The following is a 57,671-nucleotide window of genomic DNA, read 5'->3' on the forward strand; positions in this document are numbered from 1 at the left end:
ATGGATATATATCTTGATACTTCCCATTTGCAAAAATGGCAGCAAGGGACTTTATCAAATGATGATTTAAATACATTAAACAAATTAAAAAGCTCAGGTAAGCATTCCTTTGTTATATCCCCCGTGCATATTTTTGATATTACTGAGAGAACAGATACTAACAAAGCAATTGAAATAGGACAGTTTATAGATCATCTGCCTAAAAAATGGCTTAGAAATTCTGTCGATTTAAAGCGTGTAGAAATCAAAGATGCATTAAAGAATTTTAAAAAAGAGGAAAAATCTCAAGTTAATCCTTTTGTGGATAAATTTATAAATACTTTTGAACCAAATGAATCTACTCTCAAATTGCGGCTTGACTATAGTAATGCTTCTATGGAGATCATAATATCACATTTATTAATTAATGGACCTCAACAGCCACCATTATCCTGCCAAAAACAAAACTTAGAGACCTGGGCCTCAACCAATTACGATTTAGTTACAGCATTGTCTAGCCCTCAAAATAGAGACAAAGAAATGCAAAGAACTTTTAGAAGAAGTCTTAAAAAAATGATTTCCGATAGAGAGCTTTTGGACTCAGTGATTGAAGCAGTAACATTTAAAAGCTCAAATATGCCCGAAGAGCCTCTTGAAAGTTCAACCGTTTTCTTAAATCCTCTTGATATTTTTATTGAGTGGTTAATAAAAAAACCGTCCCTCATACCTAGTATCTGGTGTCCTTATTATACACAGCATTATATGCATAGAACTGATCTGACCTGGAAAATAAGTCATATTTATGATTTAGCCCATTTAGCAGCTTTACCTTATGTTAACTATCTAAGTATAGATAGACAAATGCTTGGTTTTACTAAACAAGCATTAACATTTGCAAGAAAGCATTTTCCAGTAGATTGGGAGAAGAAACTTATAACTTCTATTGATCAGATAAAACCATAAAATGATTGTGATAGTTTATAAAATTAGAAATCTTAAATTATATTTAAAGTATCTGTGTTTAAGATAATTGATAAATTATTACATATTCACTCATCACCGATGTAAGAAATAAATAGATCTCCCAAAGGTGTAGTTCTTTTATCTAAACGACCACTTCCAGTCATTGTAGTGGGCAATATGGTTTTATCAACATCTATAAAACCTTTAATATATAAATCTGTCCAAATATTTCCTACTAAATCTCTTGCATCTTTTAATTCAGGATAAGCAGCTTCTAAAGTGCGTCGAACACTTCCCACTCCTCCAACTATAGGAATTGCATTTTCATCAAACCACTTTTCTGGATTATTGAATAATATTAATATTTTTATATGCCAAATAGTAAACGTATCTATACAATTGAGAAAAACTTGTTGTATTGAGAAATCCGGAGCTTCACCAAGGGCAGAATGAATAATTGCATTTTTAAGTGCTTGTTTCTTTTCTTTTTGATGATGTTTAAGTCCTAGAGGTATAGATTGAAATAAAATATCTATAAATTCTTCATTTTTTTGCAACTGTTCGATATCAATTCCACTTTCTTGAATTTTATTAATAGCATCCGTTAATTCCTTTTGCCATTCTTCGGATCGTGTTTGATATGGCATTTTAAATAAAGACAAAAGAAATTCTGTAGCTATAGCACCGCCTGGTACTACAGAGTCAATTCCCGCTTTAATTAATTTCGCGGCTTTATCTATCAATTGTTCCTGTGGTGGTTTTTTAACCATATAGGGCTCCAAAAATCGTAACCTACAAGAATAATAGAATTTATATTCTGAAAAATAAATAACATGCATATCTGGGGTCAGTTCTTCCTTTCTTGCCAATTTCTAGGCACTAGGTAAAAAGCAAGATCTAACCCCAAGCACGATTAGTTTTAAGATACTTTCACTTTGATAAAACTAGGGTCCAATGATTGAGTAGATGTTGTTGGGCTGCACTTCGTTTAGCCAACCTACACACGCTTTCAGTTCCAAATTAAATCGATTTTTCAGCTGCCTGCGTAACTAATTCTTTCTCAGAAGTCATTTTACTATGCAATTTTACGTAGTTTGATTATGTCTTAGGCGATAATTATTTATTAATTCTGACCGATAAAAAGAAATACAATCAATGATGTAAGGGAATATTATTGATTATGAAAACAATGAACATACTAATTAGCAATAAAGTTGAAACACATAAAAAAACTAACTTCAGGATATAGTAATTTCTTATATGCTTTCCTACTTGGTCACCAATTTCATATTTTGGTGCTCTCTTATTATACTTTATAAGTTTTTTCAATACATTTGCTTCATAGTTAAAAAGAAAAGCCCCAGCTACATATTGAATAAGATCAAAGATAAAAAAGAGTAAAAGCATAAAGTAAAAAGTAATTAGCAATGTCTTTGGACCATTTTGCATCAAAACATACAATGCCCAAAAAATTGCTCCTTCGGCAAATGCTATTTGTCTTGCAATTTTAGAAGCTTCAGAGCTATAAAATTTATATCGCTCTTGAGCAAAATCTACTTTTTTATGCAACGGATTATCGTTTTTTTCTTTCATTGTTTATCCCTGGTCCAGGATCAGGACGCTCTTCCATCTCATCTATCAATCCCTCTACTAGCTTTTTAAGAGCATGATCATTTATGTTTTTTAACTCATCTTTTGATAAATATTTCTGAGCGGAATTAACACTATCACTGAAGAAATGATGTTTGCGCTTTTGTTTATGCACGAATAACAGATAGCCATCTTTATAAGTCTTAATTGAGGTTGAAAAAATGACATCATCATTTGAGAGAGAAGATTTTACAAAGTATTTTCTTAATTTGCCTTTAAGTTCCTTCAAATCCATTTAAGTTACCTAAAGTAGTCGCCTAGTATGATAAATATTATTATAGACTATTAGTGTCAATAGTTATTTCAGAAGGAGAAGAGTTTGCAAAGGCTCGATATTCTTATTTAGTTTCATTACTTGTTATTATAAATTGTCCCTTGAGTGCCCCATTAAAATCATTTTCAATCACAAACCTACTGCCGCTGAGAAGAATCGAACTCCCGACCTTTTGATTACGAAACTTTATTATACCGATATCAAACAATATCATTTAATTTCAAAAATAGCAAAAAACCCTTTATTTATAAGAAATAATTGAGTTTTAGCAATTCAATTAGTATCATTTGATAATATACCTATACATAAATTTTGGTACCAAAAATGGTACCAAAATAAAAAGGACTGTGTAGATGAAATTTATCGATAGCTATATTAAAAATCTCGCGCCAGAGACCACCTGGTTTGAAAAAATAGAATCTTCTGGATTAGGTATTAGAGTAATGCCAAGTGGTAATAAATCTTGGTTTTACCGTTTTAGTATGAATGGTAAACGTCAAAAAATGACCTTAGGAAAATATCCAGCTATTAGTCTAAAACAGGCTCGTGAATATCTTGCTAAAGCGCAAAGTTTAAAAGAGCAAGGTATAAATCCTATAGAAAATACCAAGCTAGAAAAATTAAAAGAAGACAATACCTTTTCAAAATTAATACAGTCTTGGTACGAAAATTATGCCGTTAAAAATAGAAAGCAACCACGCCCTATCAAATATCAGATTGACTCAGAAATAATTCCTCTACTAGGCGATACTGTACTTGATAAGTTACAAACCAAAGATATTACAATCGCCCTTGACAAAATAGTACAACGAGGAGCGCCAATTCATGCGAATCGCATTCTCAGCACTATTAAACAAGTTCTAAACTATGCAGTGAGTCGTGGTTATATTCAATATAATCCAGCTACCAATATACGATCACGTGATATCGGTGGTATTGAAAAGCCCAGGGAGCGGGTACTATCGCCCGAAGAAATAAGAATAATATGGAAATTCCTTGAAAGCGATAAAAGCCAAATGTCTGAATCAGCCAGGTTAGCAATTAAAGTTATTATACTTACTGGTGTTAGAACAGGTGAAATCCGACTGGCACAATGGCATCAATTTGATTTTGAGCAATCTTTATGGACTATTCCTCCCGAGCATTCAAAAGGAGGAATAACTGTAAAAATACACTTGAGTGAACTTACAAAAAAATTACTACTTCAGTTTAAAGAACAATCTGTCTCCCCTTTTGTAATTCCAGGCATAACAATCGATGTTCCTATGTCCAAAGATGCCCTACCACGTGCAATTAAAAGAATCCAGACTCGGGTAGGAGTTCCTGAATGGACTGCTCATGATTTGAGGAGAACCTTTGCCACACAATTGGGTGAGTCACTTAATATTGATCCCGTGGTGATAGAAAAATGTCTTGGCCACAAAATGCCCCGTATTATGGCTACTTATAATAAAAATGAGATGCTACCCCAACGCAAAGAAGCATTGGACGCCTGGGCAAGCCATATTGCAAAATTAATCTCATCAAAGGATTGAAAAAGTCATATGAACTGCTCTATAATTAACTTAACACAACCGCCACGCCTAGAGGACATTAGTCCTTGCGTAACCTTGGCGGTTTTTTTATGCGTATTGCTATGAATAGTCCTCTCATTAAATATCTAAAGCCAGCCCTAAGTTTTCAAGCTCAACTTGAAAAACTTCAAGCAAAAGGTCTTATTATAAATAATTGGTCTTCAGCACTGCAAAGTCTTTCAAATACCAACTATTATCGGCTTAGTGCCTACTGCTTGCCTTTTAAACGTTCCGACACATCATCAGGAAATATCACCGAACAATTTCAAGATAATGTTACATTTGAAAATGTCATAGATCTCTATGAATTTGATCGTAAACTAAGATTGTTAGTAATGGATGGATTAGAGCGAATTGAAATTTCAGTAAGAACCAGTATTGCTTATCACCTTGCTCATAGTTATGGACCATTTGCTTTGTCGAATCCTCAAAATTTCCATCAGCAATTTGAACATAATACCTGGTTAGCACAAATTAATAACGAGATAGAGCGTTCCAGAGAGTACTTTATTGAGCATTATAAAAATAAATATCTGGGCTATCCTAACTTACCAATATGGATGGCAATAGAGGTTTTATCCTTTGGTGCATTGTCGGTCTTATTTAAAGGGCTTAAAAATGAAGACAAAAGGATAATTGCTGAAGGTTATAAGTTACATCCAAAAACTTTAGCCAATTGGCTATACTTTCTAACTTATGTAAGAAATATATGTGCTCATCATAGCCGCCTTTGGAATAAAGATTTAGCCATTAAACCCAAAATTGATGCGATTAATGAACTTTGGCTACCTCCCATTACACCAAGAAATGATCGCTCATATATTATCTTGTTGATCATCAGAAAATTACTAACCACTGCGGGTAATGGCATAGATTGGGCAATATCATCCGAGAAACTTATTCAGCCTATTATTGAAAAATATGATTGGGCGCATGAAAGCATGGGAATTCCAAGGAGCTGGTTAGATCATCCATTGTGGAAAGAAGTTCAATAGCCCACATAATATGGGCTATTATGCTAAGATAATCGCATGTTTTGTTGAATCCAATGATTAACTGTCTCAGAGTGCCATGCCAGTGTTGTGCCATTTAGTTTAACTGGTTGTGGAAATTTTCCGCTAGTCCACCAACGCCTTAATGTCAAACGGTTACGACCAAGAAGCTCCTCTAAATCAGTAATAAACAAAATCTGTTTTGGCATTTTATTATCAGAAAACTGCATCTTAAAGCCTCCTAATGCATGTCAGCTGGAAAAAACTTCTCAGCTTTCTGCTCTCGTTTAATTTCCATATCGATAAATACAATGAATAATTTCAGCAAATTTAGCTCTACACTTCTATTTTGAGGCAATCGGTTATGGTGAAAAATCAATTGCAAATATGCAATTGGTGAGTTAGATAAGTTAGCAATTCGCTGCAACGGATAGTTAGTTGCATCTAGCAAATACTGGATAATCCCCTTGTAAATACCTACTTTATTATTATGGGACATGAAAAATACTCCTGTAAATCATGTGTACTAAAGTCCAATTCACGTCAAATTAACATTTAGCATCATTTGACGAAACTTATATTAAAACAATATTAATTTTATTATCAATATGTGTTTTAAAGAAATTTATATTAAGATACGATATGATATTGAATGATATCGTTTTATATGATAATTTTTTTATGACGTTCGATTACAAGGATAATTTTATGAGTAAGGGACCCTATCAATCGTTTGCTAACCGCTTGATTAACGCCCTCAAAGATAGAGGATATACGGCCTCTCGCTCGCCAAATGGGATCTGTATTAAAACCCTGGCTGAGTTTACTGGTGCCTCTGAACAAATCTGCCGCCGTTATATACGAGGAGATGCTTTACCAGACTATGAAAAAGTCAAACAACTGGCTTTCCATCTTCAAGTAAACCCAGGCTGGTTACTATTTGGGGAAGACGAAAATGCAACAACTAAGAAGAATGAAGTCGATGAAAAATTGCTTCATTACATCTTGAAACAAAGCCATCATTTATACCCTATCTCTCAGGGAAGTAATGACGATTACGCCGATTTTGTGTTAGGATTGATCAAAGAAGTCAAAGCAATTGACACTTCGGAAAATAATTTACTAAAAATCATTGACTTGGCCATTGGTTCAATTTCTTCTTATGAAGAAAAGAGAAAAAAGCACAGTCATGCAGTTTAAAAAACTTGTAGATATGGATGTAACAGCTGTGGAAGTAAAGCTTCACCCCAAAGCCAAGGAATTTCTGTTTGAACACTTTGTCACAATACGCAGGGTGTTTTCAGATGTACTAGGGCAAGTAGAAACTGACTATGCTTCTATTGCCCTTATTAACCAGGCAGGACAGATCTTTTTCATATCCTCGAACCCAGCCATAGAGCAAAATTTAATTGAGCAAAGTCTCTGGCTATTTGACGGTTGCTATCAACCAGAATTCCTCAGCCAGGATCAACCGAAATTATGGAGCGAACTACCACATATAGGCTGCACAGAATCAATTGTAAAATACAAACAAATAAAACCTAGACTTATAACAGGTATCTCCATCCCCACTGAATATGATTCTTATAAAGCTATCTTTTCATTTGGATTAAAACGGATAAATCCATATATCCAGAACAAAAGCTCGATTCATTGCGAAAAACTGTTAGCCATGGGCAAATTTGCGTTAAGGCGAATTCAAGAGTATTTAATTTTCCCTGACAAACAGCCCTGCATGACGACAAAACCCAAACTGACATTAATCATCAACAATCAGGTGCCCCATGAACACACTCCTTGATAAAAACAACCCTATTTTAAGACAAACCGCTGATCCAATTTCTGAATCAGAATTTGGTAGCAGTTGGTTAAAAGAGCTTATTAAGACTATGTTTGGCATAATGGCTGACAAGGGGGCTGTAGGCGTAGCTGCCCCCCAAATTGGCATCAGCAAACGAGTTATTGTATTTGGTACTGATTACACCAAAAGGAGAAAACCAGAATACCCAATTCCTGATACAGCCTTAATTAATCCTTCATTAAAAATCCTATCTCAAGAAATTCAAACTGGCTACGAGGGTTGCCTTAATTGTGGTGAATTAATGGGTGAAGTTCCAAGAGCCATGGAAATTGAATATTCAGGGTTTGACATAGATGGAAATAGAATTACCAAAAAAGCTTCCGGTTTAGAAGCCCGCATTCTTCAACATGAAATTGATCACCTGGATGGATTTTTATTTTTAGACCGAGTGGAAGATCAAGATTCACTAACCACTCTATCGGCAATGCAAAGTAAAGGATAATCGCATGAAGCACCAAACCCGAATCATTCTGGCAGGTACACTGGGTAATTTAATTGAATCCTTTGACATGGCTATTTGTGGCCTACTCTCAGTTTACATTGCCAAATACCTGATTGGTGATGTCTCCAAGGGTTTGTTTCTCGTCTTTCTTACTTTCTTTGCTGGATACCTAGCCAGACCTATTGGGGCTATGATAATGGGCTTACTATCCGATATCTATGGCAGAAAAATTATCCTTGCAGGTTCTATCCTAACAATGGGCATATCAACAACCCTTATCGGGTTTATCCCCCCTCACAGTACTATAGGTACATTTTCTGCTATTACCTTATTAGTGTTAAGAATTATTCAGAGCTTCTCCTGCGGTGCAGAATATTTAAACTCCTCTGCTTACCTAGTTGAGAATGCCGAAGCCTCAAAAAAGGGCTACTCAGGAAGCTGGGCATCCTTTGGCGCTATGTCAGGGATGCTGATAGCGTCTTTAGTTGTATTGATTGTTACTTATTTTACCAGTCACTATCCTGAACAGGACTGGATGATCTGGCGTGTTCCTTTTGTGCTTGCGCTTTTAGGATCTTCGATTGGTTTATACATCCGTTTATGTATCCCCGAGAGTATGGAATACATCGTATACTATGCAGACAGACCAAAGCCTAAATTTAAGAGTTTACTTTCTGAATCGGTAACCTATATCAAAAACAATAAAATACAATCCCTTTATGTGTTTATTTTGAGTTGTTTGGGTGTAACAACTACATTTCAAATTTACATTTATGGTCCTATGCAAGCTCGTTTATATGGTAATTTTCAAAACCATGAAATTATCATTTCCAACATCATTTCTTTAATGGTACTTCTAGGAGTATTTCCTCTGATTGGGAATCTATCTGATAAAATTAGTAGAGAAAAAATCGTAGTTGCAGCAAGTATAGGATTTCTAGTTCTATCTCAACCTTTTTTCAACTTCTTATCGCACAAAATATTTTATCAGTTAATTTTGAGTCAAGCTTTAATTGCTATTCCAGCAGGAGCATATTATGCAACAGTACCAGTAATGTTAGCTGAAATGTTCCCGATTAAATTACGTTGTAGTGTTTTATCAATACTATATTCCATTGCAGCAAGTTTATCCGCTGGCCTCGCTCCATTACTTTCTATGATACTTGTAAAAAAAACCGGCGTTGCATCGTCACCATCAATTTTAGTTTTTACGCTAATAGCAACAATGTTTATAATAATAATTTACAGAACCATAAAACCTGAAAAGAGATGCTCTTTAACGACACTTAAAGGCTAAAATAATAACATCGCATGGCAATGTGCTTCGGATAAAAGTACCGCTCAGATTACTTAATGATAGTGTTGCAAAAATATTCCCAATAAATGAGGCAGATTCTAACTTTTAGGTGTATCAATTTTAACCTAAATGAATTTTCAGAAATTTAAACGGCTTATATCTAGAACCTAGATAGAAAATAACAACTCAGACTGTAAAGGTGTTAATCTCTGAAATGACGAGCTGTGCTTATCCCATTACAATTAAATAAGCATTACAAAATCGTGAACGAAAATATTATTATGTTTAAATAATTTCTCATTGAAATAATCAAATCGTTATTTTCAGCATAGGGGGATAAATACTAACTCGTATGATAATGAAAGAGGAACCGCCTCACAGCTAATCCTGTCTAACCAGAGCCTGCAGGCGCTCTTGAGCTTGCAAGTGACCTTGCGCAGCAGCCTTTCGGAGCCACTTTATTGCTTCCATACTATTTTGAGGAAGACTCACTCCATCATGATAAAGTGCAGCAAGCACATATTGAGCTTGGGGCAATCCTTGACTAGCAGCTAAATGAAACCATTTCAGAGCTTTTGTGTGATTTCGAATCACCCCTTTGCCGTTAAGAAAGCCCATACCTATATTATATTGAGCCACAGCATCTCCTTGTTTCGCGGCCAGACGAAACCATTTCATCGCTTGAAAATCATCCTGTTGAACATTGCTCCCCGTTGCGTACATTAATCCAAGTGTTCGTTGAGCCATGAGATCGCCATGTTTGCCTGCTTTACGAAACCACTTAACTGCTTCCGTATCATTTTGCCGAACCCCCTTGCCTGTGACATACATAACTGCAAGATTATATTGGGCTATGGCATCTTCTTTCTCAGCTGCCTTGTGAAGCCATTTAAAAGCTTCGACATAATTTTGTTGCCCATTTTCAGCAGTGGAATATAGGATGCCAAGACTACGTTCAGCCTCTGGAAATCCTTGTGCGGCTGCTTTATGAATCCACTTGATTGCTTCCCTATCGTTTTGCTGAGTACCCATACCTTTTTGATACATGACACCAAGATTTAATTGTGACACGGCATCATTTTGAAGAGCGGCTTTACGAAACCATTGCATAGCCTTGCCATTATCCTGAGGGACCCCTTTGCCTGCAGCATACATCAAGCCAAGGTTGCGCTGGGCCATGGCTTCGCCTTGTTTCGCTGCCTTGCAAAACCATTTTACAGCTTCAGAGTCATTTTGTGCTACTCTTTTGCCAATCACATAATCTACACCACGATTATTCCAGGCTGATGGGCTTTTATACCCTATTATCACATTTTCTATGGGCTCTTTAATGACATTCACTATCCCAGAATAACTTCCCACACCAATAATAATTGCGGCTAAAACTAAGATGACAAGACGTAAACGCATACTAAACTAATCCTTGTTAGAGTCGTTAATAAAAACTAAAATGAGTCTCCAACCTCATAATAAGTTATTCTGTTGACTGAGCTCTATTATGACAAAAAGGAATTATGCTATTAAAGATTGGGCATGTAAAAATTTTATGACAAAATAGTAAAAATAGATGAGCAAGAATAAGAATAGGAATCCCATGAACGATATCACGTCATTTAAAATAAAAAAAATAGTCCTTCTTAAAATTATTTTTGCGGTAATTTTTTCGTGCACGACACTTAATGCCTGCGCCGGCACGCAATCCTATCACATCAAATACCACAAGGACTCCAAAATAAACAATGTGCCCTTATCCAATACTGAAGTATTAATAGAGTTCCACCGTGCTGGCAATTCCCTGGGAAGACTCCTGACAAAAACGAATGAGACTCAAGACATCACCATCGACAACACTTATGGGAGCAATTTGGTTATTCATGTGCTATTCATCGAGAAAGAGGGAAAAAGAATACGATGTTGGGGGGTATCTGCTGCTAAAACAAATACCATTGAGATTCAATGTGATAAAGTGGTTTCATTGAAAAAAACAAAGGGAAACACTGGAGAGTCCACTGATTCAATCCATTAAATCACTAAGAGCTCTCTGGTTAACAAGTATTGACAAAAAGAACAACGTGGCATGACACTATGTAACCTGCTTGATTATAAGGAAATAAACAAAATGACTAATAAAATTCGTGGTAAAGTCAAATGGTTTAATAAAGACAAGGGATTTGGTTTTATTGAAAGCAGTGGCAAGGATTACTTTGTCCACTTTAGCTCGATTCAAAGTAACGGCTTTAAAACGCTTCCCGATGGGGCAACCGTTCTTTTTAAAATGGGAAAAGGACAGAAAGGACCTCAGGCCGAGGAAGTAGAGGTTATCAAAAATGACCACCATTAGGTCTAGGCAAGACCGTTCTGATGAACAATAACACTTATTTTTACTGCATGAAACCATCAAGGAGGAAAGAAGTGGACCAACGAGTTGCTTTAGTCACAGGGGGCACTGGTGGTATTGGTACCGCCATATGCCAGGCAATGCAAAAGTTAGATTATCAAGTCATTGCCTGCTATTTTAAACAGGGCAATCATGATTTGGCGAAAGAATGGCAGAAAAAACAAGCCATGCAAGGCTTTGATATCGACATTGTCTACGCTGATATTTCTTCCTTCAATGATTGTGAGAAAGTGACCGAATTGGTCATCGAAAAATACGGCAAAATCGATATTCTAGTGAATAATGCCGGCATGACGAACGATGCCACTTTGAAAAAAATGACTCAAGAACAATGGCAGGATGTCATCAATGCCAATTTGAATAGTGTCTTTAATATGACGAAAACCGTGTTATCCAATATGTTGGATAATAGTTATGGACGTATTATCACCATTTCTTCTGTGAATGGACGCAAAGGTCAATTTGGCCAGTGTAATTACGCGGCCACTAAATCTGCATTATACGGTTTTACCAAAAGTCTGGCGCAAGAAGTGGCAAAGAAAGGCATTACAGTGAATACCGTCTCTCCTGGCTATATTAATACTGAAATGCTCGCTTCTCTAAGGGACGATATTTTAGAAGCGATTGTGGCCCAAATTCCTGTGGGACGATTAGGAAAACCCCAAGAAATTGCTCGTGTTGTTGCCTTCCTTGCAGAGGAGCAAAGCGGTTTTATTACCGGTGCCAATTTTGATATTAATGGTGGGCAATACATGTAACTCACGCAAAGGCGTTCTATTTCTGAAGCACATAAGTTCCTGGTGCCGCTTGCAGTGAGGGATTCATGACCGGTGGCGCAATGCGTTTTTTAGTGTTTTGCTGAACTAACCACGCATGCCATGCTTGCCACCAGGAGCCCTCTCGCTTCTCTGCCATCGTAAGCCAGCTTTCAGGATTTAAGTAAGCCTCGCCTTGTTTATGCTCATGGACACGATAAGAACGTCCTGGGTGACCCGGCTCACTGATGATGCCTGCATTATGCCCACCACCAGTGAGAACAAAGGTCACATCTCCTTCGGTCATAAGATGGATTTTATAGACCGATTGCCAGGGCGCTACATGGTCTTTTTCAGTGCTCACAGCAAAAACAGGCAATTCGATGTTCTCAGCGGCCACCGGCTTTCCTTCCACGGTATAACGCCCTTCGGAAAAATCATTCCTTAAGAAGAGTTTTTCAAGGTATTCACTGTGCATTTTGTAAGGCATCCGTGTGGCATCCGCATTCCAAGCGGTTAAATCAATCATCCCTCGCCGCATTCCATGCATGTAATCTTGGACCATTTTGGACCAAATTAAGTCATAAGCACGCAACATCTGAAAAGAACCCGCCATTTGCTTGGTATCCAGATACCCTTGTTCCTTCATCATACTTTTAAGAAAATCCACTTGACTTTCAGTCACAAAAAGCATTAATTCCCCAGCCTCAGTAAAATCCCCTTGGGCTGCCAAGAGCGTCAAGCTGTTTAAACGTTCGTCCTTGTCTCTTACCATCGCAGCTGCGGTAATCATGGCCAAGGTGCCCCCTAAACAATACCCCATCAGATTGATTTTAGTTTCTGGCAAAAGGGTCGACACCGCATCAAATGCAGCCATAGCTCCTTGCCGATAATAATCATCCATCCCCAAATCCTGGTCCTCTTTGTCAGGATTGCGCCAAGAAATGATAAATACGGTGTGCCCCTGACTTACGAGCCACTTCACTAAGGAGTTGTCTGGTGATAAATCGAGAATATAATATTTCATAATCCAGGCTGGTAAGATAAGTATCGGCTCTTTATAGACTGTTTTCGTTTGGGCCTCATATTGAATGAGCTCAATTAAATGATTTTGAAAGACCACCCGCCCTGGAGTAATAGCCACTTGTTTCCCGGGGATAAAATGTTCAGAACCTGTAGGTGGTGCACCGGTTAGCTTTTCTAACCAGTCTTCAAATGCGATTTGGCTGCCTTGGATGAGATTAAGTCCCCCAGTATGCATGGCTTCATGGAATAAATCAGGATTAGACCAAACAAAATTGGAGGGGGATAGGGCATCAAGGGATTGACGTGCCCAGAACGAAACGGTACGCTCCACCTGGTTGGGCAATCCTGGTACGTCCGTTGTGGCACGTCGCCACCAATCCTCCATCTGCAAAAATCCTTCAGCGAATAAACGCCAAGGCATGGGCTGCCAACTGTCTTTTTTAAAACGCACGTCTTTACCATCCGCAGCACGTTCAACACAAACGATATTATTAATGCAATCCTTGGCATGAAAAACCGGATAAAAAGCAAGTTCCCACAAAACCCCAGGGGATTGGGACAATTGCCAAAGCCAGGTGGAATAAGAAGATCCGATGGCAGCAGGACTTATTCCTGCCGTCCATTTAGCCAGGTTGGCTTGCGCTAATCGAGTAAAAAACGGAAAGAAGCTTTCGGAAATACTCATATCAGCAGGTGCACAACAAGAGAAATCTACCCCTTCTTGCAATTCTTGGTCCTGAGTGAGTATCCTTTCCTTAGGACAACATTGTTTTTCTAATCTCTTCATGGCCACGACATCCCTGGCATTAAGCCCTATAATCAACAAGATATAATACAGCATAGCACAAGAATGAACCCATCAGTTCCGTTTAAAGAGTCACCGGTTAAAGAGTCTCTCTTCAGAAATAGACAGGCTAAATAGTCACCCCTTACTATCTCTTTAGCCAAACAGCACTTCTGTTTTTTTCAAGAAATCTTATCTCATCGATTTTGGCCAATAAGGTGTGGGCTTGTTAACTTACTTTATCCATTTTGGCTAAATTGCTTTTTTGTAGCTCAATTGGATTATTTCTTGAAAGTAATGAAACAACGCAAAACTACAGTGTGGTAATGGTTAACACTCAATATTTCTAAACGATGCTATATTATATAAATGATTTATAAAATGAGGTGGGTTGTTTTTATCTTGATTCAGCTATCATTTTATTTCATTGCAAGAAGCATGGATATGCCAAAGCAGAGACTTATTAAAGCAGTTATTGGGATAATGAGCGCGATACTTTTGTTGACCTCTTGCACCCCAACAACAGCGACCAATAATTCACACAGTGTTTCTCATACTTATGAAGGACACAACACGGGAGGAATAGGTTGGCATTAACCTGCACAGGTATGTTTTTTGCTTTTCATACCCTATTCATGAAGTGCTATGATAGGATGTTCAGTCCAAACAATTTATTGAAAAAATAATAAGGAGATTCATTATGTTAAAACGGAATGTATTGATTTTATTGGCCGCCTGCAGTTTGGTTGCTACACCACTCTTTGCAGAAGACATGTCTTCTGGTTCTCAAATGAATAATACGAATAGCATGGGAATGCAAAGCTCTAATCAGCAGTCAACCCAACTGCAAGACGAAATGAAACAAATGCAAGAAGCACTAAAACAAATGCAGGAGATGCATGATAAGCTTATGAATGCAAAAACAACGGAAGAAAAGAAATCGTTGATGCAAACACAAATGCCCATGATGGAAGAAGGCATGCATGCGATGCAAAAAGGCATGAAGATGATGAAAAGTATGCAGGATGATGCAGCTAAACAACCCGAAACGATGGAGCAGCGTACGAAAATGATGCAAATGATGATGCAAATGATGCAGATGATGATGGATAGACAAATGATGGGATGCCCCATGATGAAAAACCAATAAATGTTCTATAAGAGGCCTATGCTAGGGCACTTAAACCAATCACCAGGGCTCTATGAGATTTCTATGAGCCCTATTATAGGTCAGTAGCTCATTAAGATTGTCCCCATTCAGGACCTACCTATTTCGTCGAACTCTATTTAAAGGCGTGGCTTGATGTATCATGTGGCAAAGTGACCTATGTAGAAGCTGATTAATGAGATCTCACACAGTGTTTGTTTTTTAGATACTTTCAGGCGAGCTGTTATTAATTAGCATTTTGCTATCTGTTTTCAAACTCTGTTATATTAAAATTCCATAAAGTGATGTAAAAATAGAGAGAATAGGACGACACCTAATTCATGGGTCATGAATTCAATTGGAAAATGATGGATAAAAACACGGCTGTTGCTCAAACTCATGGAACTCCCATCGGCAGGATAATCGAAATCAATGGCCCTGTTGTCCGGATACATTGTAATGTACTACCTCCTTTGCATCAATCTCTTAAAACTTACACGGACAGTGATGAATACATTTTGGAAGTGTGTCAGCACCTTGATGAGCATCATGTGAGAGCCATCACGCTCCACCGTGCCTCAGGATTGCAAAGAGGTTTAATAGTTTATGACCAAGGCACTTCGTTACGAATTCCCGTTTCAAAAGAATGCTTGGGCCGCCTTTTAAATATTTTTGGTGAGCCATTAGACGGAGCCCCGCCATTAGAAACCCATGAATATCGTGATGTTCTGGCCAACTTCGCGCCACTTGAAATGACGAGCACTCAAGAAACCATTCTTGAGACTGGAATTAAAGTCATTGATTTACTTTGCCCTTTCGTCAGAGGATGTAAAACAGGATTGTTTGGTGGTGCAGGAGTTGGAAAAACCGTACTCCTGATGGAATTGATGCATGCCATTATTCAATTGCATCAAGGAACCTCCGTCTTTGCTGGTGTTGGTGAGCGTATTCGGGAGGGACATGAATTGTGGCATGAGATGAAATCCGCAGGCGTAATGGATAAAACCCTCATGGTGTTTGGTCAAATGGACGAATCACCGGGAGTGCGTTTTCGCACAGGGTTATCGGCATTAACTTATGCGGAATATTTGCGTGATACGTTGGGCCATGAGGTTCTTTTTCTTGTGGATAATATTTATCGTTTTGTGCAAGCCGGCAGTGAAATTTCGGGGTTACTTGGCCGAATGCCGGCTAGTGTCGGTTATCAACCCACCTTAATGACTGAGATAGCGGAACTTGAAGAGCGCATGACATCGACTGCAAAAGGAGCAGTGACCTCGGTACAAGCGGTTTATGTTCCGGCTGATGATATGAGCGATCCGGCGGTGACCGGGATTATTACTCATTTGGATTCCATCATAGTACTCTCTCGCGCACAAGCAGGCAAAGGCATTTATCCCGCCGTGGATCCCTTAGCTTCCAAGAGTCAATTTATGGATAAAATCCTATTGGGCGAGCGACATTATTCCATTGCACAAGCCGTACGAGAACACCTGGAACGTTATCAAGAATTAGAAGACATGATTTCTATGATGGGGATTGAAGAGCTTTCTCCTAAAGACCGTGCTATTGTGTTAAGAGCACGTAAACTGCAGCGCTATCTTAGCCAACCCTTCCATGTCACCAAACTTCAAACAGGAATGGAAGGGAAATCGGTTTCATTAGAACACACATTAACTGATTGCGAATCCTTTCTAAGAGGCGATTACGATGAATTTTCAGAAGAAGCGTGTTACATGAGGGGTGCCATGGATAAAGGGAGATAACGACGGACATGGAGCTTTTTACTATCCATCTTAAGAGTGCCACACAATATGAAAAAATCGATAAGGTCATCAGTTTTGTGGGTGAGGATGCTTCTGGGCAATTTGGGATTTTAGCTCATCATAGCCGCATGATGACGTGCTTAAAATTCGGCTTGGCCTGGTTTCGTGATGAAAATCAAGAGACGGAGTACTTAGCCTTACCAGGTGCCGTGGTTTATTTCATTGACAATCAATTGCATATTGCGACAAGACATTATGTGCGACATCAAGAATACCAAGCCATACAAAGGGTCCTGGAGGAAGAATTACATTGGGAAGAAAACAACCTATTGCGCACTAAAGAAAGCGTGCATCGTTTGGATGAAGAAATGTTAAAGCGTTTATGGGAATTAAACCGGCAGAACAGCTATGGAATTTAAAAATTCAAACAAGGAACTGGAACAACAAGTGAAACGAAACGTCCGAAAAATCAATAAAGCTAAAAAAGGAAAATCAACGTTATTAGCCCAAACAGTTTACCTGGGTACTTTAGGCTTTGTTTTTGTGTTACCCATCATTGCAGGAGCCTATCTCGGGGTTTGGCTCGATGAGAAAATAAAAGGGTATTCCATGAGTTGGACCATCAATTTAATCCTCCTTGGGGTGATTATTGGCGCCATTAACGTGTATCTTTTAATTAAGGACTAACCGTGGGAGAAGAAGGATTCTTAGCGCATTTTGCCTTTTCAATCGGTGGATTACCCATCACACAAAGTGTCTTAACCACGTGGTTCATTATGATCTCCTTATTCATCATGGCATGGAGTACCACTTACAAATGCTCTCTCCTACAGCCAAGCACGTACCAACTCCTTTGGGAGGGTGTTTTGAGCACCATGTACGATGCGATAAAAGAAGTATTGCCTGACCACGTTGAGCTGATATTTCCTTTTGTAGCCACCTTGTGGATTTTTATCCTTGTTTCCAATTTAATTGGTGTTATTCCGGGATTTTATTCACCAACGGCGGATTTATCGGTGACGGCATCCCTTGCGATGATGACTTTTTTATCGGTACACTGGTTTGGAATTCGTGCCGAGGGGTGGCGAGAGTATTTGAAACATTATATTAAGCCAACTCCTTTTTTATTGCCTTTTCATTTAATCAGCGAAATCTCTCGAACCTTAGCATTGGCCGTCCGCTTGTTTGGTAATATCATGAGCTTACAATTAACCGCCCTGATTGTCCTCATGATTGCCGGATTTTTAGTTCCTATTCCAATACTCATTTTACATATTATTGAAGCCATCATCCAAGCTTATATTTTTGGCATGCTGGCCTTAATTTACATTGCTGGGGGCATTCAAGCCCATGAGCTTAAAAGCCAAGGAGAATCGTTATGAATGACATAAGTTGGTTTAGTTTAGCGTCAACCGTTATTGCAGCAATAGCCATTGCCATAGGAACTATAGGGCCGGCTCTAGCCATGGGGCGCGCGATTAGTCACGCCTTAGATGCTTTGGCAAGGCAACCTGAAGCCGAAAAATCCATCACCAGAACCTTATTTATTGGTTTGGCCATGATCGAATCGTTAGCCATTTATTGTTTGGTGATTGTTTTGATTATCCTCTTTAGAAATCCATTATTGTCTTATTTTGTAACGCAACAGGGATAAAACCAATGGAACTCTCTTGGACCACTTTTTCATTAGAACTCATTAATTTTCTTATTCTCATTTGGATTTTGAAACGCTTTCTTTATGCGCCTATACAAAAAACCATATTGGAACGAAAAAAAAGAGTGCAAGAACAATTAGAGACTGCACAAACACTGCACAGGCAAGCAACGCAATTGCAAACAACCTATCAAAATCGTCTTGCCGATTGGCAACAAGAGAAAGCGACCCTACAAAACGAGTGGCATGAGGCGATGGAACGATGGAAATCAGAAGAAAGACTCCGGTTTGAAAAACAATTGCGTCAAGAAAAAGAGCAGATTTTTTCCCATGAAATGCAAAAAGCCGCCGCCGTCATTGAAAACAATGCCAAGGAAGCGTTTTTATTGGCTGGGAAATTTGCTGAACAATTGTTAATGCCTTTTGCGGATGCCCATCTTGAAGAGAAAATCATTAAAAAAACCATTGAGGATCTGAATCATTTTCCGGTAGAGCAATGGCAATGGCTCAATACTGTGCCCGAAGAAGAAACCATTTCGATACAAACGGCCTACCCCATCCAAGAACATCAGAAACAGGATCTCTTGCACGTCATTGAACAATTGTCACCTAAAAAACTTACAGTCTCTTTTACGGAAAATCCAAAGCTTCTCGCGGGATTAACCCTTCAAATGGGCCCCATGTGCTTGCAAGCCAATCTTCGTGATGAATTAAAATTCTTTACAGAGACAAAAAATGAATTGGTCTAACACCCCTTCTTTTCTTGAGAAGCAACGACAGCGCCTTAAGCGCTATCAATTTCAAATCAAGGTATCCGAACAAGGACGGGTGGTTTCTGTTGGAGATGGTATCATCTGGATTAAGGGCTTACCAGGGGCTGCCATCGATGAAATTCTTATTTCAGAGGATGAGTGCTGTATCGCGATGGTGTTCCACCTCACCGAAGAGCTGGTTGGCGCTGTGATGCTGGTACAAACCAAAAAATTAAAAGCAGGCACCCCTATTTTCCCTCTGAAACGCGTATTGAGTATTCCTGTAGGCGATAAACTGCTTGGGCGAGTGATTGATCCTCTAGGCCATCCATTAGACGGCGGTGAGATTCCGCCCCATGAAGAACAAGGATTACTGGATAGGCTGTCCCCCCCTATTCTTCACCGTGACTTTGTGAATCGACCATTGTACACAGGAAATAAGATGCTTGATAATCTAATTCCCATTGGAAAAGGACAAAGGGAGTTACTGATTGGGGATAATGGGCTTGGTAAAAGTGCTTTGGCCCTTGACATTGTGATGAATCAAAAAGATAAAAAAGTGTATTGTGTCTATGTGTTGATTGGCCAAAAACGTTCCACGGTAAGCTCTACCATTCAATTATTAAAAAAAGCCAACGCCTTGGACTATACAACTGTTGTGGTGGCCCAAGCGACGGCCTTACCAGGATTACTTTATCTAGCACCTTTTGCAGGGTGCGCCATTGCCGAACACTGGATGAAAAAGGGCTTAGATACCCTGGTGGTCTATGATGATTTGAGTGCTCATGCCAATAGTTATCGTGAACTGTCCCTTTTACTGCGTAGACCTCCTGGACGTGAAGCATTTCCTGCAGACATTTTTTATCTGCATTCCCGTTTATTAGAACGCTCCACCTGTCTTTCCCCTGCTATGGGCGGCGGCAGTATGACGGCGTTGCCTATTATTGAAACCAAAGAAGGTGAAATGGCCACTTATATTCCAACGAATCTCATCTCCATCACCGATGGGCAAATATTTTTTGATGAATCGTTATTCTCTTCTGGATTTCTTCCCGCCATTGATATCACCAAATCGGTCTCACGAGTCGGTGCTAAAGCGCAGCATCCGCAAATTAAAAAAGAATCCGGTCGAATGAAACTTGATTACCTGCAATTTCTTGATTTGGAACTGTTCACCCGCTTTGGAGCAAAACTGGATGCCAAAATGCAAAAACAGATTCAAAAAGGGCGAGTTTTAAGAGAAATTCTAAAACAAGAACGATTTTCACCACTACCCATTGAATTTCAACTCGCATGGCTTATTGCTTACAATGAGGGTTTCTTTGACGAATCGAATTTAGAAGACATCCCTCAAATTCTCAAAAAAATAGAGAAAGAAATAAAACAGAGCAATTTATCCTTGGGAAGTCCACGAGAACAATGGAAAAAAGCGATAAAAGAATGGCTAATGGCATAGAACGGACTTCTTATCCATTCCAAAATAATGGGTCTCATTGACCGCAGGGATGTATTATGACAAAGCGAACGAAATTAAAAGAACATCTTCATACTTTAGAAGAAATTGGCCACATTATGACGGCCATGAGAAATCTTTCTTTAATTGAAACAGGCAAAATCACTCAATGTCTTGCTCTGCAAGACCAAGTCATTAAAACCATTCATGAGGTGAGCCATGATTTTTTAAGTTTCTATTCCATGCCCCCCATGAATCAGCAAGAAAATCCCCTCTTAGTTTCTATTCTTATTGGCTCAGAGCGAGGATTTTGTGGCTCTTTTAATGATAATGTGTTTCATCAGTTAGACGCGCACAAAGAGCACCATTCTGAATTGGAACCAGCACTTATTCTTGTAGGGCATAAACTGGCATTAAAAATGCCTAATGACTCTCGTGTCATGGCAACAATCGATGGACCCAATGCCATTGAAGAAATCCCAGCCGTGATTTCAAACGTGTTACACACGTTAGAAAAGGCCTTATTGCAAAAAAATAAAACATGGCATTCTTGGCAATGGACTGTTCTCTTCAATGAGGAAGAGCACAATCAAATTCAAGCAAAAACCTGGCAGCCCTTTAGAGAGTTGGATACAAATCCTGCGCTTCATTTTTCTGTGCCACCTGTTTTGAATGGTTCCAAAGACCAGTTTTTCGCTGACTTGGTGGAGCATTATTTACTGGCCATGTGTTATTCGATTTTTTATCAATCGTTTTTTGCGGAGAATCATCAAAGACTGTTTCATTTAAACCAGGCATTAGATCGCTTAGAAAATAAAAAAAATGCATTAAACCATCGCCTCAATTTACTGCGCCAAGAAGAAATTACTGAAGAAATTCAGAATATTTTACAAAGCGCCGAAGCGATTATTGGTCATGAGCTCACATAGAAAGACAAGGTAAACTATAATATACTGATTGGACTGGGTTTCTAATCCATGAAATGAATTATTCTATGAATTCGTAGTCATCCCTTTTGAGTGATTGGAAATCGGTTACAGAATAGTGAATAAACTCATATGAGGCGGGAAAACACTCGTGCAGACTGCTCCACTTTAACCATTTTTTGAATCGTCATGTTAAGTGGGCTTTGGAGGGAAAGGATGCTGTTTCAATACATTAAAAAGTTTTTCCTATTTCTATGGGTTCAAGCAGTCTCCATTTCTTTCCTGTTGGCGATGGCTTCTGTTTCCTTTGCTCAACTCACAGCACAAGACCATGCTGCCCATCATCAAGGAGAAAAAGAAGGCGAGGGAATGAGTGGTATGATGAAAAATATAGGGACTCCCTCTAAGGAACTTTACCCCTCTTTAATGAGTTTACCCACATTATCCCCCGAAAAACGCCTGGAAATTCAACAAAGGGCACATCAACGCATCACATCCGGCATGGCGCTCATGAAAGGTGGACTTAACGAGCTTTTGTTGGCATCCAGCAATAACAATTACGCTAAAATGCAGGAAGCTTTAGAGAAATTACGGGAAGGGATTACGCAATATGAGAGCGCACTGGCCGCACTTCGCGCACTGTCTGAAGGAAAAAATCCAAGCGACATCGCCTTGCAGTGGTTTAAACGAGAAATGAATCTTCTTCCAAGTAGTCCGCAAGCCGAGAGTGTCTTAGGTGGGCCTTTTTTTCATTTAACGATTATCGCTCTATTTGGTCTGTTTTTTTTGGTCATGATTTGGATGTATTTTTTCAAAATGAGAAGAGCTGCTGCTCTGCTCGATCGCTTAACCAAACAAAATGCGGCTGTATCTTCGCAGACACCACCCCAATTCTCAAAAGCACCTGAACCAACCCCTTCCTTAACATCAGCAGAGCCCATTAAATCCTCTCAAGTTTCTAAAGTGCCATCAGAAACTGCCCCAACTATGCCTCCTACCTGCCCCGCTCATAAATGTCCAGTCCCGCAATTTCCGGTCATGAGATCACTCACCGAACCGGAAGAGAAATGGGAAGGACAACTTCGTGTTTGCCGTATCTTTCAAGAAGCACCAGGAATCAAAACATATCATTTGGCATCAACCCATGAGGTGGCTCTGCCATTTACCTATTATCCTGGCCAGTTCATAACGCTTACCGCCTTAATTAATGGTAAAACGGTCAGGCGCAGTTACACCATGGCCTCTACCCCAACCCAATTGCATTATTGTGCCATTACCGTCAAGCGAGAAGAGCAAGGCGTGTTTTCTCGTTATTTGCATGACGAAATTAAGGAAGGGGATTTACTGGAGGTGATGGGGCCTAATGGTAAATTTACTTTTACTGGCGAAGAGGCAAAGAGCATTGTACTGATTTGTGGAGGGGTAGGTATTACCCCGATGATGAGTATCATCCGCTACCTCACCGATATTGGATGGCACAATGACATTTATTTGCTGTACTGTTGCCGCACGACCAGTGAGTTTCTCTTTCGCGAAGAATTAGAGCAACTTCAAGAAAGATACCTCAATCTCCATGTGTACGCATCGATGCTGCGTTCAGAAGGAACCATTTGGATGGGGTTACAAGGCCTATTTACCAAGAACATCATCAGCCATCTTGTCCCTGATATTGCCTCTCATCGTATCCACGTTTGCGGTCCTCCTGCGATGATGGAAGCAATCCTTGGTATCTTAAAAGAGCTTAAGGTGCCCGCTGATTTGATTCTAACGGAAGCGTTTGGACCGGAAAAGAAACCAGAAATAGCCCAGGAAGAATTAGAGGCCATCAAAGCCGATACCCGCGCGATGGTTTCGTTTCGGAAATCTGAAAAAATGGTTCCGATTCTGCCAGACCGCACCCTTCTGGAAATCGCTGAAGCCAACGGGGTTACTATTGATAACGCGTGTCGAACCGGGCAATGTGGGTTATGTAAAGTAAAATTGCTATCAGGAGAGGTGACCATGGCTTGTGAAGATGCGCTTTCCAAGGAAGACAAACAACAGGGACTTATCTTAGCCTGTCAGGCCAAAGCGACCAAAAATATTGAGGTGGATGCTTAATGAATGCGCAAGGACGTATGATGGTTTTGGGGTTAGTACTTCTAATGCTTATCACATGGCTAGGCTTTGCAGTCCATACGTCTTATCGTTTTGCCGGGAGTTTTTGGGGTGGCGTTTTTGGCGTGAGTGGCTCAATATTGATGCTGATACCGCTCCTCTACCTCTTTATTAAACGCATTTCATTTTTGAAAAATTGGGTAACACACTATGTGTCCATGAGTACCCTGTTGTCATGGCATATTTACACAGGCATTATCGGCTCTATTTTAGTCTTGATTCATACCGGGCATAAATTTAATAGCGCTTTAGGTATTGCTTTGACTGCTATGACGCTCATTGTCACGCTCAGTGGTTTTATTGGCCGTTATCTCATGGGCTTTATGACTCAGGAAATCGATGAAAAAAAGACAATCCTCTTGGGATTACAAAAGCAATACCAAATCGTAGCTCAAGAATTACAAGCAAGCGCACACCCCAAGCAAAACATCGGGAAATTACACCTGATGACCGCTCGCTTTCTTTCCTGGTTGCTTGAAGACACCGCATTAAATGGTCAGTTAATCAAGTCAGCAGAGGTACGCGCTTTGTGCTTGGCGGATGCCATCTCTGAGCTGGAGTACGCCATTCGTTTTCACGAGCACTTCAAGCGCCTGTTTCAAAAATGGTTAACGTGTCACATTATTACAGCACTGGTATTGTATGTTTTGCTGGGTCTGCACGTGTGGTCTGGAATTTATTTTGGATTAAGGTGGTTTCAATGAAGCTGAGATGGGCTACACTCGCTGCCCTTACCGTAATCGCGGCACTGTCTTTTATGGCCTATTATCTGCCTTCTCATGGAGATGAGGTGAGCCGTTTGACGAACGTAGCGGAGTGGCAAAGAATGGCAAGCCCCGGAGAACTTTCCAAAGCCCACTCGTTTTTAAGTCACAACTGCACTGCATGTCATACGCCTGTGAAAGGGGTTGAGGCAGCGAACTGTATCGTCTGCCATGCCAACAACGAATTTCTGTTAAAACGCCAGCCGACCTCCTTTCATGCCAACATAGGCAGTTGTGTTGAATGTCATAGAGAGCACCAGGGCAGAACAGCACGTATCACCCAGATGGATCACAATGCTTTGGTTTCGTTAGGACTTCAGCAACTTCGTGCCTTTTCCAATGCAAATGATGAAGAAGAACAGTTGATTATTAATCAAGTTATGCTCTTTTTAGCGCAGAACGAATCCAATAAGTCCACATTACGGGTCAACCCCCATTTATCACCTCAAGAACTGACTTTACGCTGCGCCTCATGTCATCAAAACAAGGACAAGCACTTTAAGTTATTTGGCGACGATTGTTCTGCTTGTCATGAAACGGCTCATTGGAGCCTCTCTGAATTTAGGCACCCATCCCCTAGTTCCATGGATTGTGCTCAATGCCACCAAGCGCCACCCAGTCATTATATGGAGCATTTTAATATGATTTCAAAAAAAGTGGCTCATGAGCATGAAGCCCGTGTCGATCAATGTTTCCTTTGCCACCAAACCACGTTGTGGACTGATATTAAAGGAGTTGGGTTTTATAAGCATCATTGAGAGACTCTTTCTCTACAACGGAAAATTTATAAGTGCCTTAACAATTTATTATGGCACTTACCAGGGCTATTGATTGGGTGACTGTTTCTGCATCGGCATTTGATGTTGCATCAACAGAGGCATACCAGTAGGCGTTTGAATATATCCTTTATGCCAATACACAGTGGCATAATAAGCACTACAAATCATTCCTAAAATCGCAAAGAGAACGATGAGCCAACCAAAAACTTTTGCCAACGAAATACCGAAACCTTCGTGACGTGAAGTCCAGACAACCAAAATAATACCAAACGCTATAGCAATCAAAGACAACATCTGAGCCACATGAAATAGGAATGCTTCACCTGACATCATTGGCATCTGGAAATAGCCTGCATACCAGTATTTAATTGCGTAATAAGAACTGCATAATTCCCCTAAAATCCCAATAATGACAATCAGCCATCCAAATACTTTGCTTAATCCAGTACTGTTGCCTTCATTACGTAATGCCCAGACGACCAACATGATTCCAAGCGCTATTGCGATAAGGCCGAGCATCTCGGCACTGTGAAACATAAACATCATGGTGCACCTCCTTTACTGTCTTGTTGTTTACCAAAACGAGGTATAAACCCAGGAGTAACCGCAGCGTAGCGTTGATATTCCTCACCAAACTCCGCCAAAACCTCTTTTTCTTCCCTACGTGCGAGACGAACATACATATAAACCAGTATAGGAAACATGATTAAGGTCAGAATGGTTGGCCATTGCAATAAAAAACCAATCATCACCAGAATAAACCCATCGTATTGCGGATGACGAATTTTGGCGTACAGCCCACTGGTTGCAAGTTGATGCGCCTTTTGAGCACGATAAAGAGTACCCCAAGCTGATGCAATCATCCAAAGACCGCCGATAATGAAGACAAAACTTAAGATATGAAAGACATCAAAATGGGGATCACCTTTCAAGCCAAGCAGGGTATGGAGTAAATGGCCACTGTCATGACCGTATAAATCTACTCCAGGATAATATTTAGAAAGCCATCCTGACAGAAAATAAATGGTTAAAGGAAAACCATACATTTCGGTAAAATAAGCGATGACAAACGCAGAAAAAGCACCAAAGGCGCGCCAATCTCGCCTTGTTTTAAACGTGGTGGTAAAACTGTACGCAAACAAAATGAAAATAGCCGAATTGACAATGACCAATAACCACAAACCATAGGCATACGAAGTATGTTCCATTTTCGATTAATCCTTATCCTCAGACGAGTCGTCCTCATTATCAGACTTATGATGATGCTCCTCTTCATGACCTCCATGTCCTCTATGCATAAACAGATGCATTAGTGGACAGAGTAAGACTAACAACAAAAAAGGCGAAGCCCCAAGAAAACTCGCAATGTGAGCACCATGCTCTACAATCAAGAAATAGCCAATAATCCCAATAATGATGATGGCCACCATGCCAGAAGGAGAACTCCAAAAGCGCATCTCTTTTTGTGGTTTTGGTGGCTGTGGGTGATGCTTAGGTTCAGGCGACATGATGTGCCCTCCTTTGCTCATTAATTCTTATTAGTATAGTCCATCCTGATAAAAGATTGCGCCAGTAAAGTATCACCCCATAAATTGTTCAAATTTCGAACTAAAGTACTATCTTGTCTATACTTAAATTGATAAGTATTGGATTTAGACTAGATTAGAATAACGCTATCACATCCTTTACAAGGAGCGGCAATATGTGGACTTTAAAGACGTTGAAGCGGTTTGTTGTTGTAGCCGCTTTGATAGGCTCAACTGCTGTAGCTGCTGCTTTTGATACCTCAGTCAAAAATGATTCCCAATTAGGTTCTATGATATTGGCTGCCAGTGTCCATCATCCACCTCATTGGACACCTCATGGTGGACATGGTAAGTGGCATTGGGATGGACATAGATGGCATTGGATTCAATACCACTACAAGTGGCATCATAACTGGCATCAAAATTGGCACCAACAAAACTGGCATCACGGTGGACAAGGTGGACACGGCTGGCAAGGCGGGCATGGCAGCGGACATTAAGAAGAAGGGAGCTCATTCTCTTGATGCGTGAGTACTGTATTAACATGTTGTTAAGAGGTTTTTTTTGTGCCAAATATATTCAGTCAGGTAAATCAGTCACCGTCATAAAGACGTGAGGAAGGACCTTCTATTCTTTGGGGAGAGTAAGCCTAATACCCCAATCAACACCAATAATAGGACAATGAGCCCCAGTAAGAAGAGGCATGAAATTCAAGCAGGATAACTCTCCTTATAGGCTTAGGCTTAAATTTGAAAAATATCCGCGAGTTCCTTGGGCTGTAACTGCTTTATCGTATCGACTCAAGGCATGAATGTATGCCGCTTGCCGCATATCTGTTTGATATTGTTCCATCAGCTGCCAAATATTCTTAAATTCACGGGATATGATAGTCTGTAATTCTTCTTGAACTTTTTCCATACTCCAATAATAACCTGATTTATTTTGAACCCACTCAAAATAGCTTACGATGACCCCACCCGTATTGGCTAATATGTCGGGTACAATTAATACTCCCTTTTTCTGCAATAGTGCATCGGCCTCTAAGGTTATTGGACCATTTGCAATTTCAATGATTATTGGCGCCTTAATTCTGGCTGCATTTTCTTGGGTAATTTGATTTTGTGCAGCAGCTGGGATAAGTAAATCGACATCGAGTTCCAATAACTCTTCATTCGTAATGGTAGCATCCTTCGCAAGTTTACAAACAGACTCTTTGCAATATATGGACTGCACCTCTTTAGAGCTGTTTTTTATTTCAATCATGCGAGGTATATCGATGCCTTTGGTATTATAAATTCCTCCTTTCGAATCACTGATTGCAACAATTTTATAGCCATTGTCGTAAAGCAGCTTAGCAATACTTTGTCCCGCATTACCAAATCCTTGAACAGCAACTCGTAGCTCAGAAGACTGCCATTTTTTCTTTTTTTCAAGAATTTTAATGCAATAGTAGGCACCTAGACCGGTCGCACCCTCACGCCCCAAGCACCCTCCCAAAGAAATAGGCTTGCCTGTGATTACCGCTGGACTATTTTGCCGAACAATGGTGGCATACTCATCCATCATCCAGCCCATGATCATCTCATTGGTATACATATCAGGAGCAGGGATGTCTTTGTCTGGCCCAATAAAATCCGCTATTAACTCAATGTAACTTCGACTTAATCGCTCCAACTCCATGCGGGATAATTGTTTTGGATCAACAATTACCCCACCTTTTGCACCACCAAAGGGGATGTCGACGACAGCGCATTTTATTGTCATCCATAATGCAAGAGTTTTTATCTCATCTAAATCCAATTTTGGATGAAACCGTATGCCCCCTTTCATAGGACCACGGCTGTCATTATGATGGACTCGATAAGCTGTAAAAATTTTTAATTCACCATTATCCATCCGAACTGGGAGAGATACTTCCAGACAGGATTTAGGGTGTTTCAGTTTCTCTAAAGCTTCGGAATCAATACGACAAAATGAAGCGGCCTTATCAAGCCGTGAAAGAGCATCTAAGTACATACATTCCTCCAATTAGTGCATTCACGAGGTTTCTTCTGAACAAACCACGAGTACTAACTATTTGTTATTTGGCCTACTCTGAACTCAAAATAAGTTCAAACCCATGAGCAAGAACGTGGGCTTAAACAGGAGCTTTTATCTAGTGCATTAGGACTCCAGTATCTAGGTAAAAGCACCTCACGTGACTGTTTAAAAAAGTACAGCAACTCCTAACGTGATTGTATCTTGAGTGGTAGGCTCTCCTTGACTTCGAAGAATTCTCTTAAGAGCACCATATTCTTCATCATGTTCGTACTCTGTAAAAATATTAAGCCCTGGCTTAATACGATAATAAGGTCTAAGGATATAACGCATTTGATTTAAGCCATTGCCAATCTCATTTTTGACTACGGTATGAGTAGCCAAAATGCTACGAATTCCTGTGAGGAAGAAGAAATTATTGGTCAGCTGGTTAGCCCGCGCCAACTGAATGTCAAACTTCACGCTGCCATCACGATAATACGTTCTAATGTTGGTATCAATATACCAAGGCATTAACCCTTCAATACCAATACCAGGTTGCCAATAAGGGCCTCCTGGGCGATAAAAATAATTGACCCCTCCTTTAACCGCCCAAAATTGGCTAATCAAATGCCAATAGAACACATCGATGTCTGCGTTTTCAACGGTTCCTTTATAAATTTCAGCGTCCTCAGTATACAACTGGAGCTTATTGTAATCTGGGCCATAGAGGCCTCTAAACGTCATTTCCTGAGCATTATGAAAAGGGTCTTCACCGAGTTCAATATAGCTTGAACGATAGAAGCCTTGATGATGCCCTGCGGGGTGTTTGATGAGCGCAGCATCCAGTGGCATGACTTCGTCTTCTCTTACAATGGGTCGATTGATGTAGGCTTGCTGATAGGCGTAATTGTCTGGCTTTCGAGTACCGTTGGCAATCTCAATGATGGTGGTGTATTGAAATACGCGCGCCATGCCCGCGGTCATGTGTAAAAGATGGTGGCAATGGAAAAACCACTGACCGCTGGCTTCAGTATCAAAATCGGCAACGGCAGTCGCTCCTGGAGGGACTTCAATGGTATGCAATAACGGGTCGTAAAATCCATGACCATTGCGTAAAATAAACCAATGGCCGTGAATATGCATGGGGTGACGCATCATCGAATTATTGGTAAATATAATCCGATAACGCTTTCCTGGCTCAATCAAAATCGGTTTGGCCTTGTATTCCGGTAGACCATTAATAAACCAGATATAACGGTCCATGTAACCAAATAATTCCATTTTAATAATCCCATCGACTGGTTTATTCGGATTATTGGTTTTCACTGCTCCTTTTAACTCTTGGTATTTGGTTCCTAAGGTGGTGGCTTTTGCTGAATCAGGCGGCTCTATTTTATCGCCGATGATGGTCGGCTCAATAGGCATCTGCATGTTCGTGGAATCATTCATCGACATGCCATGTTCCATAGGCCTATCTGACTTCATGTTCCTATTCATAGACATGTCATTAGCAGAGTGAGACGTCTTACTCTGGCTCATTGCGCTATGATTCATGCCCGGCATGGCCATGCTGTTGTTCATTGCGGTCGATGAGGAGTCAGATTTCATTTGAGCAGAGTGAGACGTCTTATTCTGGCCCATTGCGCTATGATTCATGCCCGGCATGGCCATGCTCTTGTTCATTGAGGTCGACGAGGAGTCAGATTTCATTTGAGCAGAGTGAGACGTCTTACTCTGACTCATTGCCCCATGATTCATACCTGGCATGTCCATACTCTTGTTCATCGAGGTCGATGAGGATTTGGATTTCATTGAGAATGAGGTGTGGGCGGAATGATTGGATGCCTTGTCCATTTTCTTTTGGATAGTCTTAGAGGACATCAAGTGATTAGCGCTTTGCGAACTCATTGATTGAGAGTGCGAAGACATGATCATGGAGGATTTCATCGCTGCTGATGATGTTTTTTTGTTCATCAAACTATGCTGTTGGTTTCCATCCATTGCCCCGCCATTCATAGACATCATCATGTTGGCCATCATTTCTCTTGTGACAGGAAGTGGTTCAGGGAAAGGAGTCACGTGCTGATAGTTGACGACTTGATTAGGATGGGTCACTAAGGCCCCATAAGTTTTGCCCAGCGTGTCAATCGACTCAGCATAAATAATGTAAGGCTTGTTTTTTTGAATGGTTACCAGGATATCATAGGTTTCACCTGGTGCAATCCAAAAATCCTCAATGGGATAAGGGGTCACATCATTTCCTTGAATGTGTACCATCTCCACTTTGGCATCAGGAATTTTGACGCGATAGATGGTGCTTGCTCCTGCGCCAATGAAGCGCAGCCGCACCCTATCCCCTACCTTCACAGGAGCAGTCCAAGGATGAGATTTAGGGTGACCATTTAATAAATACGCATCATACGCCACATCACTTAAATCATAGATACTCATGCGCATTTGTTGCATCATTTTATAATCGGCAATTAATTTTTTGCGCTCTTCAGGAGACGCTTTACGATAATCATGAAGAAACTTCATAAGCGAGGGTTGTAGGGGAAATCGAGGACCGTAATAGTCGCCGTCTTTTTTTAAATTCGCAAGTACTTGTTCGGCGGGCGTGTTGCTCCAATCGGATAACACCACCACATAATCTTTGGTGTAGTGATAGCTTGGTGGATTAGGTGGGTCAATAATAAAAGTCCCGTATAAGCCTTCTTGTTCTTGCACCTTGGCATGGGCGTGGTACCAATAGGTTCCCCTTTGGTAAAGCTTAAAGCGATAATGAAACACGCCTCCTGGGGGAATTGGTTTTTGACTCACCCCGTCCACCCCATCCATTTGCCAAGGGACTAAAAGACCATGCCAATGAATGGATGTTCCCTCATCCAAATGGTTATACACATGGATGGTGACATCATCCCCTTCTTTAAAATGCAAAGTCGGTGCGGGAATTTGCCCATTAACAGCAATAGCGCGTCTTAGTTTGCCCGCAAAATTCACCGTTTTATAAGCAACCACCAAATTAACCGTACGCTTTGCTCCACCTGTAATAGTGAGAGGCGTCACCGCTTTAGGAGATTGTTTTTTAGTGGTAGGTTGTTCCATTTTGTATTGTGCAGGTTTCGATTGAGATGGTGTAGTCTTCGAGGAAGTTAACGGTGGTGTTGAGGCACCATGTTGCTCATGCTGGGCAAACAAAGCAGAAGAACCGAGCAGTAAAAAGGAAAAAATAAAGCAATAGTTCCTTATTAAACAACGCAAATCCTTTTGTAACATGTTTCCATCCTTCCATAAAAATCGTATTAATGCGACGATACTGTCTTTTCTGCTGTGACAGGCAGAACACCATACCCATGCCGATAGACTAATTCCGCTCCATACCAAGCCGTCGTGAGCAACAGCACCTGGACAAAGAGCAACGCCATTAAGAAGACCAGCGTCGGTTTTTGGTGTTTAATATAACGCCAAACCATCCAGAAAGCCACAAGTACAATAGCACTCGAGGTAGTTAGTGCCCAGTTGCGGTGAATCACTTTTACGGCGTGCACCATAGCACCATGTTTTACCGTATAAAAAGCATAAAATCCAGTGGACACCGTGGTCATCGTGCTCAATGCGGCCAGCCATAAACACCAACGAGCCACGATTTCCAATTCGCCAATCAATGGCTTGGTGTTCCAATGAATGTAAGAGGATAAATAGGTTACAGCATAAAGAATCACCGAAACAGTAAATAAGGCCACGGTAAAATGGACAAAAATGGGGTGCCAATTGGGGATAATTTCTATCATGGTCGATGCGTTCCTTATTCCAGTTTGGGAACCAACATCCCATTCCCTCGTTTTTTCCTATAAAAATAGCCCAATGGCTATGATGTTGACCCCTTTTTATTTCTTATTTTTGTCAATTAAATTGTTATCCGTTATGCTAAATGTCAGAGATGAAAATAGCAACAATAAACCGGGTTGTTTTTAGTCGTTGGCAAGGACAAGAACAATAATCTTGAAGGAATTGTTATGAACGCTAAGGATTGTTTTGCAGAGAATGACCACGAAGAAAAAACTAGAGAAACTAAACCTCTTTTTGATGAGAAAGAGGTTCATAAAGCCCATGACTTAGAAAATGAAATGGAGCTTGACGAGGAGTTTGATGCCATACGCTCCATGAATTAACGTCCTCGCCTGTTAATCGGGATCTTTATAAAGGGCTTCAAACCAATTGGTCATCACGTCATTACGCATGATTCGGGAGGATTCCAACGAATCCCTCATCATCTGCGCAACACCATGCTCTATTTTTTTAAAACAATTGTTCTGTGTAGCCATGCGGCGATTGGCTTGGATGGGTGGGCTTAATAATTCGATTGCTTTCATCAGCAGATTCACCTTTTCAGAAAACACATAACGACTTAGGCGCATGGGATGCGTTTTCTCAAGCCACCAGGATAAAAAAGGATTACTTAGGCTCTGCACAGAAGGTTGGAAAACTTTTTGATAAATTGAGTCATTGGCTTCGGATGTTTGACGAACCTTGTCAAACGGTTGCGTGGAGCTCGTTGCGCAAAGTTCTGTAAGTTCGCGCGCTTCAAAACGCACATGATATTGTTCTTTACTGCAATCGGGATCGCCCGTTGGGTTAACGATTATCATTTCATAAAGCCCTGGCTGCAATTGCTCAATGGCATTACTATGCTCTAAAATGGCACGATGGTGCAAACGAACGACCTTAGCCGACACAAAGATTCCTAAATGCCCAACGGAAGGATGAAGGAGATACACCACTCGCTGTTTGGCCTTCTTCAATGCTTGAGTTGTAGGATAAATCGTTCTTATCCAATGTAAAGCCTGCCTCGGTGGGGTAATTTGATCGCCTTGGGAAGCAAAGAGAACAATAGGGCTTTGAATGCGTTTCAAATCGTAAACGCATCCTTTATGAATCCGCATTTCACCGCGCTCTAGTTGATTGCCAATAAAAAGATTATTCACTGTGGCCATTATCTCTTCTTGACTGAATTGATAAAAACCATTCCACCAACGTTCAAACTCCAAAAATCGCTCACGCTCCCCATCAATATCATCAAATAAGCCATAATACTTATCCCAAATGGCTGTGGTGGGATTGAGTAACTCAAAATTAGAGACCAACCAGGCCCCATCAAAGATTCCTTCCTTTAAATCCGATAGAAAGCGGGCACTCCAGGAACCACCCAAGAGTCCCCCTAATAACTGCATGGGATTGGCTTCTTCTTCGCTGTTGGACCAATAAGAAACCGGTGAGCCATTCATGACCGTCAAACCAACCGATCCCACGCAATCAGAGGCCAATAAAGCTAGCATCCAACCGGCTTGGCAATTGCCATAAAGAATGGGGGCTTTGCCTTCATGCCAGGCTTGGACTTGTTCAACAAAATGGCGCAAAGTCATCAGGACATCGGCGAGCGTTTGATGAGGCACAGGATTAGGATAAAAAATAACAAAATACACAGGATGACCACTATGTAACGCGATGCCCACTTCAGAGTCCCGTTTGAAACCACCAATCCCTGACCCATGGCCTGATCTGGGATCCACAATAATAACTGGATGAGCCTGAGGATCAAAACATTCCTCAAAGCACACATCGCCGACTTCAAGAATTTTAACCAATGCATAATTCGTTTTAGGCTCCAATGATTTCCCATCCAAAACTAATTCATATTTGAAATTAAGCAGTGGTGGCAACCCTTGTTGTTCGTGCTCCATCATATTATTGGCGCGTTCACGTAAAGTATCCCAAAACAAAATAGAACGCTGCCAACAATCCAGTTGATAAGAAAAAAAATCATGCCCCATTTGATAAGGCGAATCGGTGTTTTCCTTGCCCATGCGTCACCACCATCCTGAATAACCCACCTCTTTATCTATTGTGGACGAGGGATAAGATTTTTACAAAAATTTTCTCTCCATTGGAAGACTGAAATGGACAAGACCTATTAAAGTCAACGACTGCTCAAGGAAGTGATTAAGGGAGATTAAATAAAAAATAATCCAGTCGTAACCGTTTGTTGTTGCGCAGTAGATAATCTATTATGGTAATACCTCATTTGATTAGGATGAATCTCATGAAAAAAATCAATTTTATATTGTATTTATTAACCATGCTCGCCATATCCTTTGTGACCTTGGGTCATGGAACCACTGAAGCCACAGATACTACAAACCAAACGAAACACATGTATCGCGGCTCCTCGATTAGTCTTGAAGAGTTAGCCAAAGTTGCGGATTTATCCTCGGCACGGAATCAAAAAGGAAACCCCGTGACCCTAGAAGAAGAAAGCTATCAAGTGGGCTCTTTTACAAAAGGCACAGTGACTATCATCCCCAAAAGTGGGAAAGCAGACGATGTCATTACTTTGGATTTAAAACCAAATTAATTTATAAACATTTTACCTGGCCCGTTTGCACTCAACATTGGACAAAATCCAATTTTATCCAATGAAAATGAGAACCAAAAATGTTGCTTGTTGCTTTTTTATTTGCAATATAACTAAACCCAATTCTCTCACAGCTAACACAAGGGGTTTGCCGCGGATTTTTTATTGTACGGGTTGCCCTTTCTCGACAAAATAAATTAAAAAACTCAAAAAAAAAATTGTGATAAGTAATTTACGACAATATACTATTTAATATTTATATAAAATGGTAGAAGAGCATCCTATAAATCAATAGGTTAGATTATCCGATTCATTAATCAAACAAGCGCAATCGATAAGCACTGTGATGTCTCTCATTCTTAAGTAAGCGAAATGGACATTGGATGAACCAAACTTTAGTTCATTAATTTTTTAAAGGTTATCGTATGAAAACAGCCTGTTTTCTTCAAGGAATCATGACCATGATTTGCCTATGTTGGGGAGGGCTAGCCTTTGCAATTGCCAATGCACCCCTGACGTTAACCGAAGCAGAACATTTAGCTCTTGCCACCTCCCCTGAATTAAAACGTTTCGAAGCAAATAGCCAAGCGTTACAACAGCAAGCCGTCGCCGATAGCCAATTATCCGATCCACAATTACTGGCAGGTACGATTAATGTCCCTACCGATACCTTCAGTTTTACCCAAGACATGATGACCATGGTAGAGGTCGGTTTGCAGCAGCAATTTCCACGGGGTCGCTCTTTAAAGATGAAATCCCAACAAACACAAGCGTTAGCGAAAGTAGAGCTTAAAAAAGCCTTTGATCAAGTCATCACCTTGTTACGTAACGTACGAGAAACTTGGTTAGATCTGTATTATTGGACGAAAGCCTTGCAGGTTCTTCACGCCAATCGGTTGTTATATAAGGATTTACTGAAGGTCACGCAATCTCAATACAGTAACGGTAAAATTAATCAATCCGATGTGATTCAAGTGGAATTGGAATTATCCCGCCTCAATGATCAGGAAATTCAAATTCAACAACAACTGGCTGTATTACGCGCGCAACTCGCTCGATGGATTGGAGTTAAGGAAATCAATCGCTCATTGGTGCTTTCTATGCCCCGATGGCCTAGACCATCACCATTGAACCAGCTACAAGCTCGATTACCCAAACATCCTTTGCTACAAGCCGATGCGGCCAATGTGAAAGCTTCTTATTACGAAGTCGCCTACGCTAAAGAACAATATAAACCGGGTTGGTTATTGGGCGTGAGTTATGGTTTTAGACAGGGGAGAATGCCAGGTGAGATGCCTCGGTCGGATATGCTAACGGCTCAAGTGACCATGGATTTGCCCTTTTTTACCGCCAATCGCCAAGATAGGCAATTAAGCGCCAGTTTCAATCGACTCAATGCGAGCCACTTTGAAAGACAAACACATTATCGAGATTTGCTTCAGGTACTCAGTGCGCAATATGCGACGTGGCAGCGTCTTTCAGAACGTGAGGTCATCTATGAAAAGCAATTGCTTCCTGAAGCAAAACAAAATGCCAAAGCGGCTTTATTGGCTTATCAAAGTGCAACCACTGAATTAACCACCGTGCTACGCGCCTACAGCAGCCAATTAACCATTCAACTGGAACAAGTACAGATACAAGTTGAGCGCCTGAAATCCCGTGCAACACTACTGTATTTAGAAGGAGTTGCTCTATGAACAAGAAATTACTACTCATAATCGTAATCTCCATTATTTTGGGAGTGTTCCTGGGACGTTGGACAACTAACATCATTACTGGAAAAGCTTCACAAGAGGCAACCAACAAAAAACCACTCTATTGGATTGATCCCATGGAGCCAATGATTCATTACCCAGGACCCGGAAAATCGCGCATGGGCATGGAACTTGTTCCGGTCTATCCAGACGACAACCAAGAAAAAGGTGAAAAAGCAACAGTTCAAATCTCACCATCTGTAGTCAATAATCTTGGTGTACGTACAGTTCCAGTGATACAAACAACATTAGCAAGACATATAGACACAGTGGGGTTTGTAGAGCCTAATGAAAATCAAATCAGCCATATTCATACTTATGCTGATGGCTGGGTGAAAAATCTGGTAGTCAAGGCAGTAGGTGATTCTGTTAAAAAAGGCCAATTGCTGTTGCAATATTACTCACCCCAATTAGTAACTGCTCAAGAAGAATATCTAATTGCCTTGGAAGGTAATAATCAATCCTTAATTACAGCGTCTTATAAACGATTACAAGCCTTACACATTTCCGAACAACAAATTGAAGACATCAAAAAAGGTCATCAATCGAATCAATTAGTAGCTGTTTATGCTCCACAAGATGGCATTGTTGCCGCTCTTAATATTCGAGAAGGTATGCGAGTTACGCCGGATGTGGAAATAATGAGTTTAGTTGATCTTGCCAACGTTTGGATGATTGCCCAAATTTTTGAAGAACAAGCCAATTGGGTCAAGATAGGTGACCAAGCCGAAGCACGAATATCAGCGTTCCCACAAAAACAATGGAAAGGTAGGGTAGAATATATTTACCCTCGATTAGAGCCCATGACTCGCACCGTCAAAGTAAGATTTCGTTTTGATAATCCCGATAATCAATTAAAACCTAATATGTATGCCAGCATTTCTATCCTGGTCAATCCGAAATCCAATGTGCTGAGTATTCCTCTTGAGGCTTTGATTCGAAGTCCACAAGGTGATCGAGTGATCGTGGCCTTAGGTAAGGGACGTTTTCAAGTCCGCCAAGTCAAAGCAGGTATGGAATCGGGTGATCGAGTCGAAATTCTTTCGGGCCTTAAGGTAGGAGAAAACGTCGTTGTTTCCGGACAATTTCTGCTTGATTCCGAGTCGAATTTAAAAGCGGGTTTGGAGCGCTTGGAAACACCTGAAGAAAATGAAAAAAGGATACAATCAACGAACCCCAAAGGACAAAAACCATGATTGCAAGCATCATTCGTTGGTCAATTAACAACCGATTTCTAGTGATACTCGTCACTGTAATGATGATAGTAGGAGGCCTCTACACCATCAATAACACCGTTGTTGATGCCATTCCCGATTTATCGGATGTCCAAGTGATTATTAAAACAGAATTTCCCGGACAAGCACCACAAGTGGTTGAAGATCAGGTGACTTATCCCTTAACCACCGCCATGTTAGCAGTACCCGGAGCTGTTACAGTAAGAGGTGAGTCAGGTTTTGGGGTGTCTTATGTGTATATCATTTTTAAAGATGGCGTTGATCTGTATTGGGCACGTTCACGGGTTCTGGAATATTTAAGCCAAATTGCCAATCAATTACCACCTGGAGCACAAGTAGCTTTAGGACCTGATGCAACAGGTGTTGGATGGGTCTATGAATACGCGCTTGTTGATCGCACAGGCCAACATGATTTAGCTCAACTCACCAGTTTACAAAACTGGGTTCTCAAATTTGAATTACAAAAAGTACCTGGTGTTGCTGAAGTAGCCACTGCAGGTGGCATGGTGAAACAATATCAAATTACTTTAGATCCCAACCGATTACGCGCCTACGGTTTGACTCTCGACCAGGTCAAGCAAGCGGTGCAGAGAGGTAATCGTGAAGCAGGAGGCGCCACCATTGAAATGGGCGAAGCAGAATACATGATAAGAGCCAAAGGCTATTTGCAATCCATTCGGGACATTGAGCAAATTCCAGTGGGTTTAGGTAAAAATGGCATACCCATTTTGCTAAAAGAAATCGCTCATATACAACTAGGTCCACAAATACGACGCGGTATGACCGAATTAAATGGCGAAGGGGAAGTAGTGGGTGGCATTATTGTCATGCGCTCAGGCCAAAATGCCATGCAAACCATTGCCGGTGTCAGAGCAAAACTCAATCAATTGCAAGCAAGTCTTCCTAAAGGCGTGGAAATCATTACTACCTATGATCGCTCAAGTTTAATCCAACGAGCGATTAATACTTTAAGGGATAAATTAATTGAAGAATTTATTGTTGTTTCCCTAATTTGTGTGGTTTTTTTATTCCATTTTCGCTCTTCATTAATCATTGTGATTAGCTTACCTATTGCTATTTTACTCGCATTGATAGTCATGCATGTGCAAGGGATTAATGCCAATATTATGTCCTTAGGGGGTATTGCTATTGCCATTGGTGCCATGGTAGATGCGGCCATTGTCATGATTGAAAATGCCCACAAGCACCTAGAGCATAATGCCATTACTTCAGAAAATCGCTGGCCAATGATGCAACAAGCAGCTCTTGAAATGGGGCCACCTTTATTTTTCTCTTTACTTATCATTACGGTGAGTTTCTTACCGGTTTTTACCTTACAAGCTCAAGAAGGACGGTTGTTTGCACCGCTTGCATATACCAAAACCTATGCAATGGCAGCTGCTGCAGCACTTTCAATTACCTTAGTACCTGTGTTAATGGGTTATCTTATCCGTGGCAAAATAAAGGCGGAGCAAGAAAATCCAATCAATCGTGCCTTAATGGCTGTTTACCGACCGATTCTACAAGCGAGTTTGAAAACACCCAAAACAACACTGACAATCGCAGCCTTCATCATGCTTATTGGATTTTGGCCTGTCTCTTATCTTGGTGGTGAATTTATGCCAGAACTGGATGAGGGGGACTTACTCTACATGCCAACCACTTTTCCAGGCATTTCGGCAGGCAAAGCACAGCAACTTTTACAACAAACTGATAAATTGATTGCAAGTATCCCTGAGATTAAAACGGTATTTGGTAAGATTGGGCGTGCTGAAACAGCAACGGACCCAGCTCCCTTATCGATGATAGAGACCACCATCCAGTTCAAACCTAAAAATGAATGGCGTCCTGGCATGACTATGAATAAATTGCGTGATGAACTGGAGTCACGTCTCAAATTGCCAGGGCTTTCCAACGCGTGGGTGATGCCCATTAAAACCCGCATTGACATGTTAGCCACTGGGATTAAAACGCCTGTAGGGATTAAAGTTGCAGGACCTGATTTAAAAACCATTCAATCCATTGGCCAACAAATTGAAACTGTATTGAAAAAAGTACCGGGCACAACGTCTGTTTTTGCTGAACGAGTAGCCAGCAGCCGTTATGTGACAGTAGATATCAACCGCGTGAAAGCCGCGCGTTATGGGTTAAATATTGAAGACATTCAGCAAATTATTGAAACAGCCGTTGGTGGAATGAATGTGACACAAACGATTGAAGGAAGGGAACGTTATCCGGTTAACTTGCGTTACCCGAGGGAGATTCGCGATTCATTAGAAAACTTACGCTCACTGCCCATTGTCACTCCAACAGGAGCCACCATTCCTTTAAGTGAAGTGGCTAATGTTACGATTACCGAAGGACCTGATATGATTCGCAGTGAGAACGCCAGACTCAATGGCTGGGTTTATGTGGATATTACAGGACGTGATTTGGGCTCTTATGTGAAAGAAGCTCAGAATATTATTAGACAACAGGTGAAGTTACCCGCAGGTTATTCACTAACCTGGTCTGGCCAATACGAATATTTGGAACGTGCCAAAGAACGCTTGTCTCTGGTTGTTCCTTTTACAATAGCCATTATTGCCTTCCTGCTGTATCTCAATTTTCGTCGCTTTGCTGAGGTCATCATTATTTTAGCAACCCTGCCCTTGGCATTAATCGGCGGCATTTGGCTACTTTATTTATTGGGATATCATTTATCCGTTGCCGTAGGAGTTGGCTTTATTGCTTTGGCGGGCGTTGCTGCTGAAACAGGGGTCATCATGCTGGTATTTCTTAATCAAGCCTTGGAAAAACAACAGCAGCAAGCGAAGCAAGAGCAGCGTGCTCTTACCAAAGATAATGTGTATACCGCCGTAGTCGAAGGAGCACTCCTGCGCCTACGGCCCAAAATCATGACAGTGACTGCCATTATTGGAGGTTTATTGCCGATTATGCTATTAAGCGGCACGGGCTCTGAAGTGATGCGACGTATTGCTGCACCGATGGTTGGCGGGATGGCTAGTGCCACCATACTCACTCTGATTGTTATTCCGGTGATTTATCTTTTGTGGCAACAGAAAAAAATACTAATAAAAAATTTGAGTTAGGTAATAAAAGAAAAAACTTAACGTTGAAGGAAGTTTGATGGCAATTTCCATAATAAATAGTGGTAGATTCTCGATTAAAAAATTTATCCCAAGTTATATAGAATGATAGGTAACCCAATCAAATGTTTCTATTAGTATTACTATTTGACAGGTGATGCAAAAGTGTTACACTTATATTAGGCACCAATTTAGGAGCAATATCATGCCTACTAAAAATCCAAGAATAAATATTACTTTTGAGGAATCAACAGCAGGGTTACTTGCCTACCTTGCAGAGCTAGAACATAAATCGATTTCAGGCTTGGCTAAAGAACTTATCATGGAGGCATTGGAAAGACGTGAAGATAAAGTATTGTCTGCCATTGCTGAATTTCGTGATCATGCTACAGTAAAAAGAGTGAAGCATGATGACGCCTGGAAGTAAACTGTATCAAATTGAATATATAGAAGATGTTGTTAAAAACGACATGCCTAGTTTGTCAACTTCAGCCAAAAAGCTCATAAAAAAAGCCATCGAAGAGCGTTTGATGGCTGATCCTATCGGTTTCGGTAAGCCACTGCGATATAGCCTTAAAGGACATAGACGTTTGCGAGTTAGTGATTATAGGATTGTTTACCGCATCGAAGCAGAAACAAATACCGTCGTTATTATTGCAATAAAACATCGAAAAGAAGTTTACGATGATTTTTAGAACATTTCTATCCAGACAAGTATCAGACTTATACACCGGCTCCATCACAGTACCTGCTAGAGTGATAAGATAGAGAGCCTGAGATTCTCCCCTACCTCACTATTACTTCAAAGCAGGCTACACAACAAAAATCAACCTGTCCTAGTATTTCTATTAACCCTAAATCAAGGTTGTTAACACCATTTATCGCACCATTCGACTCGTTAACTATACAAAAAGCACAGTACTTGACTTCAATTAGCTAGCATAATATTGTAATGTTGGAATGTTAAAAATCATTCCATCTCATGTCATTTAAAAGGAGCTAAAATGAATAAGTCAGATCTCATAAGGACAATTGTTACAAAAAAAATGAAAAATACTAAAGGGCGTAATCTTTGTTGTTGGTAATACCAGTATTATAAAAAGATACCATTCACCTCATGACTTAGGTGAATGGTATTTATCTTATTAAGAGGTCATTTTCATGACAACGCCAATTGATAAATTATTAGAATACAAAAACACACAAGTATTAAATAGGTATAAAAAAGATTATCCCAATAATAAATTAAAAGCCGAAGAAGCCTTTCCAGAGTTATTGAAATACTTATGGATTTCTCAAAAACATAAAGAAGATTTATGTCATTTTCCAGAAAATGACGAATTAAAGTTCTCCTGTGGAATATACCCTGACATGTTGGATATTGATGACATGTGGCATACTTTCCTTCTTTTTACAAAGGATTATATGGCTTTTTGTGATCAATTTTTTGGAAAGTATGTACATCATACACCCACTTCAGACAACGAGCCAATACCTAACAATGAATTTGAAGTCGATTTCAGTCGATATTTATTCTATATTTATGACCATCTAGGAGAAGAAACCGTAAAAAAATGGTTTGGCGAACTACTAGAGGAAGAAGTTGATATGGCCTAATGCAATTTTGCAAACACTGCCTACCAATATTGTCACTTATGCACAGCAATTGAATGGAATTGAAAATTGATAATCAGGAATCTCATGAATCGTCTTGCTGCTTGCTTTAAATAAATGAGTGCATTTTCTCAATGTATAATAATGCTCTTGTTTTAAAATTAGGTTGTTTTCATGTTTTTTCGCATTGTTTATATCCCCCATGAGCATCAGAAGATCTTTAAATAAATTTTTATAAATCACCTCAAAACCATAAGCTGCTACAAATCGACTAACCTCGTCAGGCGGTAAAGAAAAACAATGCAGTTCTCTAGATACAATTGGCATGTCTTCTGAAAAAGAATTAATTATTTTAGGAATAAAACTCAATATGAATTCATCATGCTCCTCAAGAAGATTAGCCAACCCTGCTAATAACTGCATTACTCCCTTTTCATTTAAATACATCGTAAGACCTTCTGCGATTACTAATGTTTTGCTTCCTTTCTTAAATCCATTAGCACACAGAACTTCTTCTAAATTATCTTCTAAAAAATCACAGTCTACACAAAAGAAATTTTCATTAAAAATGTGGGTATGGTTAATTCTTATATCAACAGGTGCTTGTCGGATTCCAATTTCCTTTGGAATATTCAAGAGTGCTTTCAGTTTTATTTGACGAGTTTGTCCCCTATCCAATTCATAAAACTGAACGTTTGGAAATTTTATTGATGAGATAAACGCTCGTACATCATAGCCACCACCTAGAAAAATAACTTGTCTTACACCGTTAGATAAAATTCCCTTTTCTACCTTGTGTTTCAGCATTAGTTTTCTAGCTAATATCATTGAGTGATAACCAGGAGTAACTGTTTTATTAAAAAAATTATGTTGTAAATAATGTAACAGTTTTTTTAGACTGTTTTCATCTCCATAAGAGCAGCCATAAGATTCGAAATCAACCACTGATGAAATGATGTGTTGGGCTAAACATAGTTCGATATAAAATTCAGAGGGTATTAATGGCTTATTTATAGATTGAATATAACTGCTCATCACGGAAAGCGCTGTTAAACTTGCGTTAACTCTATTGTTCTCTTTCATCACCTGAGTCATGTATGCTTATCCTAATTTATTGTTTTGCCTAAGCCTATTTTTTAGCTATCTTTGCAGAAGAGACGAAACAAATATGCCGCGCACGCTATTTTACATCAATATATTTAGTCAAGTAACCACTCCTCAGTAATGGGGAACGGATACTTGACAAGTCTGATCTCATTTTAGCAACTGCAATATCCCTCTGGGCAAACGCATTTGCACCTGTTTGGCTATATAGGACAAATGTGAATCAGTAATAAACTGCGAATCACAGGATATATTACAACCGATGCCTTGATTAATTAGGGGCATCCGAAGGATACAAAGAACGCAGCTGTGTCAACACTTTTTGCAATTTTTCCCAGTTGACTTGTGTCCCTTTTTTATCATTGGCATCGCCTGATTTATCAAGACGCGTGGCCAATTGACTGACATAGCTTAGATTTTGCTGCAGTGTTTTTTTCTGTTCCTCTGACAAATCCTTACTTAACGCAGGTAATGCGTTGACTAAATCGCGAATCGCAAACGCATGCTGGTGTATGGTCGTTAAATCATCACCACCGAGCACTTGATTAATGGATGCCGCATGCTTATCTACTGCCTCCCAAAGGGCTGGAATCGTTTTGGGAATGGATTGTGTTGACTCTTCAGTAGAATCAGCCATTGCTTGAGAATACCCACAAACCAACAAAACACTGGTGATAAGCCCCAACCAAAAATGGCTTTTTTGTTTCAAAGTAACGTGCTTCATGTTGTTTCTCCTTGTTCTGTTTTATTGAATTGCATCCGCTGTTCTCGCCATACTTCAATGGCGTTATACACCGTAGGTACCACAAACATATTGAGTACAGTAGAAGTAAATAATCCTCCCAAAAGCACCTGAGCTAAAGGGCGCTCCAATTCCTTACCAGCAGGCGAACCCCATAACAGAGGAATTAAGCCAAGTGCTGCTGTTGCGGCGGTCATGAGTACGGGCACTAAGCGATCGAGGGTTCCTTGAATGACCACTTGCTCACGTGGTTGTCCCTGGACACGTAATTGATTGTAGTGGCTCACTAAAATAATCCCATTACGTGCCGCGATTCCAAATAAGGTGATAAAACCAATCATAGCCGCCACACTCATGTTAGCACCGGCAAGAAACAAAGAAATGACCCCACCAATCAAAGCCAAAGGCAAATTGAACATCACAAGCAGTGCCTCACGAAATGTGCCGAAAGCCTTATGAAGCAGGATTAACATGATAAAAACAGCAAGTGCACCAAAAAGAATAATCACGCGAGAGGCTTGCTGCTGACTTTCAAACTGACCACCATACTGAATGAAATAACCGCTGGGCAATGTCACCTTTTCCTTAACCCGTTGTTGCACTTCTTGAATCACACTACCTAAATCCCTCTCTTGCACATTAAAAGCAATCACCAAAACACGCTGCACATTTTCCCGATTAATTGCAAAAGGCTGGGGTTCTAGGCGAATATCAGCTACCGCACGCAAAGGAATTTTAGTTTTCTGATTCTCCGCTCCATGAGCGTCAATCAGCATGTTTTGAATGGCTTTAACACTGTCTCGTCCTGTTTCACTCATGCGCAAATACAAATCAAAGGTTCGCTGCCCTTCAAGAATACTCGACACGGTTATGCCATTCAAAAGAACTTGAACATCCTCGGAAATTTGCCCCACATTAATGCCATAACGTGTGGCTTTTTCTCGGTCAATGGTAATGACCAACTGGGGTACATTAATTTGTTGCTCTTTGTTAACATCCACTATTCCTGGTACGGTTTTTAATAGGACTTCGACTGATTGACCCAGTTCGTTTAATGTCGCAAGATTATCACCAAAGAGCTTCACCGCCACTTGTGCTCTGACCCCTGATAGCACTTCATCCATACGATGGGCAATAAATTGACCCACATTAAACAGCGCTCCTGGGATGTTTGCCAAATCCGCTCGAATGCGTTGCAATAATTCATCCGCAGACATGGTCTTGTCTTTGCCAAAATCCAGGCGCACATCGAACTCACTGATGTTGGGTGGTAGGGCATCTTCGTCCAATTCACTGCGGCCTGCCCGTTGAGCAATGGAAATCACTTGCGGATACTTCAACAAGGTTTTACTGACTTGATTGCCTAAGCGCATGGACTCATCCAGCGAGGTTCCTGGCAACGTACTCATTACAATAATAAAATTGCCCTCATGAAACTCAGGTAAGAAGGAAGTCCCAAAAAAAGGAAGTAAAGCTAAAGCAAAAGCAAATGCACCAATTGCGATAGTCACGACCGTTTTACAATGGTCCAATGACCAATTTAACCCCATTAAAAAATGTTTTTTTAGCCAAATCACAAAACGAGTTTCCGCTTGAGATTGTTTGGCTGCTTCTTCTTCCGTCAAATGATAACGTTCCTCTTGAGATAAAACATGCATCACCACTTTATTCTCTTGCTGTTTTTCACTTTTTCGCACTAAAAGGAGATAACAAAGGGCCGGCACCATAGTAATAGAGACAACAAGAGAGCCTAAGACTGATGCGATATAAGCAATGGCTAAAGGACTAAAAATCCGCTCAGGGATTCCTGACAGAAAGAAAATGGGCAAAAACACAAGGCTAATAATAATGGTCGCATAAACCACGGAACTTCGAATTTCCAAAACCGCATCAAAAACAATTTCAATCGTGGGTAACGGTTTATCGCTCATGCGATTAAGCCTTAAGCGATGGACCACGTTTTCAACGGTGATGATGCCATCGTCCACCACTTCACCAATCGCAATTGCCATCCCACCCAAGGTCATCGAATTGATACCAAAACCAAAATAATGAAGCACCAGGATACCGACAATAAAAGAAACCGGCATGGACAAAAACGTAATAAAAGAAGCTCGCCAATTCATTAAAAAAAGAAACAATACCGCAATGACGATAATTGCTCCTTCAATCAGGGCTTTCGTTAAGTTATGAATAGCCGATTCAATAAAATTGGCTTGACGAAACACCTCGGTAATTAATTCAATCCCTGCGGGCAACGATTTTTTGATATCCGCTAAAGCTTGTTCCACTTTATGTGTCGTGGTTAATGTGTCGGCGCCATAAATTTTAGAAACAGTACCAATCACCGCATGTTCTGCATTATAAGACGCATCACCCCGTTTAATTTCACCACCGAAAGCGACTGCAGCCACATTATCAATGGTAATAGGAACCCCGTTACGGACTACAATCAGTGTTTTTTTAATATCCTTAAGCGTTTTAATCCGTCCAATGGTGCTCACTACGAATTCAGTACCGGCCTGATGGACAAAAGCACCAGGCACATTTTGATTTCCTGTTGTTAACGCTTGGCGCACTTCTTCAACCGTGATGCCATAGGCCAGCATGCGCGAAGGAATAAGCTGCACTTGATATTGCTTGACTTCTCCGCCTAAGGAAACTACAGAAGCCACCCCGCCTAAAGCTAAGAGGCGCGGACGAATAGTCCAATCGGAAATGGTTCGCAGTGTTTCTGGGCTTTCCGTGCGGCTCACCAATGCATATTTAAGCAACCACCCGACCGCTGAGGTGACTGGCAGCATCACCGGTGACGAGACCCCCGGAGGAAGGCGATTTACTACTTGTTGAATACGTTCATTAACCAGTTGGCGATTGCGGTAGATGTCCGTTTTATCATCAAATACCACGGTAATGGTCGATAATCCAACGGAAGTTTTTGAGCGAACACTAGCTACCCCTGGTGTTCCATTAATAGCGCTTTCCAAAGGGTAAGTCACCAGGGTTTCCACATCTTGGGTTGCCATGCCAGGCGCTTGGGTTTGAACTACCACTTGCGGTGGTGCAAATTCAGGAAAAACATCCACCGGCATTCGTTTTAGGGTATAACCACCCAGTAAACAAAGAATAATCGTTAACGCCAAAATCAAAGGGCGATTATGTAAAGACCAGGCAATGAGGCGAGTAAACATTTATTGGGGCTCCTCATGACTGCCGGATTGAAATTTACTACCACCACTAAGCCATAATGTATAAAGCTCACGATTGCCTTGAGTGACAACGAGGTCGCCAGGAACTAAGCCATCTGTAATTTCTGAGAAGTCATCATCCACAGCACCGACTTGAACATCCACTCGCTCGTAAGTATCCCCATTTTGCACAAAAACAAATTGCTCATTATCCGCCTGTAAAAGAGCAGCGTTAGGTATGGCAAGTGCTGCCTCATTACGCGCTAAAATCACATTAGCCCGCACAAACATCCCAGTCTTGAGAAGTCCCTCCTTATTGTCCAAAGTAATTCGCACATTGACGGTACGGGTTAATGGATCAAGATTGGGTTCAATTAAAGTCACTTGGCCTGCAAAAACCTTCTTTGGGTAACTTAAAGCATGAATGTTTACTTTTTGCCCTACTTTAATCTTGCCTAAATCTTCTTCATACACTTGAGCGACGACTAATAATTTATCGCGATTGCTGATGTGAAAAAGAACGGTGTTCGGCTCAACCGCTTGGCCCAAATTGATATTCCTGGCATCAATGATGCCTGCAATGGGAGCTGTGACGGCGACACTTGGTGGAGGATTACCCACTAATCGTGATTGCACTGTGGCTAGACGCTGTCCTGCCTTGACGCTATCCCCTAAATTCACATCAATGGCGGTCACACTCCCACTAATCCGAATGCTGACATCGGCTTGCGCATCAGGTAACAATTGAATTTGGCCATTTAAACCAAGCATTTGCGCCATGGGGCGATTGGTTGCTTCCACCACCTTGATGTCAAGCATTTTAGTTTGTGCGGGTGTTAAATGAACTGGCCCTTTGGCGCCTCCTTCACTCACTTCAATTTCTTCTCCATGGGCAAAGCACCCTTGAATAGGAAAGAGTAAACTAAGAAACAGACTAATTAATGCCATCCTTCTCATTTGCTGCCACCATCTCATTTACTATCCCCATTCCTTTGATACGCTAAATAAGGGCAAAACCCATTGGTTTTACCAGGACCAATCGCCGTACATAAAGCCACATACACTTGCAAATACTTTTCTAAAGTATTGAGATAAGTTGTTTGCAAATCATTTTGTTGTTTTTGCACTTGCAATACATTCAAAAAAGAAATTTGTCCGCTCTCATAAGAATCACGTGCCAATTTGACATTCTCAACTGCTAATTTAAGAGAAACAGTCTGCGTTTCTCTAAGGCTCATTTGAAGTGCTTTCAGTTGGGCATAATTACTCGCTATTTCAGTTTCAATAACTAAATCCAAGGCACGTAATGCCATCATGGCTTGAGTTCCTGTGTGACTGGCTTCTAAAATTCGTCCCTGATTACGGTTTAAAAGAGGAAGAGGAACGGAAAGTGTGATCCCCAAAGTGCGATCAGCGGGTTGGGGTGGCCCCTCTTCCACCACAATTTTATCTTGTTGAACACCAAGCCCTACCGTCCAATCCGCAAAACGCTCGGCTTTGGCCAAACGCCTGTCGGCATTGGCGCGGTGAATCGATAAGGCGATGGCCTGACGATCAGGACGATTTTTAAGGGCTAATGTTTTTAAGAAGGCTAACTCAGAAAGTTTTTTACCTGCGATGACATCCCTCTTAAGAGATAAAGGAGAATTGGCTTCCCGCCCCATCAATTGATTCAGTAGGGCATATTGACTGATACTAAAACTATGCAAAAGATGTTTTTCTTGCCCAATCCGCAGATACTCAATGCGTGCTGCATTCTCATCCAGCTTTGAAATTTCAGCCGCATGATAACGGTTGTGAATCACATCGACAAGCTCGTGGTTTATCCGTAATAAGTAATTCACCTGTTGCAGGCGACGCTCGGTAATCACCGCAGCATAATACGCATTGGCCACTTTGCTGCTTAATTGACGCTCCGCTTCCCTAATTTCTGCCATGGCTTTTAACACATCCAAGCGCGCCACGGTCTTTTGTTTTGCAATACGCCCAGAGATAGGGAATGCTTGGCTAAAACCAGCACTGCGTGAATATTCCCCTTCGTCATTAAATAAGCGATCGTCGTTATTGGAAAGATTAAGACTTGGATTAGGCCAAAGACCTGCTTGGATTAAACGCGCCTTGGCAATAGCCACAGTATAACGGGCTGCTTTTAAATCCTTGTTGTTCGCTAGAGCAATTTGGGTTATTTCTTGAAGGGTTAATACGTTGCCTGCTGTAGCCAGAGAGGAACACAGTAACAGAAACATCATCCAGCAAAAAAACCACCTCATAGAATTATTTTCCATAAATAATAAGACTCAAAATAACTATTAATTCGTCTTACATCGGTACGCTCGACCGACCATCCAATGGTCTGCTACGAAATCATTTTTGGGATTGCCTTCATAAGTTTGCTGATGTTGAGTCACTAAAACCGTGTTAGCACCTAATAGAGCTGCTTCATTTCTTAGGATATTTAATTCATCCTGAATCAAATGATCATGGGATTGATAGGATTGGCTCATGCCATTGCGATCGGAGGCTCTGACTTCCCCTAAAAAAGCGCAGGCTTTGGAAGGCTTACCGGATTGGAGAAGGGTCACTTTTTCTCCCTCAGGAGTTAACTTGGCATTATAAGAACAGCTCACAAGGAGTGCAGAGACCATCAATAGGATGGTGCGTTTCATCTGAAAATGGGTCATGAATTAATCCCTTCTTTTTATTATGTTATTCTCTAGTATCTCCCACCCAATGCCATTAAACAAGAGTGGTGTATTAATTGACGAGGTAGAACAAAAAATAGAAAAGCACGCTATTAGCGAACTTAATGCACTGCTGCAGTAAGACGACTGTTTTGTGCGTTTTCATTTTTTATTCGGCAACTTGATGAATGCCCAAATCAATCGTATCGTTCCTTGTTGCAAGCATCGAATTATAGACACAAACGGAACCATTGATTTTTCTTTGCTTTGCCGCATAACACGCCAAATCCGCTTCTTTAATCACGCTATTCACTGAAGCCGAGTGTGGATTCATCTGAGTGATGCCAATGGAGCAGCCTAGATTAAGCTTCGATAAAATACCTTTTTTGAAGGATTGTTTGGCTACTGTGATAAGATTTTCTGCAATTTTTTTCGCTTCATCCAAGGAGACGTGTTCCATCACAGCAATGAATTCATCACCACCATAACGAGCCACGATATCATCCTTTCGCAATCGCTGCCTTAGGAGTTGTCCAAATGCTGCCAAGGTGTTATCTCCCACATCATGGCCATAACGATCGTTCACGTCCTTAAATTTATCCATATCAATAAAAAGGACAATAACCCATCCATCATTGCTCTTAATTTGCTGAAACCGTGCGTTCAACATTTCAAAAAGAGTCTCTCGGTTATGGCAACCGGTCAGCGAATCGTATTTGACATGATGCCTTAATAGTTCATAGCGATTTTTTAAATCATCCATCACTTCCATCTTTTGAATGGTCTTCGTCATAAGACGACAAGACAAATAAACATAGGTAGCGCCTAATAAAAACACACTGCCATAAAAATAATTAAGACAATGGGGATCAACCAAGAGACCATAAAAAATACTGGCCGAATAACTTAGAATAAACGCGCCAATAAAAACAAGATAAACGAGCCACTGCCAACGATAATGGTTCGTTTGTTGCAGTACGCTTTTAATTAAATAGGCACTACCGATGAGAAAGACAATACCAACCACAATCATAATAACTGGGAACACCATGATTTTGCCTTACGAACAACCGATGCTTCCTATTAGTATAGATCTCTTTTGTTTTTATTCTATGAACAACCGTTTTTTTCATCTTTTGTTCATAGCCTTACCCGTCGTAGTCTCAGCGCATTAACAATGACCGAAACAGAAGACAGTGCCATCGCTGCTGCTGCAATGATAGGGCTTAAAAGTAACCCTGTGAAAGGATACAAAACACCTGCTGCTAAGGGCACACCCAGTACATTATAAATAAATGCAAAGAATAGATTTTGGCGAATGTTGCTCATGGTCATTTCTGACAAACGACGCGCTTTGGCGATACCACGCAAATCCCCATGTAACAAGGTAATACCAGCGCTTTCGATGGCCACATCAGTACCCGTTCCCATGGCAATACCAATGTCTGCTTTTGCCAAGGCCGGGGCATCATTCACTCCATCTCCTGCCATGGCAACAGTGAGGCCTTTATCTTTTAATTCACTCACGATGCGGCTCTTATCTTCAGGCATGATTTCAGCCACTACCTTTTTGATACCGAGGGTACCTGCCACCGCTTCGGCTGTTTTCTTACTATCTCCGGTGAGCATAACCATTTCGATACCGCTTTGCTGCAACTCACGTATTGTTTCAGGGGTGGTCGATTTAATGGGGTCTTCCACCACCAAAAGAGCAACCGTTTTACCACCCACTGCCATGAACATGACTGATGCGCCTTTGCTGCGAAGTTCATCGGCTTTTTCAAAAAGAGAAGTGTTATCACTGCCATGCTCTTGCATTAATCGTGCATTACCAATGGCAATACGATGGCCATTGATTTTACCTATCACACCCATTCCAGTAGGTGCTTCAAAGTCTTCAACCGTCCCCAATGACAATTGTTTTTCTTTTGCTGCCATAACAATGGCAGTGGCGAGTGGATGCTCGCTTTGATGTTCGATGCTCGCCGCAAACGTCAAAATGGCCTCTTCATCAAACTCATCATCAGTGACAATACGCGTCAGTTTAGGATGTCCTTCGGTAAGCGTTCCTGTTTTATCAACTACTAACGTATTGACCTTTTCCATGCGCTCTAAACTTTCGGCATTTTTAATCAAAACGCCACTCTGCGCGCCTTTCCCCACCCCGACCATGATGGACATGGGTGTTGCTAAGCCTAGCGCACAAGGACACGCAATGATGAGTACGGAAACGGCAGCGATTAATCCATAGCTAAAGGCTGGTTGTGGGCCGAACAGTGCCCACAGAATGAAAGACAACACCGCAACCCAAATCACCGCCGGCACAAACCAACCTGAGACGGTATCCGCCAATCGCTGAATCGGCGCACGGCTTCGTTGCGCCTCACTGACCATTTGGACAATGCGTGCCAGCATGGTATCACTGCCCACATGCATGGCTTTCATGATAAAACTGCCTGTCTGATTGATTGTTGCACCAATCACTTTGGCGCCCGCTTCTTTGGTAACGGGAATAGGCTCACCGGTCACCATGGATTCGTCAATAAAACTTCGTCCTTCCAGAACTTCACCATCCACCGGTATTTTTTCACCAGGACGAACACGAAGCTTATCCCCAACGTGCACCTTATCAAGCGATACCTCTTCTTCACCACCATCCTCTTTAATGCGATGGGCACTTTCAGGAGCTAATTTCAGCAAAGCACGAATGGCACTGCCCGTTTGTTCTCGTGCTTTTAATTCCAGCACCTGCCCTAATAAGACCAGAGTCGTAATCACTGCCGCCGCTTCAAAATAAACAGCCACTGTGCCGAATTGACTGCGAAAGGCAAAGGGAAATATCCCAGGAAACAGAACAGCCACCACACTATAAGCCCAAGCCACCCCAATGCCCATGGCAATTAGAGTAAACATGTTTAATTGACGTGTTTTTAGAGAGTGCCAACCACGCACAAAAAAAGGCCAACCACCCCACAATACCACGGGTGTCGCCAAGAGCAGCTGAACCCAGTTTGAGATATTGGCAGAGAGGAAATGCCCAAGTCCATGGGCTCCCATTTCCAACACTACAATAGGAAAAGTAAGAACCAACCCCACCCAAAATCGCCATCTCATGTCGAGGTACTCAGTGCTCGCTCCCTCCTCAGTAGTTATCGATTCCGGTTCTAAAGCCATACCACAAATGGGGCAAATGCCAGGGTTTGATTGGCGAACTTCTGGGTGCATGGGACACGTATAAATGACGGCACCATCGGTTTTAGAAGCCGTGTCTTGCCACTTGTGGAGGCCATGCTCTTTGTGACAACAAGTAGGCTCTTTGTTAGTATGGGTATGTCCTTGGTGATGGTTGTGTTTCATGGTTTTCCCTATCTGCTCTGTGAGTACGCTTTAACTTGATTTACCAAAACAGCGAATATACTTAATGCCCAGCGCCGCCATGACCACCATGCCCACCCGCGCTATGACCTCCATAGCCATCAGACTCTTGTGAACTCTGTTTCACCGCTCCATCACAAGAGCTCAAAAAGGAAGTCGCAAAAACCAGCCCAATGAACACCATAATGATCCTGATTACTTTAAAAAATGACATGAAATACTCCTTCTCTATTAAGACTTTTCCAACTTATTTTTTATAAGTCTTTGCCAACTTATATTGTGCTAAATCCTTCGCAATCAAATCACTGACATCAATCGCATTGGTGACATGACGAATGGTGTTACACGTAATGATTTGCACCCCTTCTATTCCTGATAATAGGGAATAAGCGTCTTGTGCAAACAATGCATGCACCCCAATACAAACAACGGACTTAACTCCTGCTTGGTGTAAATGCTTCACCGTCTCTACCATGGTTCTCGCGGTAGAGATAATGTCATCCACCAATATGGGGGTTGACGATTCAAGCTTAAGTAGATTGGGTACTGAAATAGCCACCTCTTTATCACCATGACGAACTTTTTCCAAAATGACATAAGGAAAAGAACCTTTTTCTGCAATGTCTGCCACCCACTGCTCACTTTCCATATCAGGACCAATAAGAACTGGCTTAGGAACATGATGTTTAATCCATGTGGCAATAGGAGCTGTGGCATGCAAAACAAAAGTGGGAATTGAGTAGATTTCATCTAAAGAATGATAGCGATGCAAGTGCGGATCAATCGTCATGAGCCAATCGAATGAAGTGGATAAAATGTCTGCAAAATAGCGTGATGTAATTCCTTCGCCTTCATGAAAACGTTTATCTTGCCGTAGGTAGGAAAGATAAGGGGCAATTAAGCCGATTTTTTGAGCACCCAATTCTTTAGCTGTTTTGGCAAAAAACAACAAAGGCAGTATTTTTTCATCCGGCTGGTTTAAACTGTCCACTACAATAAGGCTGCGATTTTTAACCTCTGAATCAATTTTTAAGTACCACTCTCTATCAGGGAAACGATGAAAAGTGACCCTACCCACCTCCACTTGAAGTGTCTTTTGTAATTGTCCGGCGATTTCTGAAGAATCAAATAATGAAAATAACAGAGGCTTCAAGAATTTTCTCCTAAAATAATGATGTCTTGTTTATCGCGAAGTAAATCACAAGCGTAATTGAGCTCCCCTGAGGACTCCGAATGAATTGTAAACAAAGGTTCGCCTTGTTCAACGGATTCGCCGACATGGGCATGGAGGTCAATACCCGCCGATTTCGATTTTGGCGCACCAGCAAGCTTAGCTATTTTTGCAAGCTTTCGATTGTCAATGAGGGAGACTTTTCCTTCCTTTGCAGCCACAACAGGATGAGTAAAACGTGCCTTGGTCAATTCCCTCATCCCACCCTGGGCCTCACAAATGGCCTGAAATTTTTTAAACGCTTTCCCACTCTCCAATATTTGTTTCGCAATGGATTTCCCTAAACCCGGTTGAACTTTCGAAGAACACTCTAATGCAGCACCTGCAAGCGTCAACGCTCGTTCACGCAAATCATTGGGGGCATCAGGCAACCCTTGTAATACTGACATTACATCGCGAGCTTCTAACGACGGGCCAATGCCATGTCCTACCGGCTGCGACCCATCGGTCAATATCGTATGGACAACCAATCCTAACTCGTTACCTACCTCCTCAAGCGATTGTTTCAGAAGGAGCGCCATAGACTGATTCCTGACTTTGGCAGTAGGTCCTACGGGGATATCAATGACTGCATGCGTAGCACCTGTTGCAATTTTTTTAGAAAGAATGGACGCCACTAATTGCCCTTCACTATCTAAATCAATGGCTCGTTCCACACGGATGAGCACGTCATCAGCAGGACTTAAACTCACAGCCCCACCCCAGACGATACAGCCGTTTTCTTGTTCAACCACTTGGCGCATCTTTTGGGGACTTAAGTGGACTGGAGCTAAAGTCTCCATGGTATCCGCAGTCCCCGCGGGTGATGTAATGGCACGTGATGATGTTTTTGGAATCATCAATCCAAAAGCGGCCACAATGGGAACTACAATCAGAGTTGTGCGATTTCCCGGCAATCCTCCCACGCAATGTTTATCGACGACCAGAGGTGAAGACCAGGATAAGCGATCACCACTGTCTATCATGGCTTTGGTGAGTTTCATGATTTCCGTACGGGTTAGACGTCCTGCACTACTTGCCGCTAAAAAAGCGGAGATTTGTACATCAGAAAGACGACCGCTTAACACATCATCAATGATGACCTTCATTTGTTCATAAGACAGTTCATTGCCATAAATCTTGGTATGCACATAGCTTAGGGATTCCAAGGGTTTTGGATGGGAAACTTGAATTTCATCGCCTTCTTTGGCATGTAAAGCATCCCAGGCATAATCTGACAAACCAGCTTCCCCTGGAGCTAGAAGCTCTGAGGTCACCACATTAAGGGTGGCTATAATAGAGTGCTGACCTAAAGTCACTTGGATACGGGTCTGTACTTCGAATCCTTCCGAATGACAAACATGACAATCCTCGCGCATGTAAATAATGGCCTCATGGTAGGTTTTAATCCCTAAATGCTTTAAACGAAGCCCATGAGCGGTTTTCTTACTCATAACAACTCCTCCATTTGCAGATAAGAAGGAATGGTGCAAGAAAAACCTAATTGCTTTTCAATCCTCTCTTTTAGAGTTTGAGCACTGTGAGGCTCCCCATGGGTGATAAAGACTTTTTGGGGTGGACGAGCAAAATGTTGTAGCCATTCTAACAATTCCAAATAATCAGCATGAGCTGACGTACTGCTCATAACCACGACCTGGGCTTGTATCGGAATAAGGCTTCCATGAATTTTGACTTGTCTCTCCCCATTCACAATTCGAGCACCACGAGTCCCGCCCGCCTGAAAGCCAGTAAATAACAAAGTGTTTCTAGGATTAGGTGCAAAGGCTTTCAAATGATGCAGAATACGACCTCCTTGCGCCATGCCACTGGCGGCTATGATGATTTGCGGCATGTGATGCCTGTCAATCTCCTTAGATTCCTCAGGTGTGTTCACATAGGTGGCAACATGGCATAACCCTCGACATTGCTCTGCAGTTAAATGATGGTCTTCTTTATAAGTGCAGAGTAAATGAGTGGCATCAATGGCCATGGGGCTATCTAAAAAGACAGGAATGTCTTTGGGAATTTTCCCCTGTCGTTTCAGTTCGTAAATAAAATAAAGAAGGCTTTGCGCTCGCCCTACTGCAAAAGCAGGAATAATAACTGAGCCCCCTCGTTTAACGGTTTGATTAATCACCTGAGCCATTTGAGGCAAAGGATCTGTGGCATCATGCAATCGGTCGCCATAGGTCGATTCCATCACCAGGAAATCCGCTTCTTCAATAGCGCTCGGGGATTTCATGACGGGATCATGAGGGCGGCCAATGTCTCCAGTAAATACAATGGAACCCTTTTTGGTTTTTATTTTGACCATGGCCGCACCGACGAT

At 41.1% G+C, this 57,671-nt stretch carries 58 protein-coding genes (1 of these 58 only partly in view); 32 read left to right on the top strand and 26 right to left on the bottom strand.

Going from position 1 to position 57,671, the window contains the following annotated elements; genetic code table 11:
- Window positions 1-942: hypothetical protein (locus Lpar_RS15975; RefSeq protein WP_058518855.1), on the top strand; the 942-nt coding region annotated here is incomplete at its 5' end.
- Between the two features lie 86 nt (window positions 943-1,028).
- Here the strand turns inward: Lpar_RS15975 and Lpar_RS15980 are convergent.
- The 3 genes from Lpar_RS15980 to Lpar_RS15990 all read right to left on the bottom strand — a co-directional run bounded on the left by Lpar_RS15980 (window position 1,029) and on the right by Lpar_RS15990 (window position 2,827).
- The gene (locus Lpar_RS15980; RefSeq protein WP_058518856.1) at window positions 1,029-1,712 is read right to left on the bottom strand and encodes a hypothetical protein; all 684 of its coding nucleotides are present in this window, start codon (window positions 1,710-1,712) and stop codon (window positions 1,029-1,031) included.
- Window positions 1,713-2,094: 382 nt separating this feature from the next.
- A complete protein-coding gene (locus Lpar_RS15985; RefSeq protein ID WP_058518857.1) occupies window positions 2,095-2,535 on the bottom strand; it encodes a hypothetical protein in 441 nt (146 codons plus the stop codon).
- Window positions 2,516-2,827 carry a hypothetical protein gene (locus Lpar_RS15990; RefSeq protein ID WP_058518858.1) on the bottom strand — a complete coding sequence of 104 codons (312 nt, stop codon included), beginning with the start codon at window positions 2,825-2,827 and terminating at the stop codon, window positions 2,516-2,518. Before Lpar_RS15990 ends, Lpar_RS15985 begins: the two co-directional genes overlap by 20 nt.
- A 392-nt stretch (window positions 2,828-3,219) precedes the next feature.
- On the opposite strand from Lpar_RS15990, the gene Lpar_RS15995 reads away from it, so the two are divergent.
- Window positions 3,220-4,401 carry a tyrosine-type recombinase/integrase gene (locus Lpar_RS15995; RefSeq protein ID WP_011946163.1) on the top strand — a complete coding sequence of 394 codons (1,182 nt, stop codon included), beginning with the start codon at window positions 3,220-3,222 and terminating at the stop codon, window positions 4,399-4,401.
- Between the two features lie 101 nt (window positions 4,402-4,502).
- Window positions 4,503-5,435 (top strand): Abi family protein, encoded by a 933-nt coding sequence (locus tag Lpar_RS16000; protein WP_228370626.1) that lies wholly within the window; start codon window positions 4,503-4,505, stop codon window positions 5,433-5,435.
- A 23-nt stretch (window positions 5,436-5,458) separates the two neighbouring features.
- On the opposite strand, the gene Lpar_RS16005 is transcribed toward Lpar_RS16000, so the two are convergent.
- Together Lpar_RS16005 and Lpar_RS16010 are read right to left on the bottom strand one after the other, a co-directional pair.
- Window positions 5,459-5,662, bottom strand: coding sequence for a helix-turn-helix transcriptional regulator (locus Lpar_RS16005; RefSeq protein ID WP_010946803.1), 204 nt, complete (start codon window positions 5,660-5,662; stop codon window positions 5,459-5,461).
- Between the two features lie 11 nt (window positions 5,663-5,673).
- Window positions 5,674-5,931, bottom strand: coding sequence for a hypothetical protein (locus Lpar_RS16010; RefSeq protein ID WP_011946161.1), 258 nt, complete (start codon window positions 5,929-5,931; stop codon window positions 5,674-5,676).
- A gap of 209 nt (window positions 5,932-6,140) precedes the next feature.
- On the opposite strand from Lpar_RS16010, the gene Lpar_RS16015 reads away from it, so the two are divergent.
- From Lpar_RS16015 to Lpar_RS16030, 4 genes are read left to right on the top strand one after another with little or no spacing between them, the layout of a single operon-like run.
- Window positions 6,141-6,632 (top strand): helix-turn-helix domain-containing protein, encoded by a 492-nt coding sequence (locus Lpar_RS16015; RefSeq protein ID WP_011946160.1) that lies wholly within the window; start codon window positions 6,141-6,143, stop codon window positions 6,630-6,632.
- Window positions 6,622-7,233 (top strand): hypothetical protein, encoded by a 612-nt coding sequence (locus Lpar_RS16020; RefSeq protein WP_011946159.1) that lies wholly within the window; start codon window positions 6,622-6,624, stop codon window positions 7,231-7,233. Before Lpar_RS16015 ends, Lpar_RS16020 begins: the two co-directional genes overlap by 11 nt.
- Window positions 7,217-7,735 carry a peptide deformylase gene (def, locus tag Lpar_RS16025; RefSeq protein ID WP_010946799.1) on the top strand — a complete coding sequence of 173 codons (519 nt, stop codon included), beginning with the start codon at window positions 7,217-7,219 and terminating at the stop codon, window positions 7,733-7,735. The genes Lpar_RS16020 and def overlap by 17 nt, the downstream gene beginning before the upstream one ends.
- A 4-nt stretch (window positions 7,736-7,739) precedes the next feature.
- Complete coding sequence (locus Lpar_RS16030; RefSeq protein WP_010946798.1) at window positions 7,740-9,032, top strand: MFS transporter; 1,293 nt, start codon at window positions 7,740-7,742, stop codon at window positions 9,030-9,032.
- 381 nt (window positions 9,033-9,413) lie between these two features.
- Here the strand turns inward: Lpar_RS16030 and Lpar_RS16035 are convergent, their stop codons facing one another.
- A complete protein-coding gene (locus tag Lpar_RS16035) occupies window positions 9,414-10,442 on the bottom strand; it encodes a tetratricopeptide repeat protein (RefSeq protein ID WP_010946797.1) in 1,029 nt (342 codons plus the stop codon).
- 184 nt (window positions 10,443-10,626) lie between these two features.
- Here Lpar_RS16035 and Lpar_RS16040 point away from each other — a divergent pair, with 184 nt between their 5' ends.
- From Lpar_RS16040 to phbB, 3 genes are all read left to right on the top strand, one after another.
- The gene (locus Lpar_RS16040) at window positions 10,627-11,058 is read left to right on the top strand and encodes a hypothetical protein (RefSeq protein WP_011946158.1); all 432 of its coding nucleotides are present in this window, start codon (window positions 10,627-10,629) and stop codon (window positions 11,056-11,058) included.
- Between the two features lie 93 nt (window positions 11,059-11,151).
- Window positions 11,152-11,373 (top strand): cold-shock protein, encoded by a 222-nt coding sequence (locus Lpar_RS16045; RefSeq protein ID WP_011946157.1) that lies wholly within the window; start codon window positions 11,152-11,154, stop codon window positions 11,371-11,373.
- Between the two features lie 71 nt (window positions 11,374-11,444).
- Window positions 11,445-12,188 (top strand): acetoacetyl-CoA reductase, encoded by a 744-nt coding sequence (phbB, locus tag Lpar_RS16050; RefSeq protein WP_011946156.1) that lies wholly within the window; start codon window positions 11,445-11,447, stop codon window positions 12,186-12,188.
- A 16-nt stretch (window positions 12,189-12,204) separates the two neighbouring features.
- Here phbB and Lpar_RS16055 read toward each other — a convergent pair whose 3' ends face one another.
- Window positions 12,205-13,998 carry a PHA/PHB synthase family protein gene (locus Lpar_RS16055; RefSeq protein WP_011946155.1) on the bottom strand — a complete coding sequence of 598 codons (1,794 nt, stop codon included), beginning with the start codon at window positions 13,996-13,998 and terminating at the stop codon, window positions 12,205-12,207.
- 441 nt (window positions 13,999-14,439) lie between these two features.
- On the opposite strand from Lpar_RS16055, the gene Lpar_RS19145 reads away from it, so the two are divergent.
- The 13 genes from Lpar_RS19145 (at window position 14,440) to Lpar_RS16115 (ending at window position 25,372) form a co-directional block, all read left to right on the top strand.
- On the top strand, window positions 14,440-14,592 hold the full coding sequence (locus Lpar_RS19145; protein WP_165482425.1) for a hypothetical protein: 153 nt from the start codon (window positions 14,440-14,442) through the stop codon (window positions 14,590-14,592).
- Window positions 14,593-14,695: 103 nt separating this feature from the next.
- On the top strand, window positions 14,696-15,145 hold the full coding sequence (locus Lpar_RS16060) for a hypothetical protein (RefSeq protein WP_011946153.1): 450 nt from the start codon (window positions 14,696-14,698) through the stop codon (window positions 15,143-15,145).
- A gap of 338 nt (window positions 15,146-15,483) precedes the next feature.
- Window positions 15,484-16,908 (top strand): F0F1 ATP synthase subunit beta, encoded by a 1,425-nt coding sequence (gene atpD / locus Lpar_RS16065; protein WP_011946152.1) that lies wholly within the window; start codon window positions 15,484-15,486, stop codon window positions 16,906-16,908.
- Between the two features lie 8 nt (window positions 16,909-16,916).
- Complete coding sequence (locus tag Lpar_RS16070) at window positions 16,917-17,327, top strand: F0F1 ATP synthase subunit delta/epsilon (RefSeq protein ID WP_011946151.1); 411 nt, start codon at window positions 16,917-16,919, stop codon at window positions 17,325-17,327.
- Window positions 17,317-17,595, top strand: coding sequence for an AtpZ/AtpI family protein (locus Lpar_RS16075; protein WP_011946150.1), 279 nt, complete (start codon window positions 17,317-17,319; stop codon window positions 17,593-17,595). The genes Lpar_RS16070 and Lpar_RS16075 overlap by 11 nt, the downstream gene beginning before the upstream one ends.
- Window positions 17,596-17,597: 2 nt before the next feature.
- Window positions 17,598-18,290 (top strand): F0F1 ATP synthase subunit A, encoded by a 693-nt coding sequence (locus Lpar_RS16080; RefSeq protein ID WP_011946149.1) that lies wholly within the window; start codon window positions 17,598-17,600, stop codon window positions 18,288-18,290.
- Window positions 18,287-18,562, top strand: a complete 276-nt coding sequence (locus Lpar_RS16085) for a F0F1 ATP synthase subunit C (RefSeq protein WP_011946148.1) — start codon at window positions 18,287-18,289, stop codon at window positions 18,560-18,562. Before Lpar_RS16080 ends, Lpar_RS16085 begins: the two co-directional genes overlap by 4 nt.
- A gap of 5 nt (window positions 18,563-18,567) precedes the next feature.
- Window positions 18,568-19,311 carry a F0F1 ATP synthase subunit delta gene (locus tag Lpar_RS16090; protein WP_011946147.1) on the top strand — a complete coding sequence of 248 codons (744 nt, stop codon included), beginning with the start codon at window positions 18,568-18,570 and terminating at the stop codon, window positions 19,309-19,311.
- On the top strand, window positions 19,298-20,770 hold the full coding sequence (locus Lpar_RS16095; RefSeq protein WP_027264486.1) for a F0F1 ATP synthase subunit alpha: 1,473 nt from the start codon (window positions 19,298-19,300) through the stop codon (window positions 20,768-20,770). Before Lpar_RS16090 ends, Lpar_RS16095 begins: the two co-directional genes overlap by 14 nt.
- Before the next feature lie 56 nt (window positions 20,771-20,826).
- A complete protein-coding gene (locus tag Lpar_RS16100; protein WP_011946145.1) occupies window positions 20,827-21,696 on the top strand; it encodes a F0F1 ATP synthase subunit gamma in 870 nt (289 codons plus the stop codon).
- Window positions 21,697-21,909: 213 nt separating this feature from the next.
- Complete coding sequence (locus Lpar_RS16105) at window positions 21,910-23,793, top strand: 2Fe-2S iron-sulfur cluster-binding protein (protein ID WP_011946144.1); 1,884 nt, start codon at window positions 21,910-21,912, stop codon at window positions 23,791-23,793.
- A complete protein-coding gene (locus tag Lpar_RS16110) occupies window positions 23,793-24,554 on the top strand; it encodes a hypothetical protein (RefSeq protein ID WP_011946143.1) in 762 nt (253 codons plus the stop codon). Before Lpar_RS16105 ends, Lpar_RS16110 begins: the two co-directional genes overlap by 1 nt.
- Window positions 24,551-25,372: a cytochrome c3 family protein gene (locus Lpar_RS16115; RefSeq protein ID WP_011946142.1), complete on the top strand. Its 822-nt coding sequence runs from the start codon at window positions 24,551-24,553 to the stop codon at window positions 25,370-25,372. The genes Lpar_RS16110 and Lpar_RS16115 overlap by 4 nt, the downstream gene beginning before the upstream one ends.
- A 66-nt stretch (window positions 25,373-25,438) precedes the next feature.
- Here the strand turns inward: Lpar_RS16115 and Lpar_RS16120 are convergent, their stop codons facing one another.
- From Lpar_RS16120 to Lpar_RS16130, 3 genes are read right to left on the bottom strand one after another with little or no spacing between them, the layout of a single operon-like run.
- Window positions 25,439-25,939 (bottom strand): hypothetical protein, encoded by a 501-nt coding sequence (locus Lpar_RS16120; protein WP_011946141.1) that lies wholly within the window; start codon window positions 25,937-25,939, stop codon window positions 25,439-25,441.
- Window positions 25,936-26,601, bottom strand: coding sequence for a methyltransferase family protein (locus Lpar_RS16125; RefSeq protein WP_011946140.1), 666 nt, complete (start codon window positions 26,599-26,601; stop codon window positions 25,936-25,938). Before Lpar_RS16125 ends, Lpar_RS16120 begins: the two co-directional genes overlap by 4 nt.
- Before the next feature lie 6 nt (window positions 26,602-26,607).
- Window positions 26,608-26,901 (bottom strand): DUF2933 domain-containing protein, encoded by a 294-nt coding sequence (locus tag Lpar_RS16130; RefSeq protein WP_058518859.1) that lies wholly within the window; start codon window positions 26,899-26,901, stop codon window positions 26,608-26,610.
- 194 nt (window positions 26,902-27,095) lie between these two features.
- On the opposite strand from Lpar_RS16130, the gene Lpar_RS16135 reads away from it, so the two are divergent.
- Complete coding sequence (locus tag Lpar_RS16135; protein ID WP_011946138.1) at window positions 27,096-27,419, top strand: hypothetical protein; 324 nt, start codon at window positions 27,096-27,098, stop codon at window positions 27,417-27,419.
- Window positions 27,420-27,648: 229 nt separating this feature from the next.
- Here the strand turns inward: Lpar_RS16135 and Lpar_RS16140 are convergent, their stop codons facing one another.
- From Lpar_RS16140 to Lpar_RS16150, 3 genes are all read right to left on the bottom strand, one after another.
- A complete protein-coding gene (locus Lpar_RS16140; RefSeq protein ID WP_011946137.1) occupies window positions 27,649-28,935 on the bottom strand; it encodes a Glu/Leu/Phe/Val family dehydrogenase in 1,287 nt (428 codons plus the stop codon).
- A 189-nt stretch (window positions 28,936-29,124) separates the two neighbouring features.
- Window positions 29,125-32,214 carry a multicopper oxidase domain-containing protein gene (locus tag Lpar_RS16145; RefSeq protein ID WP_011946136.1) on the bottom strand — a complete coding sequence of 1,030 codons (3,090 nt, stop codon included), beginning with the start codon at window positions 32,212-32,214 and terminating at the stop codon, window positions 29,125-29,127.
- A 26-nt stretch (window positions 32,215-32,240) separates the two neighbouring features.
- Complete coding sequence (locus tag Lpar_RS16150; RefSeq protein ID WP_011946135.1) at window positions 32,241-32,729, bottom strand: DUF2231 domain-containing protein; 489 nt, start codon at window positions 32,727-32,729, stop codon at window positions 32,241-32,243.
- A 225-nt stretch (window positions 32,730-32,954) separates the two neighbouring features.
- On the opposite strand from Lpar_RS16150, the gene Lpar_RS19150 reads away from it, so the two are divergent.
- Window positions 32,955-33,110: a hypothetical protein gene (locus Lpar_RS19150; RefSeq protein ID WP_011946133.1), complete on the top strand. Its 156-nt coding sequence runs from the start codon at window positions 32,955-32,957 to the stop codon at window positions 33,108-33,110.
- A 12-nt stretch (window positions 33,111-33,122) separates the two neighbouring features.
- Here the strand turns inward: Lpar_RS19150 and Lpar_RS16160 are convergent, their stop codons facing one another.
- Complete coding sequence (locus tag Lpar_RS16160) at window positions 33,123-34,802, bottom strand: DUF3141 domain-containing protein (RefSeq protein ID WP_011946132.1); 1,680 nt, start codon at window positions 34,800-34,802, stop codon at window positions 33,123-33,125.
- Between the two features lie 236 nt (window positions 34,803-35,038).
- Here Lpar_RS16160 and Lpar_RS16165 point away from each other — a divergent pair, with 236 nt between their 5' ends.
- The 7 genes from Lpar_RS16165 to Lpar_RS16195 all read left to right on the top strand — a co-directional run bounded on the left by Lpar_RS16165 (window position 35,039) and on the right by Lpar_RS16195 (window position 43,045).
- Window positions 35,039-35,350, top strand: coding sequence for a hypothetical protein (locus tag Lpar_RS16165; RefSeq protein ID WP_011946131.1), 312 nt, complete (start codon window positions 35,039-35,041; stop codon window positions 35,348-35,350).
- 425 nt (window positions 35,351-35,775) lie between these two features.
- The gene (locus Lpar_RS16170; protein ID WP_011946130.1) at window positions 35,776-37,047 is read left to right on the top strand and encodes a TolC family protein; all 1,272 of its coding nucleotides are present in this window, start codon (window positions 35,776-35,778) and stop codon (window positions 37,045-37,047) included.
- The gene (locus tag Lpar_RS16175) at window positions 37,044-38,300 is read left to right on the top strand and encodes an efflux RND transporter periplasmic adaptor subunit (protein ID WP_011946129.1); all 1,257 of its coding nucleotides are present in this window, start codon (window positions 37,044-37,046) and stop codon (window positions 38,298-38,300) included. Before Lpar_RS16170 ends, Lpar_RS16175 begins: the two co-directional genes overlap by 4 nt.
- Window positions 38,297-41,431: an efflux RND transporter permease subunit gene (locus tag Lpar_RS16180; RefSeq protein WP_011946128.1), complete on the top strand. Its 3,135-nt coding sequence runs from the start codon at window positions 38,297-38,299 to the stop codon at window positions 41,429-41,431. The genes Lpar_RS16175 and Lpar_RS16180 overlap by 4 nt, the downstream gene beginning before the upstream one ends.
- Window positions 41,432-41,633: 202 nt before the next feature.
- On the top strand, window positions 41,634-41,855 hold the full coding sequence (locus Lpar_RS16185) for a hypothetical protein (RefSeq protein WP_011946127.1): 222 nt from the start codon (window positions 41,634-41,636) through the stop codon (window positions 41,853-41,855).
- The gene (locus Lpar_RS16190; protein WP_011946126.1) at window positions 41,836-42,123 is read left to right on the top strand and encodes a type II toxin-antitoxin system RelE family toxin; all 288 of its coding nucleotides are present in this window, start codon (window positions 41,836-41,838) and stop codon (window positions 42,121-42,123) included. The genes Lpar_RS16185 and Lpar_RS16190 overlap by 20 nt, the downstream gene beginning before the upstream one ends.
- A gap of 466 nt (window positions 42,124-42,589) precedes the next feature.
- Window positions 42,590-43,045, top strand: coding sequence for a glycine-rich domain-containing protein (locus Lpar_RS16195; RefSeq protein WP_011946125.1), 456 nt, complete (start codon window positions 42,590-42,592; stop codon window positions 43,043-43,045).
- Window positions 43,046-43,081: 36 nt separating this feature from the next.
- Here Lpar_RS16195 and Lpar_RS16200 read toward each other — a convergent pair whose 3' ends face one another.
- From Lpar_RS16200 to Lpar_RS16250, 12 genes are all read right to left on the bottom strand, one after another.
- Window positions 43,082-44,137: a class I SAM-dependent methyltransferase gene (locus tag Lpar_RS16200; RefSeq protein ID WP_011946124.1), complete on the bottom strand. Its 1,056-nt coding sequence runs from the start codon at window positions 44,135-44,137 to the stop codon at window positions 43,082-43,084.
- A 280-nt stretch (window positions 44,138-44,417) separates the two neighbouring features.
- Window positions 44,418-44,870, bottom strand: coding sequence for a hypothetical protein (locus Lpar_RS16205; RefSeq protein ID WP_011946123.1), 453 nt, complete (start codon window positions 44,868-44,870; stop codon window positions 44,418-44,420).
- On the bottom strand, window positions 44,867-48,079 hold the full coding sequence (locus tag Lpar_RS16210) for an efflux RND transporter permease subunit (protein ID WP_011946122.1): 3,213 nt from the start codon (window positions 48,077-48,079) through the stop codon (window positions 44,867-44,869). Before Lpar_RS16210 ends, Lpar_RS16205 begins: the two co-directional genes overlap by 4 nt.
- Complete coding sequence (locus Lpar_RS16215) at window positions 48,080-49,051, bottom strand: efflux RND transporter periplasmic adaptor subunit (RefSeq protein WP_011946121.1); 972 nt, start codon at window positions 49,049-49,051, stop codon at window positions 48,080-48,082.
- Complete coding sequence (locus tag Lpar_RS16220) at window positions 49,048-50,346, bottom strand: TolC family protein (RefSeq protein ID WP_011946120.1); 1,299 nt, start codon at window positions 50,344-50,346, stop codon at window positions 49,048-49,050. The genes Lpar_RS16215 and Lpar_RS16220 overlap by 4 nt, the downstream gene beginning before the upstream one ends.
- A gap of 39 nt (window positions 50,347-50,385) precedes the next feature.
- Complete coding sequence (locus Lpar_RS16225; protein WP_011946119.1) at window positions 50,386-50,757, bottom strand: DUF4156 domain-containing protein; 372 nt, start codon at window positions 50,755-50,757, stop codon at window positions 50,386-50,388.
- 169 nt (window positions 50,758-50,926) lie between these two features.
- Window positions 50,927-51,808: a GGDEF domain-containing protein gene (locus Lpar_RS16230; protein ID WP_027264535.1), complete on the bottom strand. Its 882-nt coding sequence runs from the start codon at window positions 51,806-51,808 to the stop codon at window positions 50,927-50,929.
- A gap of 89 nt (window positions 51,809-51,897) precedes the next feature.
- Complete coding sequence (locus tag Lpar_RS16235) at window positions 51,898-54,114, bottom strand: copper-transporting P-type ATPase (RefSeq protein ID WP_011946117.1); 2,217 nt, start codon at window positions 54,112-54,114, stop codon at window positions 51,898-51,900.
- A 61-nt stretch (window positions 54,115-54,175) separates the two neighbouring features.
- A complete protein-coding gene (locus Lpar_RS19155) occupies window positions 54,176-54,346 on the bottom strand; it encodes a hypothetical protein (protein ID WP_011946116.1) in 171 nt (56 codons plus the stop codon).
- Window positions 54,347-54,379: 33 nt separating this feature from the next.
- Window positions 54,380-55,285, bottom strand: coding sequence for a ribose-phosphate pyrophosphokinase (locus Lpar_RS16240; RefSeq protein WP_011946115.1), 906 nt, complete (start codon window positions 55,283-55,285; stop codon window positions 54,380-54,382).
- A complete protein-coding gene (locus Lpar_RS16245; RefSeq protein ID WP_011946114.1) occupies window positions 55,282-56,796 on the bottom strand; it encodes a thymidine phosphorylase family protein in 1,515 nt (504 codons plus the stop codon). The genes Lpar_RS16240 and Lpar_RS16245 overlap by 4 nt, the downstream gene beginning before the upstream one ends.
- On the bottom strand, window positions 56,793-57,671 hold the 3' portion of the coding sequence (locus Lpar_RS16250; RefSeq protein WP_011946113.1) for an MBL fold metallo-hydrolase RNA specificity domain-containing protein. It continues 483 nt past the right edge of the window; 879 of the gene's 1,362 nt are visible here — the last part of the coding sequence; its start codon lies beyond the right edge, outside the window; the stop codon is at window positions 56,793-56,795. Before Lpar_RS16250 ends, Lpar_RS16245 begins: the two co-directional genes overlap by 4 nt.

Source organism: Legionella parisiensis (assembly GCF_001467945.1).
Classification (GTDB): Bacteria; Pseudomonadota; Gammaproteobacteria; order Legionellales; family Legionellaceae; genus Legionella; species Legionella parisiensis.

Bases quoted from the DNA above. Each gene is read 5' to 3' on its own strand.
- Lpar_RS16075 (WP_011946150.1), top strand. From the start codon at position 17,317: ATGGAATTTAAAAATTCAAACAAGGAACTGGAACAACAAGTGAAACGA.
- Lpar_RS16230 (WP_027264535.1), bottom strand. From the start codon at position 51,808: ATGGTGTTCCCAGTTATTATGATTGTGGTTGGTATTGTCTTTCTCATC.
- Lpar_RS15990 (WP_058518858.1), bottom strand. From the start codon at position 2,827: ATGGATTTGAAGGAACTTAAAGGCAAATTAAGAAAATACTTTGTAAAA.
- Lpar_RS16190 (WP_011946126.1), top strand. From the start codon at position 41,836: ATGATGACGCCTGGAAGTAAACTGTATCAAATTGAATATATAGAAGAT.
- Lpar_RS16115 (WP_011946142.1), top strand. From the start codon at position 24,551: ATGAAGCTGAGATGGGCTACACTCGCTGCCCTTACCGTAATCGCGGCA.
- Lpar_RS16060 (WP_011946153.1), top strand. From the start codon at position 14,696: ATGTTAAAACGGAATGTATTGATTTTATTGGCCGCCTGCAGTTTGGTT.
- Lpar_RS16245 (WP_011946114.1), bottom strand. From the start codon at position 56,796: ATGAGTAAGAAAACCGCTCATGGGCTTCGTTTAAAGCATTTAGGGATT.
- Lpar_RS16220 (WP_011946120.1), bottom strand. From the start codon at position 50,346: ATGAGGTGGTTTTTTTGCTGGATGATGTTTCTGTTACTGTGTTCCTCT.
- Lpar_RS16145 (WP_011946136.1), bottom strand. From the start codon at position 32,214: ATGTTACAAAAGGATTTGCGTTGTTTAATAAGGAACTATTGCTTTATT.
- Lpar_RS16110 (WP_011946143.1), top strand. From the start codon at position 23,793: ATGAATGCGCAAGGACGTATGATGGTTTTGGGGTTAGTACTTCTAATG.
- Lpar_RS16165 (WP_011946131.1), top strand. From the start codon at position 35,039: ATGAAAAAAATCAATTTTATATTGTATTTATTAACCATGCTCGCCATA.
- Lpar_RS16140 (WP_011946137.1), bottom strand. From the start codon at position 28,935: ATGTACTTAGATGCTCTTTCACGGCTTGATAAGGCCGCTTCATTTTGT.
- Lpar_RS19155 (WP_011946116.1), bottom strand. From the start codon at position 54,346: ATGTCATTTTTTAAAGTAATCAGGATCATTATGGTGTTCATTGGGCTG.
- Lpar_RS16005 (WP_010946803.1), bottom strand. From the start codon at position 5,662: ATGCAGTTTTCTGATAATAAAATGCCAAAACAGATTTTGTTTATTACT.
- Lpar_RS16125 (WP_011946140.1), bottom strand. From the start codon at position 26,601: ATGGAACATACTTCGTATGCCTATGGTTTGTGGTTATTGGTCATTGTC.
- def (WP_010946799.1), top strand. From the start codon at position 7,217: ATGAACACACTCCTTGATAAAAACAACCCTATTTTAAGACAAACCGCT.
- Lpar_RS19150 (WP_011946133.1), top strand. From the start codon at position 32,955: ATGAACGCTAAGGATTGTTTTGCAGAGAATGACCACGAAGAAAAAACT.
- Lpar_RS16200 (WP_011946124.1), bottom strand. From the start codon at position 44,137: ATGACTCAGGTGATGAAAGAGAACAATAGAGTTAACGCAAGTTTAACA.
- Lpar_RS16185 (WP_011946127.1), top strand. From the start codon at position 41,634: ATGCCTACTAAAAATCCAAGAATAAATATTACTTTTGAGGAATCAACA.
- Lpar_RS16215 (WP_011946121.1), bottom strand. From the start codon at position 49,051: ATGAGATGGTGGCAGCAAATGAGAAGGATGGCATTAATTAGTCTGTTT.
- Lpar_RS16100 (WP_011946145.1), top strand. From the start codon at position 20,827: ATGACAAAGCGAACGAAATTAAAAGAACATCTTCATACTTTAGAAGAA.
- Lpar_RS15980 (WP_058518856.1), bottom strand. From the start codon at position 1,712: ATGGTTAAAAAACCACCACAGGAACAATTGATAGATAAAGCCGCGAAA.
- Lpar_RS16090 (WP_011946147.1), top strand. From the start codon at position 18,568: ATGGAACTCTCTTGGACCACTTTTTCATTAGAACTCATTAATTTTCTT.
- Lpar_RS15985 (WP_058518857.1), bottom strand. From the start codon at position 2,535: ATGAAAGAAAAAAACGATAATCCGTTGCATAAAAAAGTAGATTTTGCT.
- Lpar_RS16015 (WP_011946160.1), top strand. From the start codon at position 6,141: ATGAGTAAGGGACCCTATCAATCGTTTGCTAACCGCTTGATTAACGCC.
- Lpar_RS16130 (WP_058518859.1), bottom strand. From the start codon at position 26,901: ATGTCGCCTGAACCTAAGCATCACCCACAGCCACCAAAACCACAAAAA.
- Lpar_RS15995 (WP_011946163.1), top strand. From the start codon at position 3,220: ATGAAATTTATCGATAGCTATATTAAAAATCTCGCGCCAGAGACCACC.
- Lpar_RS16210 (WP_011946122.1), bottom strand. From the start codon at position 48,079: ATGTTTACTCGCCTCATTGCCTGGTCTTTACATAATCGCCCTTTGATT.
- Lpar_RS16085 (WP_011946148.1), top strand. From the start codon at position 18,287: ATGAATGACATAAGTTGGTTTAGTTTAGCGTCAACCGTTATTGCAGCA.
- Lpar_RS16045 (WP_011946157.1), top strand. From the start codon at position 11,152: ATGACTAATAAAATTCGTGGTAAAGTCAAATGGTTTAATAAAGACAAG.
- Lpar_RS16160 (WP_011946132.1), bottom strand. From the start codon at position 34,802: ATGGGCAAGGAAAACACCGATTCGCCTTATCAAATGGGGCATGATTTT.
- Lpar_RS16195 (WP_011946125.1), top strand. From the start codon at position 42,590: ATGACAACGCCAATTGATAAATTATTAGAATACAAAAACACACAAGTA.
- Lpar_RS16135 (WP_011946138.1), top strand. From the start codon at position 27,096: ATGTGGACTTTAAAGACGTTGAAGCGGTTTGTTGTTGTAGCCGCTTTG.
- Lpar_RS16040 (WP_011946158.1), top strand. From the start codon at position 10,627: ATGAACGATATCACGTCATTTAAAATAAAAAAAATAGTCCTTCTTAAA.
- Lpar_RS16030 (WP_010946798.1), top strand. From the start codon at position 7,740: ATGAAGCACCAAACCCGAATCATTCTGGCAGGTACACTGGGTAATTTA.
- Lpar_RS16225 (WP_011946119.1), bottom strand. From the start codon at position 50,757: ATGACCCATTTTCAGATGAAACGCACCATCCTATTGATGGTCTCTGCA.
- Lpar_RS16070 (WP_011946151.1), top strand. From the start codon at position 16,917: ATGGAGCTTTTTACTATCCATCTTAAGAGTGCCACACAATATGAAAAA.
- Lpar_RS16000 (WP_228370626.1), top strand. From the start codon at position 4,503: ATGAATAGTCCTCTCATTAAATATCTAAAGCCAGCCCTAAGTTTTCAA.
- Lpar_RS16095 (WP_027264486.1), top strand. From the start codon at position 19,298: ATGAATTGGTCTAACACCCCTTCTTTTCTTGAGAAGCAACGACAGCGC.
- Lpar_RS16055 (WP_011946155.1), bottom strand. From the start codon at position 13,998: ATGAAGAGATTAGAAAAACAATGTTGTCCTAAGGAAAGGATACTCACT.
- atpD (WP_011946152.1), top strand. From the start codon at position 15,484: ATGGGTCATGAATTCAATTGGAAAATGATGGATAAAAACACGGCTGTT.
- Lpar_RS16170 (WP_011946130.1), top strand. From the start codon at position 35,776: ATGAAAACAGCCTGTTTTCTTCAAGGAATCATGACCATGATTTGCCTA.
- Lpar_RS16150 (WP_011946135.1), bottom strand. From the start codon at position 32,729: ATGATAGAAATTATCCCCAATTGGCACCCCATTTTTGTCCATTTTACC.
- Lpar_RS16035 (WP_010946797.1), bottom strand. From the start codon at position 10,442: ATGCGTTTACGTCTTGTCATCTTAGTTTTAGCCGCAATTATTATTGGT.
- Lpar_RS16010 (WP_011946161.1), bottom strand. From the start codon at position 5,931: ATGTCCCATAATAATAAAGTAGGTATTTACAAGGGGATTATCCAGTAT.
- Lpar_RS16205 (WP_011946123.1), bottom strand. From the start codon at position 44,870: ATGAAGCACGTTACTTTGAAACAAAAAAGCCATTTTTGGTTGGGGCTT.
- Lpar_RS16120 (WP_011946141.1), bottom strand. From the start codon at position 25,939: ATGATGTTTATGTTTCACAGTGCCGAGATGCTCGGCCTTATCGCAATA.
- Lpar_RS16235 (WP_011946117.1), bottom strand. From the start codon at position 54,114: ATGAAACACAACCATCACCAAGGACATACCCATACTAACAAAGAGCCT.
- Lpar_RS19145 (WP_165482425.1), top strand. From the start codon at position 14,440: ATGCCAAAGCAGAGACTTATTAAAGCAGTTATTGGGATAATGAGCGCG.
- Lpar_RS16105 (WP_011946144.1), top strand. From the start codon at position 21,910: ATGCTGTTTCAATACATTAAAAAGTTTTTCCTATTTCTATGGGTTCAA.
- Lpar_RS16175 (WP_011946129.1), top strand. From the start codon at position 37,044: ATGAACAAGAAATTACTACTCATAATCGTAATCTCCATTATTTTGGGA.
- Lpar_RS16180 (WP_011946128.1), top strand. From the start codon at position 38,297: ATGATTGCAAGCATCATTCGTTGGTCAATTAACAACCGATTTCTAGTG.
- Lpar_RS16020 (WP_011946159.1), top strand. From the start codon at position 6,622: ATGCAGTTTAAAAAACTTGTAGATATGGATGTAACAGCTGTGGAAGTA.